The organism is Streptomyces sp. NPDC053673 (assembly GCF_055585225.1).
Window position 1 is genome coordinate 1 of the sequence record NZ_JBVJKN010000016.1, and the last position, 57,671, is coordinate 57,671.

At 69.8% G+C, this 57,671-nt stretch carries 49 protein-coding genes (1 of these 49 running past the window's edge); 18 read left to right on the forward strand and 31 right to left on the reverse strand.

The window, feature by feature from the left end:
* Positions 1-390: 390 nt before the first annotated feature.
* The 3 genes from ACZ6ZQ_RS22450 to thyX all read right to left on the reverse strand — a co-directional run bounded on the left by ACZ6ZQ_RS22450 (position 391) and on the right by thyX (position 4,028).
* Entirely contained in the window at positions 391-2,076 is a 1,686-nt protein-coding gene (locus ACZ6ZQ_RS22450; RefSeq protein WP_469770280.1) for a ribonuclease J, read from the reverse strand.
* A gap of 125 nt (positions 2,077-2,201) precedes the next feature.
* Complete coding sequence (gene dapA, locus ACZ6ZQ_RS22455) at positions 2,202-3,101, reverse strand: 4-hydroxy-tetrahydrodipicolinate synthase (protein ID WP_469770281.1); 900 nt, start codon at positions 3,099-3,101, stop codon at positions 2,202-2,204.
* Between the two features lie 189 nt (positions 3,102-3,290).
* Positions 3,291-4,028, reverse strand: coding sequence for an FAD-dependent thymidylate synthase (gene thyX, locus ACZ6ZQ_RS22460; protein ID WP_469770282.1), 738 nt, complete (start codon positions 4,026-4,028; stop codon positions 3,291-3,293).
* A gap of 186 nt (positions 4,029-4,214) precedes the next feature.
* Here thyX and ACZ6ZQ_RS22465 point away from each other — a divergent pair, with 186 nt between their 5' ends.
* Together ACZ6ZQ_RS22465 and ACZ6ZQ_RS22470 are read left to right on the forward strand one after the other, a co-directional pair.
* On the forward strand, positions 4,215-4,490 hold the full coding sequence (locus ACZ6ZQ_RS22465) for a hypothetical protein (RefSeq protein ID WP_469770283.1): 276 nt from the start codon (positions 4,215-4,217) through the stop codon (positions 4,488-4,490).
* A 124-nt stretch (positions 4,491-4,614) separates the two neighbouring features.
* Positions 4,615-5,172 (forward strand): hypothetical protein, encoded by a 558-nt coding sequence (locus ACZ6ZQ_RS22470; protein ID WP_469770284.1) that lies wholly within the window; start codon positions 4,615-4,617, stop codon positions 5,170-5,172.
* A gap of 46 nt (positions 5,173-5,218) precedes the next feature.
* Here ACZ6ZQ_RS22470 and ACZ6ZQ_RS22475 read toward each other — a convergent pair whose 3' ends face one another.
* From ACZ6ZQ_RS22475 to eccD, 6 genes are all read right to left on the reverse strand, one after another.
* Complete coding sequence (locus ACZ6ZQ_RS22475) at positions 5,219-5,671, reverse strand: hypothetical protein (RefSeq protein ID WP_469770285.1); 453 nt, start codon at positions 5,669-5,671, stop codon at positions 5,219-5,221.
* Positions 5,672-5,679: 8 nt separating this feature from the next.
* Positions 5,680-6,432, reverse strand: a complete 753-nt coding sequence (gene dapB, locus ACZ6ZQ_RS22480) for a 4-hydroxy-tetrahydrodipicolinate reductase (RefSeq protein WP_469770286.1) — start codon at positions 6,430-6,432, stop codon at positions 5,680-5,682.
* Between the two features lie 39 nt (positions 6,433-6,471).
* Positions 6,472-7,851, reverse strand: a complete 1,380-nt coding sequence (locus ACZ6ZQ_RS22485) for a M16 family metallopeptidase (RefSeq protein WP_469770287.1) — start codon at positions 7,849-7,851, stop codon at positions 6,472-6,474.
* Positions 7,848-10,076, reverse strand: coding sequence for a polyribonucleotide nucleotidyltransferase (locus ACZ6ZQ_RS22490; protein WP_469770288.1), 2,229 nt, complete (start codon positions 10,074-10,076; stop codon positions 7,848-7,850). The genes ACZ6ZQ_RS22485 and ACZ6ZQ_RS22490 overlap by 4 nt, the downstream gene beginning before the upstream one ends.
* 338 nt (positions 10,077-10,414) lie before the next feature.
* On the reverse strand, positions 10,415-10,702 hold the full coding sequence (gene rpsO, locus ACZ6ZQ_RS22495) for a 30S ribosomal protein S15 (protein ID WP_322725099.1): 288 nt from the start codon (positions 10,700-10,702) through the stop codon (positions 10,415-10,417).
* 266 nt (positions 10,703-10,968) lie between these two features.
* The gene (gene eccD, locus ACZ6ZQ_RS22500) at positions 10,969-12,438 is read right to left on the reverse strand and encodes a type VII secretion integral membrane protein EccD (RefSeq protein ID WP_469770289.1); all 1,470 of its coding nucleotides are present in this window, start codon (positions 12,436-12,438) and stop codon (positions 10,969-10,971) included.
* Positions 12,439-12,619: 181 nt separating this feature from the next.
* On the opposite strand from eccD, the gene eccCa reads away from it, so the two are divergent.
* The 5 genes from eccCa (at position 12,620) to ACZ6ZQ_RS22525 (ending at position 20,254) form a co-directional block, all read left to right on the forward strand.
* Entirely contained in the window at positions 12,620-16,585 is a 3,966-nt protein-coding gene (gene eccCa / locus ACZ6ZQ_RS22505; RefSeq protein ID WP_469770290.1) for a type VII secretion protein EccCa, read from the forward strand.
* Between the two features lie 181 nt (positions 16,586-16,766).
* Positions 16,767-17,216 (forward strand): hypothetical protein, encoded by a 450-nt coding sequence (locus tag ACZ6ZQ_RS22510; protein ID WP_469770291.1) that lies wholly within the window; start codon positions 16,767-16,769, stop codon positions 17,214-17,216.
* A gap of 61 nt (positions 17,217-17,277) precedes the next feature.
* A complete protein-coding gene (locus ACZ6ZQ_RS22515) occupies positions 17,278-19,365 on the forward strand; it encodes a hypothetical protein (RefSeq protein WP_469770292.1) in 2,088 nt (695 codons plus the stop codon).
* Positions 19,365-19,931, forward strand: coding sequence for a hypothetical protein (locus tag ACZ6ZQ_RS22520; RefSeq protein WP_469770293.1), 567 nt, complete (start codon positions 19,365-19,367; stop codon positions 19,929-19,931). Before ACZ6ZQ_RS22515 ends, ACZ6ZQ_RS22520 begins: the two co-directional genes overlap by 1 nt.
* 89 nt (positions 19,932-20,020) lie before the next feature.
* The gene (locus tag ACZ6ZQ_RS22525) at positions 20,021-20,254 is read left to right on the forward strand and encodes a DUF397 domain-containing protein (protein WP_469770294.1); all 234 of its coding nucleotides are present in this window, start codon (positions 20,021-20,023) and stop codon (positions 20,252-20,254) included.
* Positions 20,255-20,334: 80 nt separating this feature from the next.
* Here the strand turns inward: ACZ6ZQ_RS22525 and ACZ6ZQ_RS22530 are convergent, their stop codons facing one another.
* The 7 genes from ACZ6ZQ_RS22530 to eccB form a co-directional block, all read right to left on the reverse strand.
* The gene (locus tag ACZ6ZQ_RS22530) at positions 20,335-20,646 is read right to left on the reverse strand and encodes a WXG100 family type VII secretion target (protein WP_469770295.1); all 312 of its coding nucleotides are present in this window, start codon (positions 20,644-20,646) and stop codon (positions 20,335-20,337) included.
* 17 nt (positions 20,647-20,663) lie between these two features.
* Complete coding sequence (locus tag ACZ6ZQ_RS22535; protein WP_453658904.1) at positions 20,664-20,996, reverse strand: hypothetical protein; 333 nt, start codon at positions 20,994-20,996, stop codon at positions 20,664-20,666.
* A gap of 72 nt (positions 20,997-21,068) precedes the next feature.
* Positions 21,069-22,235: a S8 family serine peptidase gene (locus ACZ6ZQ_RS22540; RefSeq protein WP_469770296.1), complete on the reverse strand. Its 1,167-nt coding sequence runs from the start codon at positions 22,233-22,235 to the stop codon at positions 21,069-21,071.
* A 66-nt stretch (positions 22,236-22,301) separates the two neighbouring features.
* Positions 22,302-23,654 carry a hypothetical protein gene (locus tag ACZ6ZQ_RS22545; protein ID WP_469770297.1) on the reverse strand — a complete coding sequence of 451 codons (1,353 nt, stop codon included), beginning with the start codon at positions 23,652-23,654 and terminating at the stop codon, positions 22,302-22,304.
* A 17-nt stretch (positions 23,655-23,671) separates the two neighbouring features.
* Positions 23,672-24,070: a hypothetical protein gene (locus ACZ6ZQ_RS22550; protein WP_469770298.1), complete on the reverse strand. Its 399-nt coding sequence runs from the start codon at positions 24,068-24,070 to the stop codon at positions 23,672-23,674.
* A 181-nt stretch (positions 24,071-24,251) separates the two neighbouring features.
* Positions 24,252-25,496, reverse strand: coding sequence for a type VII secretion-associated serine protease mycosin (gene mycP, locus ACZ6ZQ_RS22555; RefSeq protein ID WP_469770299.1), 1,245 nt, complete (start codon positions 25,494-25,496; stop codon positions 24,252-24,254).
* 11 nt (positions 25,497-25,507) lie between these two features.
* Positions 25,508-27,043, reverse strand: a complete 1,536-nt coding sequence (gene eccB, locus ACZ6ZQ_RS22560) for a type VII secretion protein EccB (RefSeq protein WP_469770300.1) — start codon at positions 27,041-27,043, stop codon at positions 25,508-25,510.
* A 190-nt stretch (positions 27,044-27,233) separates the two neighbouring features.
* Between eccB and eccE the strand changes: the two genes are divergently transcribed.
* From eccE to ACZ6ZQ_RS22600, 8 genes are all read left to right on the forward strand, one after another.
* Positions 27,234-28,577, forward strand: a complete 1,344-nt coding sequence (gene eccE, locus ACZ6ZQ_RS22565; protein WP_469770301.1) for a type VII secretion protein EccE — start codon at positions 27,234-27,236, stop codon at positions 28,575-28,577.
* Between the two features lie 5 nt (positions 28,578-28,582).
* Positions 28,583-29,368: a hypothetical protein gene (locus ACZ6ZQ_RS22570; RefSeq protein ID WP_469770420.1), complete on the forward strand. Its 786-nt coding sequence runs from the start codon at positions 28,583-28,585 to the stop codon at positions 29,366-29,368.
* A 267-nt stretch (positions 29,369-29,635) separates the two neighbouring features.
* Positions 29,636-32,815 (forward strand): SCO5717 family growth-regulating ATPase, encoded by a 3,180-nt coding sequence (locus ACZ6ZQ_RS22575; RefSeq protein WP_469770302.1) that lies wholly within the window; start codon positions 29,636-29,638, stop codon positions 32,813-32,815.
* Between the two features lie 208 nt (positions 32,816-33,023).
* Entirely contained in the window at positions 33,024-34,886 is a 1,863-nt protein-coding gene (locus ACZ6ZQ_RS22580; protein WP_469770303.1) for an ABC transporter substrate-binding protein, read from the forward strand.
* Positions 34,887-34,889: 3 nt separating this feature from the next.
* Positions 34,890-35,963, forward strand: a complete 1,074-nt coding sequence (locus ACZ6ZQ_RS22585) for an ABC transporter permease (protein WP_469770304.1) — start codon at positions 34,890-34,892, stop codon at positions 35,961-35,963.
* Positions 35,960-36,847: an ABC transporter permease gene (locus ACZ6ZQ_RS22590; RefSeq protein WP_469770305.1), complete on the forward strand. Its 888-nt coding sequence runs from the start codon at positions 35,960-35,962 to the stop codon at positions 36,845-36,847. The genes ACZ6ZQ_RS22585 and ACZ6ZQ_RS22590 overlap by 4 nt, the downstream gene beginning before the upstream one ends.
* The gene (locus ACZ6ZQ_RS22595; protein ID WP_469770306.1) at positions 36,844-37,815 is read left to right on the forward strand and encodes an ABC transporter ATP-binding protein; all 972 of its coding nucleotides are present in this window, start codon (positions 36,844-36,846) and stop codon (positions 37,813-37,815) included. Before ACZ6ZQ_RS22590 ends, ACZ6ZQ_RS22595 begins: the two co-directional genes overlap by 4 nt.
* Complete coding sequence (locus ACZ6ZQ_RS22600; protein WP_469770307.1) at positions 37,812-38,813, forward strand: oligopeptide/dipeptide ABC transporter ATP-binding protein; 1,002 nt, start codon at positions 37,812-37,814, stop codon at positions 38,811-38,813. The genes ACZ6ZQ_RS22595 and ACZ6ZQ_RS22600 overlap by 4 nt, the downstream gene beginning before the upstream one ends.
* Before the next feature lie 112 nt (positions 38,814-38,925).
* Here the strand turns inward: ACZ6ZQ_RS22600 and ACZ6ZQ_RS22605 are convergent, their stop codons facing one another.
* From ACZ6ZQ_RS22605 to rimP, 8 genes are all read right to left on the reverse strand, one after another.
* Positions 38,926-39,876, reverse strand: coding sequence for a bifunctional riboflavin kinase/FAD synthetase (locus ACZ6ZQ_RS22605; RefSeq protein ID WP_469770308.1), 951 nt, complete (start codon positions 39,874-39,876; stop codon positions 38,926-38,928).
* A gap of 432 nt (positions 39,877-40,308) precedes the next feature.
* Positions 40,309-41,211, reverse strand: coding sequence for a tRNA pseudouridine(55) synthase TruB (gene truB / locus ACZ6ZQ_RS22610; protein ID WP_469770309.1), 903 nt, complete (start codon positions 41,209-41,211; stop codon positions 40,309-40,311).
* Positions 41,208-41,660, reverse strand: coding sequence for a 30S ribosome-binding factor RbfA (rbfA, locus tag ACZ6ZQ_RS22615; protein WP_469770310.1), 453 nt, complete (start codon positions 41,658-41,660; stop codon positions 41,208-41,210). The genes truB and rbfA overlap by 4 nt, the downstream gene beginning before the upstream one ends.
* A gap of 91 nt (positions 41,661-41,751) precedes the next feature.
* Positions 41,752-42,045 (reverse strand): DUF503 domain-containing protein, encoded by a 294-nt coding sequence (locus ACZ6ZQ_RS22620; protein ID WP_469770311.1) that lies wholly within the window; start codon positions 42,043-42,045, stop codon positions 41,752-41,754.
* A gap of 138 nt (positions 42,046-42,183) precedes the next feature.
* On the reverse strand, positions 42,184-45,258 hold the full coding sequence (infB, locus tag ACZ6ZQ_RS22625) for a translation initiation factor IF-2 (RefSeq protein ID WP_469770312.1): 3,075 nt from the start codon (positions 45,256-45,258) through the stop codon (positions 42,184-42,186).
* Positions 45,259-45,407: 149 nt separating this feature from the next.
* The gene (locus tag ACZ6ZQ_RS22630; RefSeq protein WP_469770313.1) at positions 45,408-45,698 is read right to left on the reverse strand and encodes a YlxR family protein; all 291 of its coding nucleotides are present in this window, start codon (positions 45,696-45,698) and stop codon (positions 45,408-45,410) included.
* Between the two features lie 161 nt (positions 45,699-45,859).
* Positions 45,860-46,864, reverse strand: a complete 1,005-nt coding sequence (gene nusA, locus ACZ6ZQ_RS22635; RefSeq protein ID WP_469770314.1) for a transcription termination factor NusA — start codon at positions 46,862-46,864, stop codon at positions 45,860-45,862.
* A gap of 2 nt (positions 46,865-46,866) precedes the next feature.
* Complete coding sequence (gene rimP, locus ACZ6ZQ_RS22640) at positions 46,867-47,376, reverse strand: ribosome maturation factor RimP (RefSeq protein ID WP_469770315.1); 510 nt, start codon at positions 47,374-47,376, stop codon at positions 46,867-46,869.
* 166 nt (positions 47,377-47,542) lie between these two features.
* Here rimP and ACZ6ZQ_RS22645 point away from each other — a divergent pair, with 166 nt between their 5' ends.
* Genes ACZ6ZQ_RS22645 through ACZ6ZQ_RS22655 form a run of 3 tightly spaced genes read left to right on the forward strand, consistent with a single transcriptional unit; the run spans position 47,543 to position 49,394 of the window.
* On the forward strand, positions 47,543-48,082 hold the full coding sequence (locus tag ACZ6ZQ_RS22645; protein WP_469770316.1) for a hypothetical protein: 540 nt from the start codon (positions 47,543-47,545) through the stop codon (positions 48,080-48,082).
* Positions 48,079-48,504 (forward strand): ferritin-like domain-containing protein, encoded by a 426-nt coding sequence (locus ACZ6ZQ_RS22650; protein WP_469770317.1) that lies wholly within the window; start codon positions 48,079-48,081, stop codon positions 48,502-48,504. Before ACZ6ZQ_RS22645 ends, ACZ6ZQ_RS22650 begins: the two co-directional genes overlap by 4 nt.
* A 17-nt stretch (positions 48,505-48,521) precedes the next feature.
* On the forward strand, positions 48,522-49,394 hold the full coding sequence (locus tag ACZ6ZQ_RS22655; protein WP_469770318.1) for an aminoglycoside phosphotransferase family protein: 873 nt from the start codon (positions 48,522-48,524) through the stop codon (positions 49,392-49,394).
* 233 nt (positions 49,395-49,627) lie between these two features.
* Here ACZ6ZQ_RS22655 and ACZ6ZQ_RS22660 read toward each other — a convergent pair whose 3' ends face one another.
* The 7 genes from ACZ6ZQ_RS22660 to ACZ6ZQ_RS22690 form a co-directional block, all read right to left on the reverse strand.
* A complete protein-coding gene (locus ACZ6ZQ_RS22660) occupies positions 49,628-51,322 on the reverse strand; it encodes a proline--tRNA ligase (RefSeq protein WP_469770319.1) in 1,695 nt (564 codons plus the stop codon).
* Positions 51,323-51,457: 135 nt separating this feature from the next.
* A complete protein-coding gene (locus tag ACZ6ZQ_RS22665) occupies positions 51,458-51,997 on the reverse strand; it encodes a GNAT family N-acetyltransferase (RefSeq protein WP_469770320.1) in 540 nt (179 codons plus the stop codon).
* A gap of 29 nt (positions 51,998-52,026) precedes the next feature.
* Positions 52,027-52,872, reverse strand: a complete 846-nt coding sequence (locus ACZ6ZQ_RS22670; protein ID WP_469770421.1) for a GNAT family N-acetyltransferase — start codon at positions 52,870-52,872, stop codon at positions 52,027-52,029.
* Positions 52,873-53,062: 190 nt separating this feature from the next.
* On the reverse strand, positions 53,063-54,217 hold the full coding sequence (gene ispG, locus ACZ6ZQ_RS22675) for a flavodoxin-dependent (E)-4-hydroxy-3-methylbut-2-enyl-diphosphate synthase (RefSeq protein ID WP_469770321.1): 1,155 nt from the start codon (positions 54,215-54,217) through the stop codon (positions 53,063-53,065).
* 231 nt (positions 54,218-54,448) lie between these two features.
* Entirely contained in the window at positions 54,449-55,750 is a 1,302-nt protein-coding gene (locus tag ACZ6ZQ_RS22680) for a M50 family metallopeptidase (protein WP_469770322.1), read from the reverse strand.
* Positions 55,747-57,036, reverse strand: a complete 1,290-nt coding sequence (gene dxr / locus ACZ6ZQ_RS22685) for a 1-deoxy-D-xylulose-5-phosphate reductoisomerase (protein ID WP_469770323.1) — start codon at positions 57,034-57,036, stop codon at positions 55,747-55,749. The genes ACZ6ZQ_RS22680 and dxr overlap by 4 nt, the downstream gene beginning before the upstream one ends.
* Positions 57,037-57,082: 46 nt before the next feature.
* Positions 57,083-57,671, reverse strand: partial view of a hypothetical protein gene (locus ACZ6ZQ_RS22690; protein WP_469770324.1) — the 3' portion only. It continues 140 nt past the right edge of the window; the window shows 589 of its 729 coding nt (coding positions 141-729); its start codon lies beyond the right edge, outside the window; its stop codon occupies positions 57,083-57,085.

Consider the following 57,671-nt stretch of genomic DNA (forward strand, 5'->3'; position numbering starts at 1 on the left):
CTGGCGTTGATTTTTGGCACGCTGTTGAGTTCTCAAGGAACGGACGCTTCCTTCGTACTCACCCTCTCGGGCTTTCCTCCGGGCGCTTCCCTTCGATGTTTCCAACCTTACCAGGTTCTTTTCCGTTCCGTTTCCGGTTCGGATTTCGTTTCCGGTGGCCGTTGGAGGGCCTTTTGCCTTTCGGCTGATCCGACTTTATCAGAGATTCTGAGTCGGAATTTCCGCCCCGTTGAGCGAACGTTCCGAGCGCACACCAGTGCGCCGGGTTTCCCTCAGGCGGAGCCGTAAACGTACTGGAGCGGGGCGGCCGATGCAAATCGAGGTCGCCCCGCTCCAAGATCACTTCACCAGGCGTCAGTTCTGGTGTCAGTTCTGGCGCCAGATCCGGTGTCAGACCTCCACGACGACCGGGAGGATCATCGGGCGCCGGCGGTAGGTGTCGGAGACCCACTTGCCGACCGACCGGCGGATGAGTTGCTGCAGCTGGTGAGGCTCGGAGACGCCATCGGCAGCGGACTTGTTGATGGCTTCGTCGATCTTCGGGATCACCGCGTCGAAGGCGGAGTCCTCGATGCCGGAGCCACGGGCGTGGATGTTCGGGCCGCCCACGATCTTGCCGGTCGTCGAGTCGACCACGACAAACACCGAGATGATGCCCTCGTCGCCGAGGATGCGACGGTCCTTCAGGTGGACCTCGGTGACATCGCCGACGGAAAGGCCGTCGACGTACACATACCCCGCCTGGACCTTGCCGGTGATCTTGGCCTTGCCGTCGATCAGGTCGACGACCACGCCGTCCTCGGCGATGACGATGCGGTCCTTGGGAACGCCCGTCATGGCGCCGAGTTCGGCGTTGGCGCGCAGGTGTCGCCATTCGCCGTGGACCGGCATCAGGTTCTTCGGCTTGCAGATGTTGTAGAAGTACAGCAGCTCGCCGGCCGAGGCGTGGCCCGATACATGGACCTTGGCGTTGCCCTTGTGGACGACGTTCGCACCCCAACGGGTGAGACCGTTGATCACCCGGTAGACGGCGTTCTCGTTACCCGGGATGAGGGACGAGGCCAGGATGACCGTGTCGCCCTGGACGATGCGGATCTGATGGTCCCGGTTGGCCATACGGGAGAGGGCAGCCATCGGCTCGCCCTGGGAGCCCGTACAGACCAGCACGACTTCGTCGTCCGGAAGATCGTCGAGGGTCTTCACATCCACGACCAGACCCGCCGGGACCCTGAGGTAACCCAGGTCACGGGCGATGCCCATGTTGCGGACCATGGAACGGCCGACGAAGGCGACCCTGCGACCGTACTCGTGGGCCGCGTCGAGGATCTGCTGGATGCGGTGGACGTGACTGGCGAAGCTGGCCACGATGATGCGCTTCTGGGCGCCCGCGAAGACCCCGCGCAGCACGTTCGAGATGTCGCGCTCGGCGGGGACGAAGCCGGGGACCTCGGCGTTGGTCGAGTCGACCAGCAGGAGGTCGATGCCTTCCTCGCTCAGGCGCGCGAAGGCGTGCAGGTCCGTGAGACGGCCGTCCATGGGGAGCTGGTCCATCTTGAAGTCGCCCGTGTGGACGGCCATGCCCGCAGGGGTGCGGATGGCGACGGCCAGGGCATCCGGGATGGAGTGGTTGACCGCGATGAACTCGCAGTCGAAGGGGCCGATGCGCTCGCGGTTTCCCTCGGCGACTTCGAGGGTGTACGGGCGGATGCGGTGCTCCTGGAGCTTGGCCTCGATCAGGGCGAGGGTCAGCTTGGAGCCGATCAGCGGGATGTCCGGCTTCAGCCGGAGCAAGTAGGGGACACCGCCGATGTGATCCTCGTGGCCGTGCGTGAGCACGATGCCCTCGATGTCGTCGAGGCGGTCCCTGATCGTGGTGAAGTCCGGCAGGATCAGGTCGATGCCGGGCTGCTCCTCCTCGGGGAAGAGGACGCCGCAGTCGACGATCAGGAGTCGGCCGTCGTATTCGAAGACCGTCATGTTCCGGCCGATCTCGCCGAGACCGCCGAGCGGGGTGACACGCAGGCCGCCCTTGGGCAGCTTCGGCGGGGCGCCGAGTTCAGGATGCGGATGACTCAAAAGACTCTCCTCACCACACGCGCCACGTACCGCTTGGGCACGTGGCGCGCATGACATTCGTGCACTTGCTGTTGTCGTCTGTGCGGTTTCTTCGGTTGGTACGTATTCAGTTGTGAAGTCTGTGGTTACAGCTGTACCCCGCCCGCGGCGAGGTCGATCTTGAGCTGGGCGGTCTCGGCCTCGGTGAGCTCGACGAGCGGGAGGCGCAGCGGGCCGGCGGGCAGGCCCTGGAGGGCGAGTGCCGCCTTGGTGGTGATGACGCCCTGCGTCCGGAACATGCCGGTGAAGACCGGGAGCAGCTTCTGGTGGATCTCGGTGGCCTTCTGCACGTCGCCCGCGGTGTACGCGTCGACGAGGGCGCGCAGCTCGGGGGTGACGACATGGCCGACCACGGAGACGAAGCCGACGGCGCCGACCGAGAGGAGCGGGAGGTTGAGCATGTCGTCGCCCGAGTACCAGGCGAGGCCGCTCTGGGCGATGGCCCAGCTGGCGCGGCCGAGGTCGCCCTTGGCGTCCTTGTTGGCGACGATGCGCGGGTGCTCCGCGAGGCGGACGATCGTCTCGGTGTCGATGGGGACGCCGCTGCGGCCGGGGATGTCGTACAGCATCACGGGGAGGCCGGTGCTGTCGGCGATGGCCGAGAAGTGCCGGTACAGGCCCTCCTGAGGGGGCTTGTTGTAGTACGGCGTGACAGCCAGCAGGCCGTGCGCGCCGGCGCGCTCGGCGGCGCGGGCGAGCTCGATGCTGTGGTGGGTGTCGTTGGTACCGATCCCGGCGACGACATGGGCGCGATCGCCCACGGCATCGAGGACGGCTCGTACGAGCTGGTCTTTCTCCGCGTCACTCGTGGTCGGCGACTCGCCGGTGGTGCCGTTGACGATCAGGCCGTCGTTGCCTGCGTCCACCAAGTGGGTGGCGAGCCGCTGCGCGCCGTCGAGGTCGAGTGCGCCGTCCGCCGTGAACGGCGTGACCATGGCGGTGAGGACCCGCCCGAAGGGGGTCTGCGGAGTGGAGATCGGAGCCATGGGTAACACGCTACTCGCTGCTCAGCGCGTAGGGTCCCCTTGGGGGACGTGACGTATGCCGTGGTCAGTGGAGCCCGGCACTGCCTGCTCGGGGGTTCAAGCAGTGCCGGGTCCGTTTGATCAGCCTAGATGAACTTCTCGAAACGCCGCAATACGGACACCGAGTAAGGCTGACCGTACATCTGTGCTCTACGGAGCGACGCGCCCGTTGGCATTGAAGGCGGCGTAGGTGAGCGGCATGAGCTTCGCCCAGTGCTCCTCCATCTTCTCGCCGACCATCTCGATCTCCCGCTGCGGGAAGGACGGCACCTTCGCCAGGTCGTGCTGGGTGCGAAGGCCGAGGAAGTGCATGAGCGAGCGTGCGTTGCAGGTCGCGTACATGGACGAGTAGAGCCCGACGGGCAGGACCGCGCGGGCGACCTCGCGTGCGACACCGGCCGCGAGCATCTCCTGGTACGCCTCGTACGACTGGCGGTACGAGTCCTCCATCACCCGGCCGGTGAGCTCCTGCTGCGCCTGGGTGCCCTCGACGAAGACGTACTTTCCGGGGCGGCCCTCCTGGACGAGCTTGCGCGACTCGTCCGGGACGTAGAAGACGGGCTGAAGCTCCCGGTAGCGCCCGGACTCCTCGTTGTACGACCAGCCCACGCGGTGCCGCATGAACTCGCGGAAGACGAAGATCGGGGCGTTGATGAAGAAGGTCATCGAGTTGTGCTCGAAGGGGCTGCCGTGACGGTCCCGCATCAGATAGTTGATGAGCCCCTTGGAACGCTCCGGGTCCTTGGAGATCTCTTCCAGGGACTGCTCGCCCGCGGTGGAGACCCGGGCCGCCCACAGCACGTCGGAGTCGCCGGCGGTGTGCTTCACCAGCTCGACGGTGACATCGCTGCGGAAGCTGGGCTTGATGTCGGCGGGGATCTCGGTCACCGGCGGGGTCCTTCCAGTTGCATCGCTCGGTCGGCGCCCACTCTACGGCTCGCCACTGACAACGACGGCCGGGGCGGGCCGTCCCGATGTTCCTCGGTCAATTCACCGGAATCGGGCACCAAATGCCGGTTCTGCTCGTCTGTACCAGTAACCACGTTCCGCCACCAGATGAGGAGACCTGCGCCCATGTTCCTCCCCCAGCTACCGCCGGGAGGTGCCCCCACGCGCGAGGCCGTTCCGTTCGCATTCGTCGCCGAGGCCGACCGCTTCCGCAGCAACGTCACTCCCCCGCCCAGAGAGCGTCCCAGCGGCTCCCAGCTCGTAGGCCGTACGCTGATCGGACTGACCGTTGTGGCCGGGCTGGCCGGGTCGCTGCTCTTCGGCATGCCGGCGCTGAGCTCCCCGGCAGCTCCCAAGGCGCCTTCCCAAGCGCAGCAGCCCGAGTCCGCCGACGGCCGCTGACGCTCCCCGCTGCCCTGACAGGCGTGGGAGGTACCCCCATGGACCCCCGGGGGTGGTCGGGGGTTGACCGCCTCGGTAGCCTCACCGGGCACAACCCCATCGTGGTGACGAGTGAGGATCAGCCGTGCCCCTGCCCTTCCTGACGGCGGACCGCGCCTTTGACGCTACGGACGAAGGCGTCGCGCTGCCGTTCGACGACCATGATCAGTGGCGCCGGCCGTACCGTCCGGGCCCGTGGCGGGTCGGAGCGGCGGCCCTGACCCTGCTGCTCGCGTCGTTCGTGCTGCTGGCCGCGATGGTCATCGCGTTCGCCGGTGCGCTGCCGGGTGCGGGAGTGTGCTTCGGTCTCGCGACGCTGATGATCGGCGCGGCGCTTCGGCTGCTGCGCATCGGCACCTGGGTGAGCAGGCACGGACTGCGGCGGGTGGGCTTCTTCTCGACCAGCACCGTGCCATGGGTACAGGTCACGGCGCTGCGTACGGTGCAGCAGCCGGTGCGCTGGCTGGGGCTGCCCCGCACGGTGCAGGGGCAGGCGCTCATGCTCGTACGCGAAGGTGGTGAGCAGCTTCCGCTGCTCACCGACCACAACGCCGACTTCCTGTCGCGTATCGAGGCGTTCGACCGGGCGGCCGACACGGTCGAGGCGTGGGGCGCGGAGTACCGGCCCACGCACTCCGCCTGATTCCGCACGGGCCCCGAGACCCCGAACCATCTGAGCCACGCGCCCGTCAGGGCATGACGGGCTTCCCCTCGTGAAGCGCGATCGCGCGCTGCATCGCCTTGCGGGCTCTCGGGGTGTCCCGGGCGTCGTGGTACGCGACGGCCAGCCGGAACCAGCAGCGCCAGTCGTCGGGCGAGTCCTCGGTCTCCGCGCGGCGCTTGGCGAAGACGGCGTCCGCCGAGTCGCGGTCGATACGTCCGCCGGGGGTACGGACCAGCTCGTCGACCGGCAGTCCGCCCTCGGCGTCCAGTTCGGCGGCGAGGGCGTTCGCCTTCTTGACGAACTGGGTGTTCTTCCAGAGGAACCAGACACCGATCACCGGCAGGATCAGCACTGCGGCACCGAAAGTGACGGTGAGCGCGGTGCCGTGCTGGATCAGCATCACGCCGCGGCTGCCGACCAGGACGAAGTAGACGACCAGGACGGCGGCCGTGACGAAGTACGAGAGTTTCGCGCGCATACGAGCACTCAGCCGAGATCGAGGAAGTGTTCGAGGCCGAAGGTGAGCCCGGGGGTGGTCACCACGCGGCGCACGCCGAGCAGGATGCCCGGCATGAAGCTGCTGTGGTGCAGGGAGTCGTGGCGGATGGTGAGGGTCTCGCCCTCGCCGCCGAGCAGGACCTCCTGGTGGGCGAGGAGACCGCGGAGCCGTACGGCGTGCACCGGCACCCCGTCGACGTCCGCGCCGCGCGCGCCGTCCAGGGCCGTGACGGTCGCGTCCGGCTGCGGGTCGCAGCCGGCCTCGGCGCGGGCCTCCGCGATCAGCTGGGCGGTGCGGGTGGCGGTGCCCGACGGGGCGTCCGCCTTGTTCGGGTGGTGCAGCTCGACGACCTCGACCGACTCGAAGTAGCGCGCGGCCTGGGCGGCGAACTTCATGGTGAGCACGGCGCCGATGGAGAAGTTGGGCGCGATCAGCACGCCCGTCTCGGGGGATGCGTCGAGCGAGGTGCGCAGATGCGCGAGGCGCTCGTCCGTCCAGCCGGTGGTGCCGACGACGGCGTGGATGCCGTGGCGCACGCAGAAGTCGAGGTTGCCCATCACCGAGGCGGGGGTGGTCAGTTCGACCACGACCTGGACGCCGGTCTCGGCCAGGGTCTCCAGCTTGTCGCCCCGGCCCAGCGCGGCGACCAGTTCCATGTCGTCGGCGGCTTCGACGGCTCGTACCGCCTCGGAGCCGATACGGCCCTTGGCGCCGAGGACGGCCACGCGCAGCTTGCTCATTGCTCTGCTCTCCCTGGGAGACGGATCTACGAGACGGATCTACGAGACGGATTCGTGCAGGCGGTCCGCCTGCTTGTCCTTCAGCGGGCCGATCACCGACAGCGAGGGGCGCTGTCCCAGGACCTCACGGGCGACCGCGCGGACGTCGTCTGGAGTGACCGCGGCTATGTTCGCCAGCATGTCGTCGACCGACATCTGGGAGCCCCAGCACAGCTCGCTCTTGCCGATGCGGTTCATCAGCGCGCCGGTGTCCTCGAGACCGAGGACGGTCGATCCGGCGAGCTGGCCGATGGCGCGGCCGATCTCGTCGTCCGACAGTCCCTCGTTCGCGACCCGGTCGAGCTCGCCGCGGCAGATCTTCAGCACGTCGTGGACCTGGCTGGGCCGGCAGCCCGCGTAGACGCCGAAGAGGCCGCAGTCGGCGAAGCCCGAGGTGTACGAGTACACGCTGTAGGCCAGGCCGCGCTTCTCCCGGACCTCCTGGAAGAGACGGGACGACATGCCGCCGCCGAGGGCCGTGTTCAGTACGCCGAGCGCCCACCGGCGATCGTCGTTCCGGGCCAGGCCCGGCATGCCGAGGACGACATGGGCCTGCTCGGTCCTGCGGCCCAGCACCTCGACCCGGCCCGCCGTCCCGACCGTCCGCCGGCCGTCGCGCGGGGCGACCGGTGCGGCGTCCGTACGGGACAGCGCGCCGGCCTTGTCGAAAGCCTTGCGGACCTGGCGTACGACCGTGGCGTGGTCGATGTTGCCCGCGGCCGCGACGACCAGGTGCGTCGGGTCGTAGTGCTTCTTGTAGAAGCGGGCGATCTGCGAGCGGTTCAGCGCGTTGATGGTGTCGACGGTGCCGAGGACCGGGCGGCCGAGCGGGGTGTCGCCGAACATGGTGTGCGCGAAGAGGTCGTGGACGACATCGCCCGGGTCGTCCTCGGTCATCGCGATCTCTTCGAGGATGACGCCGCGCTCGGCGTCGACGTCCTCCTCGAGGATCAGCGAGCCGGTGAGCATGTCGCAGACGACGTCGATCGCGAGCGGCAGATCGGTGTCGAGGACGCGCGCGTAGTAGCAGGTGTACTCCTTCGCCGTGAAGGCGTTCATCTCGCCGCCGACCGCGTCGATCGCGGCGGAGATGTCGAGGGCGGTGCGCTTGTGCGTGCCCTTGAAGAGGAGGTGCTCCAGATAGTGCGTCGCGCCGTTCAGCGACGGGGTCTCGTCCCGGGAGCCGACGTGCGCCCAGATGCCGAAGGTGGCGGAGCGTACGGACGGCAGCGTCTCGGTGACGATGCGCAGGCCCCCGGGGAGGACCGTGCGGCGGACCGTGCCGATGCCGTGCTCGCCCTGGAGAAGCGTTTGGGTACGGGCGACGGCCCGCGCCTCCGAGGAGGTGCGGGCCGTCGTCCTGGAACTACGGGACGTCACTTGTCGGTGTCGTCCTTCTTCTCGGCGTCGTCGCCGGCAGCGTCCTCGTCCGCGATCACGGGGATGAGGGAGAGCTTGCCGCGCTGGTCGATCTCGGCGATCTCGACCTGCACCTTGGAGCCGACCGCGAGCACGTCCTCGACGTTCTCCACGCGCTTGCCACCGGCGAGCTTGCGGATCTGCGAGATGTGCAGCAGGCCGTCCTTGCCCGGGAGCAGGGAGACGAACGCACCGAAGGTCGTGGTCTTGACGACCGTACCCAGGTAGCGCTCGCCGACCTCCGGCATGGTCGGGTTGGCGATGCCGTTGATCGTGGCGCGGGCGGCCTCGGCGGCCGGGCCGTCGGCGGCACCGATGTAGATGGTGCCGTCGTCCTCGATCGTGATCTCGGCGCCGGTGTCCTCCTGGATCTGGTTGATCATCTTGCCCTTGGGGCCGATGACCTCACCGATCTTGTCCACGGGGATCTTGACGGTGATGATCCGCGGGGCGTTCGGGGACATCTCGTCCGGGGTGTCGATCGCTTCCATCATCACGTCGAGGATGTGGAGGCGGGCGTCGCGGGCCTGCTTGAGGGCCGCGGCCAGGACGGAGGCCGGGATGCCGTCCAGCTTGGTGTCGAGCTGGAGGGCGGTGACGAACTCCTTGGTACCGGCGACCTTGAAGTCCATGTCACCGAAGGCGTCCTCCGCACCGAGGATGTCGGTGAGGGCGACGTAGTGCGTCTGGCCGTCGATCTCCTGGGAGATCAGACCCATGGCGATACCGGCGACGGGGGCCTTCAGCGGCACACCGGCGTTCAGCAGCGACATGGTGGAGGCGCAGACCGAGCCCATGGACGTCGAGCCGTTGGAGCCGAGGGCCTCGGACACCTGACGGATCGCGTACGGGAACTCCTCGCGCGTCGGCAGCACCGGCACGATGGCGCGCTCGGCGAGGGCGCCGTGGCCGATCTCGCGGCGCTTCGGCGAACCGACGCGGCCGGTCTCACCGACGGAGTACGGCGGGAAGTTGTAGTTGTGCATGTAGCGCTTGCGGGTCACCGGGGAAAGGGTGTCCAGCTGCTGCTCCATGCGGAGCATGTTGAGGGTGGTGACGCCCAGGATCTGGGTCTCGCCACGCTCGAACAGGGCCGAGCCGTGCACGCGCGGGATGGCCTCGACCTCGGCGGCGAGCGTACGGATGTCCGTGACGCCACGGCCGTCGATGCGCGTCTTCTCCTTGATGACGCGCTCACGGACCAGGGACTTGGTCAGCGAGCGGTACGCGGCGGAGATCTCCTTCTCGCGGCCCTCGAACTGCGGGAGCAGCTTCTCGGCGGCCAGACCCTTGACGCGGTCCAGCTCGGCCTCGCGCTCCTGCTTGCCCGCGATGGTCAGCGCCTGGGAGAGCTCGTCCTTGACCGAGGCGGCGAGAGCCTCCAGGACGTCGTCCTGGTACTCGAGGTAGACCGGGAACTCGCCGGTCGGCTTGGCGGCCTTCGCGGCGAGGTCGGCCTGGGCCTTGCAGAGGACCTTGATGAAGGGCTTCGCGGCCTCGAGACCGGCGGCGACGACCTCCTCGGTCGGCGCCTCGGCACCGCCCTTGACCAGCTCGATGGTCTTCTCGGTGGCCTCGGCCTCGACCATCATGATCGCGACGTCGCCGTCCTCCAGGACGCGGCCCGCGACCACCATGTCGAAGACGGCGTCCTCGAGCTCGGTGTGGGTCGGGAAGGCCACCCACTGGCCGTTGATCAGCGCGACACGGGTGCCGCCGATCGGGCCGGAGAAGGGCAGGCCGGCCAGCTGCGTGGAGCAGGAGGCGGCGTTGATCGCGACCACGTCGTACAGGTGGTCGGGGTTGAGCGCCATGATCGTCTCGACGATCTGGATCTCGTTGCGCAGGCCCTTCTTGAAGGACGGGCGCAGCGGGCGGTCGATCAGGCGACAGGTGAGGACCGCGTCCTCGGACGGGCGGCCCTCACGGCGGAAGAAGGAACCGGGGATCTTGCCCGCGGCGTACATCCGCTCCTCGACGTCGACCGTCAGAGGGAAGAAGTCCAGCTGGTCCTTGGGGTTCTTGGACGCGGTGGTGGCCGACAGCACCATGGTGTCGTCGTCCAGGTACGCCACGGCGGAACCGGCGGCCTGCTTGGCCAGGCGGCCCGTCTCGAAGCGGATGGTACGGGTGCCGAAGGAGCCGTTGTCGATGACGGCCTCGGCGTAGTGGGTCTCGTTCTCCACTAGCGATATCTCCTCGTCTGCGTCTCCCGGCCCGTGTGGCGGGGGGACGGTGGCGGAGAAGCGCGCCTTGTGTGCGGGCCGGTCTTCGATCGAAGCACCCGGGTGATGGGTTCCGGGGGCCACTACCGAGGACCGGCGGCGGAGGGGCGCTCCTCCTCGTTCGGTATTGCGTTTTCGGTACTGCGTACTTCAGGGGTAATGCGTTACTTCGGGTACTGCGTACCTCAGGTACTGCGATATTGCGTTGTGCGACCAGATTACTGAGGTTTGCCGCAAGACCGCACGTACAGCAAAGGGAGCGGCCCCCTCAGAGTGGGAACCGCTCCCTTCACGGCGTCTTACTTCGCGCCCGCCGCACCGCGGCGGATGCCGAGACGGTCGACCAGCGTACGGAAGCGCTGGATGTCCTTCTTGGCCAGGTACTGCAGCAGACGGCGACGCTGGCCGACCAGGATCAGCAGACCACGGCGGGAGTGGTGGTCGTGCTTGTGGGTCTTGAGGTGCTCGGTCAGGTCCGAGATGCGGCGGGAGAGCATCGCAACCTGGACCTCGGGGGAGCCGGTGTCGCCCTCCTTGGTGCCGAACTCGGCCATGATCTGCTTCTTCGTAGCGGCGTCGAGAGACACTCGGTACTCCTCTTGGTGATTCGATGCGCCCACGAGTGCCCCTGGTCTTGGTCTCAGGGGAGCTTCCGTGACTCGGAGGCGAAGGCACGATGGGCGCTGCACTCCAGAATTTCGACGTTCCGGGGTACGCGTACACAAACGGCCGTCACACAGCGTACCAGTCCCGCCGACCGGCCCGGGACCGGCCCTGGTCCTGGGCCGGTCCGGGTCGGTCCGCCCCGCGCTCGCCTCGTGCTCACCTCGCGCTCGCCCCGGCCGGACAGGCTCTAGCTGGTCAGGGACCGGGCCCGGTCGAAGACGTCCAGTACGGCCAGGCAGAGCGGGACCAGCGAGAGCAGCACGAGCCCCTCGGTGAGGTCGAGCAGCCGGCCCCAGAAGGGCGAGAGGCCCTTCCTCGGGATGATCAGGCCGATCGCGGTGATCAGGGCCGCTCCGGCGGCGACGGCGGCGGTCAGCCAGATCGTACGGATGTCGAGGCCGCCCCGGTCCCCGTACACCAGCAGGTCCCTGACCAGGTCGGACGGCGGCTTCAGGGAGAGGCCGAGGACCAGCAGGGCGATCGAGGCGAGGCCGGCGACCAGGACGCAGGCGACCTGCGAGGTGTACCGGAAGAGCCGGGCGCGCAGCAGCATCGCGAGTCCCGCGGCGAGCGTGAGGATCTGACCCCAGACGTTGCCGGCGAAACCCAGGACGGCGGCGGAGCCGACGACGACCGCGGCGCAGCCGCCGACCAGGCCGAGCAGCATCTCGTGGCCCCGCCGGGCCTGGGCGGCGATGCGCTCGGCGTCGACGGGCTGGGCCTGGGGGGTCGCGTTCGGGTCCGTGTGGAAGTCGTCGTCGGTGGCGCTGTGCGGGGAGGCGTAGCCGATGGGGAGCCGGGCGAAGCGGGCCGAGAGGCCGGGCAGGAAGGCGACCAGGCCGATGGCCGTGGGGGCGCAGACCGCGGCGGTCATGGTGGCCGAGGCCGCGGTGAGGATCATGACGAAGGTCGCCAGGGTGCCGACGGTGGCCACGAAGGTGGCGGCGACGAACGGGGCGTCCCCGCTCGGGGTGAGCGCGACCAGGGCGACCGAGGCGACCAGCACGGTCACACAACCGAGCAGGAACTGGAGCCGGCCGGGCCCGTGACCGGGCTCCTGGCCGATGATCCCGGAGCCGGCGATCAGCAGCAGCGGAAGGGCGCCGAGCCCGAGGGCGACCGCGGTGGCCCGGTCGCTGTACACCCGGGCCCGTACGCCGGCGAACGCGGTCAGCAGGAGACCGGCCGCGCCCGCGACGATGCCGGGCAGGCTGTGCATGTCGTGCCGGACGGGGTCGGCGAACCAGAGCACGAAACCCATGAGGACGAGCAGCAGCACCCCGCCGACGAGTCCGGCGCCGCGCAGCAGGTCGTCGCTCCACAGATGACGGTCGCGGGTGACGGCGGAGGCGACCGCGTCGGAGACGTCGTCGAAGACCGCGGGCGGCAGCGACTGGGCGAACGGCCGCAGACTGAGCACCTCGCCGTCGAGCACCTGCTGGGCGGCGAGCGACCGGGCGCCGTCGAGGACGGTGCCGTCACGGCGGACCAGGTGGTAGCCGGTGGGGGTGCCGGCGGGCTGCGTCTGGCCGGTGAGCCGGAGGACCTCCGGGTAGACGTCGGCGACAGCGATGTCCTCGGGGAGGGCGACGTCGATACGGCTGTCCGGTGCCACGACAGTGACGCGGCAGAAGCCGGTCGCTGCGGTCGTACTCACGTGTGGGACCCCCTGATTCGCGGTTGCGCACGATGCGCGGCAACCCTACCGGGACATGGTTCTCCTGCCTGCAAGTAGGATCATCGCCGCGCGGGAAGGCCCGCGAAGCAGAGGCAGTCAGCGGGGGCGCCGGTGCGGAATCCGACCTCCGACTCATCCGTATCAAGGGATTGATGTTCCGGTGAGCCAGATCGTCGTCAAACGCCCGCCGCGCTCCCTTCCCCCGGAAGTGCCCACCGAGGAGCTGACCCTCGAGTCCCCGCCCGAACTGCCGCGGGGCCAGCAGGAGTCCATGCTGATGCAGCTCCTGCCGATGCTCGGCATGGGTTCTTCGGTGGTCTTCTTCTTCATGCCGAACGCCCATCCGTTCATGCGGATCATGGGCATTCTGATGCTCGTGTCGACGGTCGCCATGGCCATCGCGCAGCTCGTCCGGTTCCGGAAGGGTACGCAGGGGCAAATTGCCGATGTCCGGCGCGACTACCTCAAATACCTCGCGAAGACCCGGCGTACGGTCCGCAGGACGGCGCGCAGGCAGCGCGACGCGCAGCTGTATCTGCACCCCTCGCCCGAGCAGCTGTGGTCGGTGGTCGCCGAGGGTTCGCGGGTCTGGGAACGGCGGGTCGGCGACAAGGACTTCGGTCAGGCACGGATGGGGCTCGGCGCGCAGCAGCTGTCGACGCCGCTGATCGCTCCGGACACGGCTCCAGTGGATGAGCTGGAGCCGCTGTGCGCGGGCGCGATGCAGCAGTTCCTGGCGGTGCACGGCTCGTTGGACGGGCTGCCGATGGCCGTGTCGATGCGGGCGTTCTACCACGTGACGGTGTCCGGGGAGCCGGAGCCGGCGCATGCGGCGGCCCGCGCGCTGGTGTCGCAGCTGGTGACGCTGCACTCCCCCGAGGATCTGATGGTCGCGGTGGTGGCCGCGCCGGGTGCGGTGGCGCGCTGGGACTGGACGAAGTGGCTGCCCCACACGCAGGTGCCGGGTCAGATCGACGGGGCCGGTACGAAGCGGCTGTTCGGCGACGACCTGGGCGAGCTGGAGGAGCTGCTGCGCAGCAGGCTGGACGGGCGGCCGCGGTTCGGCCGGGACAGCCAGCCGGTGCTGGACCAGCCGCACATCGTGGTGGTGCTGGACAGTGATTCCCCTCGGGGTCTGGTGCCGCCGGACTCGCAGTTCGCGGCGGCCGAGGGACTGCAGGGCGTCACCATCGTCGAAGTGGTGCAGGGCGAGCTGGACGAGCCGCGCGGCGGCCTCTCGGTGGTCGTACGGCCCGGCCGGCTGCGGCTGGAATCCGGTGCCGGCGTGGCGTACGAGGGTCTGCCGGACGGCATCTCGCTGCCGGCCGCCGAGGCGCTGGCGCGGCAGCTGGCACCGCTGCGCATGGGCGGGGGCGACGACGACGAGCCGCTGCTCGCCAACCTGGACTTCACGGATCTGCTGAATCTGGGCGACGCGGCATCGGTGGACGTGGCGCGTACCTGGCGGCCGCGGTCGACCGCGGAGCGGCTGCGGGTGCCGATCGGTGTCGGCGAGGACGGCCAGCCGGTGATGCTGGACCTCAAGGAGGCCGCGCAGGAGGGCATGGGCCCGCACGGTCTGTGTGTGGGTGCGACGGGTTCCGGAAAGTCGGAGCTGCTGCGCACGCTGGTGCTCGGTCTCGCGGTGACGCACTCCTCCGAGACGCTGAACTTCGTCCTCGCGGACTTCAAGGGTGGCGCGACCTTCGCCGGCATGTCGCAGATGCCGCATGTGGCCGCCGTCATCACCAACCTGTCCGACGATCTGACGCTGGTCGACCGCATGGGTGACGCGATCCGCGGTGAGCTGCAGCGTCGCCAGGAGCTGCTCCGCTCCGCGGGCAACTACGCCAACATCCACGACTACGAGAAGGCACGCGCGGCCGGTGCCCCGCTGGAGCCGCTGGCCTCACTGGTCCTCGTCATCGACGAGTTCTCCGAACTCCTCACCGCCAAGCCGGACTTCATCGACATGTTCATCCAGATCGGCCGCATCGGCCGGTCGCTCGGTGTGCATCTGCTGCTCGCCTCGCAGCGTCTGGAGGAGGGCAAGCTGCGCGGCCTGGACACGTATCTGTCGTACCGGATCGGTCTGCGGACGTTCTCGGCGGCGGAGTCGCGTACGGCGATCGGCGTGCCGGACGCGTACCACCTGCCGTCGGTGCCCGGTTCGGGCTATCTGAAGTTCGGCACGGACGAGATGACCCGCTTCAAGGCGGCGTACGTGTCGGGTACGTACCGTACGGACGGGCCGCGGCTGTCGGCGGACCAGTTGCCGGTCGAGCGGCGGCCGGCTGTCTTCACGGCGGCGCCGGTGCCGGTGGTGTACGCGGCGCCCGACCCGGCGTATCTCGCCGCGTCCCGCGACAGCGAGGACGACGCACTCGCGGACACCGTGCTCGATGTGATCGTGCGCAGGCTGGAGGGGCAGGGCGTGCCCGCCCACCAGGTGTGGCTGCCGCCGCTGGACCAGGCCCCGTCGCTGGACCAGTTGCTGCCGGGGCTCGCACAGACCGCGGACCGCGGGCTGACGGCGACCGAGTACACGCGCCCCGGCGGGCTGGTCGTGCCGCTGGGTCTGATCGACAAGCCGTTCGAGCAGCGGCGCGAGGTGCTGTACCGGGACTTCTCCGGTGCCGCCGGCCACATGATGGTCGTCGGTGGTCCGCAGTCCGGCAAGTCGACGCTGATGCGGACGATGATCTCGTCGTTCTCCCTGACCCACACGCCGCACGAAGTGCAGTTCTACGCACTGGACTTCGGCGGTGGCGGTCTGGCCTCGCTCGCGGACCTGCCGCATGTCGGTGGAGTCGCGTCCCGGCTGGACCCGGAGCGGGTGCGGCGTACGGTCGCCGAGGTCGCGGGCGTACTGAACCGGCGCGAGGAGTTCTTCCGCGCGCACTCGATCGACTCGATGGCCACCTACCGGCGCAAGCGAGCCGCGGGCGAGCTGCCGAGCGAGGCCTGGGGCGATGTGTTCCTCGTCATCGACGGCTGGGGCGGCTTCAAGAACGACTACGAGGGCCTGGAGCCGGTCGTCGCGGACCTCGCGGCGCGCGGCCTCGGCTACGGCATCCATGTCGTCATCACGGCCGCGCGCTACATGGAGGTGCGCGCGGCCCTGAAGGACCAGATGCTGGGCCGTCTGGAACTGCGCCTCGGTGACGTCATGGACTCCGAGTTCGACCGCAAGGTCGCCGCGAACGTGCCGACGGGAGTGCCGGGACGCGGCCAGGTGCCGGAGAAGCTGCACTTCATGGGGGCGTTGCCGCGGATCGACGGATCGAGCGGCTCGGGTGATCTCGCGGAGGGCACGCAGGCGTTCGTGCAGGCGGTGAAGGCCGGCTGGACGGGTCCCGCGGCGCCGGGTGTCCGCCTGCTGCCGCGCATGCTCCGCGCGGATCAGCTGCCGAAGGGCTTCGAATTCCCGCAGCACGGAATCGCGATCGGCATCGACGAGACCAACCTGGAGCCGGTGTTCGTCGACTTCGAGACGGACCCGTTCTTCCTGATCTTCGGTGAGAGCGAGTCCGGCAAGACGAATCTCCTGCGTCTCATGGCCAAGCAGATCGCCGAGCGGTACTCCCCGGACGAGGCGAAGATCGTCGTCGGCGACTACCGGCGGGCGCTGCTCGGATCACTGCCGGAAAGCCATCTGCTCGAGTACGCGCCCATGGCCAACTCGATGCAGACGCACATGGAGGCCCTGGCCGGCGTGTTCTCGCGCAGGCAGCCCCCGGACAACGTCACCCCCCAGCAGTTGCGCGACCGCAGCTGGTGGACGGGGCCGCGGGTCTTCATCATCGTCGACGACTACGACCTGGTCTCGACGAGCTCCGGCAACCCGCTCGGCCCGCTGGCCGAGTATCTGCCCTTCGCCCGGGACACCGGCGTCCGCTTCATCATCGCGCGCAACTCGGCGGGGGCTTCGCGCTCCATGTACGAGGCGTTCATGCAGCGCATCAAGGAGCTCGGGGCGCAGGGTGTGGTGCTGTCGGGCGACCCGTCCGAGGGCGACCTGATCGGGAACGTACGTCCGCATGCGATGCCGCCGGGGCGTGGGTACTTCGCCTCGCGCAGGCGGGGGGCGTCGCTGGTGCAGACCGGGCGGTTGCCGGATGCGTGAGGAGCGCGGTGAGGGACTCGGTGAGGGACTCGACGAGTGCCGCGCGGTGAGTGCCGCGGTGAGGGACTCGACGAGTGCCGCGCGCTGAGGGCCGCGGTGAGGGACTCAACGAGTGCCGTGTTGAGGGTGCAGGAAGCCGCCGGGTTCCGGCCCGGTGGGTACATCGGAACGGGGAGGAAGCATGAGCTTCGAGCAGGAGTGGACATCGGCGCGGGCGGAGTCTGCGGCCCGGCAGTCAGAGCACGCGGCGAGTATGCGGCTGAACGGGACGGGTGGCGGTCCCGCGGGGCTGCCTGGCGGAAAGCAGGACATGGCGTCGACGCCGGCGGAGAAGTACGCCGCGGCGAACACGATCGAGACCGAGCTCAAGCCGGGGACGGGGACCGCCACGGTGTGGGCGGACGAGGAGTCCAACAACGCCATCAAGGCTTTTGACGGCTGGAATACGGCGGCGGGGCTGAAGAAGGTCCAGACGACGTGGGATCAGCAGGTCAAGGTCCTCATGGGGCGACTGGAATCGGAGATGAACAACTTGCGCGTGGCCTCCGGCTACTTCGCGAGGACCGATATCGGTATCCATTCGCAGTTCACGCCGCTGGCGAAGCCGAGGTCGGGGCTCGACGGGATGTGAGCCTTGCTCATGGCGACGGAGGACCTGGACATACCGCCGAACGACTCTGACGGGGGAACGGATGCTGACGTACTACGAGGTCATGAACACGAACTTCGGCCAGCTCACCACGACGGCTGGTAAATGGGACGCCATGGCGGGTGAGATCAAGAAGATGGAGGACCTCTACAGGGACTCCGTCCAGAAGATCACGATGGGTCCCAGCTGGTCCGGCGTCAGCGCGGACGCGGCCCACACGAACTTCGCCGGAACGCGATACGAGTACTCCGCGGCCCAGATCCAGGCGAAGGCCATCGCCTCGCTGCTGCGCGATGCCCGCGATCAGTTCATTGACCTCAAGAAGCGGCTCGAGTCGTCGCGTGCGGAAGCCGTGAAAGCCGGAATGGCAGTCTCCGAACAGGGCCATGTCAGCTTCGACACAAGCAAGCTCACCAAGGGAGAGCACCAGGCCTACGTCCACGATCGCGACTACCGGGACAGTTGCCACAAGGCGGTCGCGTCATGGCAGAAGCGCATCGACGACTGCGTCCGCGCGGTGGACGACGCCGACCAGGGCGTCAAGCTCGCCCTCGAGGCCGCCGTGACCGACAGCTACGGCGACAAGAACGACGCGACGCTCGGCGTCGGCTTCAACGGCCGGGCCACGGGCGACATCGAGGTGTACGAGGCCCAGAACGCCGAGGACATCGCGACCCGGATCACCAGCGGCAAGGACGTCTCCGCGGCGGAGATGGCGGAGCTCAAGCGCGCGTTCCGGGACAACTCCGGCACTGCCGCGTTCAGCCAGACCCTCCTCAACGGACTCGGGGCCAAGGGAACGATCGAGTTCACCAACAAGCTGAACGACCTGATCCATGTCAAGGACGTGAAGAACAAGGGCGACTACGCGGCGTTGGAGAAGGGGCTGGCGAGTTCGCTGGCTTCCGCCACGCAGAACCCGAAGTCGGACTTCTACCAGAAGTTCCGATCCGACCTGCAGAAAGCCGGTATGGAGCGGTACAGCACGTCGTTCACGGACCTGCGACTGGAGAAGGCACGGGGATACCAGTCGCTGGTCACGCTGATGCAGCAGGGTGACGGGTATTCGAAGCAATTCCTGCACGACATCGGCGACGACATCATCAAGGCCGAGAAGGACGGCACGGACGTCTGGGTCATGAAGGGCGACTACAGCGGTAAGGAGGACGGCTGGTTCGCCAATGACCCCATGGACGGCCTGCTGGGTGTCATGAGTCATGACCCTGCGGCGTCGGCGTCGTTCCTCAAGGACGACGACCGTATGGCACACCTCATGAAGCGCGACTGGGAGGTGGTGCTGGAGGCCAAGGAGGTCGGTAACGCCACGCACTACTCGCCGGCGCTGGACGGGGACGAGCGGGCGGGGCTCGGAGCGGCGCTGGTGGCGGGGGCGACGGGGATGGATCCGTCGGACAGTAATGCGAAGTACGTCAAGCATTCTGCTGACAACGTGGCGGTTTTCAAGAACGCGATCACGCACTTCGCCGAGGCCGGTGACACGTTTCCGGAATCGCTGCGGGAACCAACGTCAAAGATCCTGGCGAACCACGGAGCCACGGTGCACCAGTCGGCGAGCAGTATCGACATGCGCGAGGCCGGGATCGAGCAGAACAAACTCTTCGCGGTCATCGAGCAAGTCTCCAAGGACGACAAGGCATACCAGACCCTCAACGCCGGCATCAGCCACGCCATGGTGACGGAAATTCACGCGGCCGGTCAGAAGGAACCCGAGGCCTCGCTCATCCACGCGGGTCGGACCGTGGGCTTCCTGGAAGAGGCCCGTATCAAGGCGGTGGGCGACGCAGAGACCGCGGAGTTCGAGGAGAAGTGGATGTTTGACCAGCTTATCGGCTACCTCCCCGTCGGTGGGGACCTCGTCCAGGGCGGGTTCGACTACGTGACGGAGAAGTGGACGGAGGACGAGCAGAAGAAGATCGACGCCGAGCACGCCGACGCCGCCTACGAAGCCTCCAAGAACCGGAACCTCCAACTGATGGCGCTTGCCGACGAGTGGTCCAAGACGCACGATCCAAGTGGCGCCGAGAAGACCCAGCACCAAGAGGATGTCGACGAGGCTGCCATGACAGGTGCCGCACGGGCACGCGAGGCAGCAGCAGGGAAGGCAAGCTGATGAGCGCCAATCGGCCTCCGGCACGGATGATGGCGACCGTCGGCCTCACAGTCATGTGCCTGGCCTCGCTGAACGCGTGCAGCGGCTCACCCTTCAACAAAGCAGATGAGGTCCCGGACACGATCTGCGGTACCAGGATCGATTCCAGCCTCACGCGGCCGCTGCTCGAGCCAGGCGAGATCTCCGAAGACAACAGGGTTGACTGGGACAGCGGCTGGTACGCGCCCTGCGTGATCGCCGTGGACGGAAAACGTGCGCTGCAGCTCACCTTCTCGTGGCACACGGGCACGGCAGGGGAACTGTTGAAGTCAGCGGCCAAGAACGCCGGCGGAGGGCGCCTCGACGGTGCGACACATGTTGATCTGGGCTTCTCGGACTCCGTGGTTGCCAACCAGGGTGCGATCGCCACCACCCCGTGCAAGTCGGAGAAGGCGGACAACTTCACCCTCAGAATGTTCGTCTCGCGTGCCTCCTCCACCAAGCCCGATCTGCGGCCCGCGATCGAGGCGTTCATGCGCACCTACATGACGGAGACCGTCAAGACGCTGAACTGCGGCAAGGGGTGACTTGCTCGGTACCGCCTGCCCACAAGCCTCGAAGCACGGATAATTGATCCGCAACGCCGTACCACCACCTTGGGAAGGAAGGGCGCCTCATGGGCACTCAGCAGGAGAAGGACGAGCTGTACGCGCTCGACATCAGCGGGGTGGAGTGGCACGGCGCGCCGGGCACCACTCCCGACGAGGAGCGGGTCGAGATCGCGTATCTGCCGGGCGGGGCCGTGGCCATGCGGTCGTCCGTCGACCCGGACACCGTGCTGCGGTACACCGAGGCCGAGTGGCAGGCTTTCGTTCTGGGCGCCCGTGACGGGGAGTTCGACCTGCAGTGAGCTGACGTGGATCGACGCGGAATACGAAAGGGGCACGCTCTGTGGAGAGCATGCCCCTTCGGCGTGGGTCCGGGCGGTCGTCAGAAGGCCTCGGTGAACAGCCGCGACGCCTTGATGTCCGTGGAGCGGTAGCTGTCCTTGCCCTGCTCCACCAACTTCGCGACGACCTCCAGGCGGTCCCTCATATCCTCCGCCTTGGCCTTGTACTTCTTCTGGAGGTCCACGTACCCCTGATGAGCCTCACCGTCCCAGGTACCGGTGACGACCTTGAGGGCACTGTCCATCTCCTCAAGGTCCTTGATGATGTTCTGCGATACGACGCGGATACGGTTCGCGATCTCCTGAACGCTGTCGTACCGAACCTTGGTACCGCCCTGGTCAATTCCGGACATCTTCTGCTCCTTGGGATTCAGACGTTGTTCAGGCCGGACTTGGCTGCGGCGGCCTTGAACACGTCGTCCACTTCCTGGTCATTGGCGTTGCTGAGGTTCTTGGTCTCGGCAACGGCGTTGTAGAGAACCCGGAGCAGCCGTCGGATCTCGTCATGGTCCTCGTTGATCACGACCTGGGCGGTCTTGAAGCCGCCGGCGCCCGCACCGGTCCAGCCGGCGCTGACCGTCTCGATGATGTTGGCCAGCTCGCGGGCCTGCTTGGTCACCGCCTCACCGGTCTGAGCGATCTTGATCTTCGCCTTGGTTACCGGATCGTCGGCAAGTCCGAACCCACCTGCGGGGCTGGTCATATGGAGCTCCTCATTCTCGATATCCCTGACCCGGCCGGCAGACTCCGGCCAGGTGGATCTCCGTGCGTTTGGCTACGCTCTCCTGTTGCGTACGCTCACCGCCACGAAGGCGCCGATGACGGCGACGGCGACGGCTGCACTCGCGGCGATGCCCCAGAGCGGGAACCCGCTCTCGTCGGCCTTGGCCGCCGCCTCAGGCGCCTTGGGCTGCTGGGCCTGGCCATTGCCGCTTGCCCCCGTGCTCTCAGGAGAGGGGGAAGTCTTGGGTGTGGGTGACGCACTCGCTCGCGCGGCGAGCAGCGGGTTCACATCGGGCGGCCCGGGGTTTCCCTTGCCCTCCAGGAGGACCTGGGCGGGGCGGATGGAGCCGTAGCCGATGTACTTGCTGGGGACGGGGCCGTTGTGGCCCGCGGTCTCCATCATGACGCGCAGGACCTGGTTGGCGGTCCAGTTGGGGTGGGCGGACCAGATGAGGGCGGCGGAGCCGGAGGCGATGGCGGTGGCATGGCTGGTGCCGGTGAATTCGCAGTAGGTGTTCTTGTTGTCGGTGCACCGGCCGGGCATCGATACTCCCGGAGCGGCGAGAGCGAGATGGTCACCGTAGTCGGAGAACTTCGCCACTTTGCCCTTGGTGTCGAGGGCTCCGATTGCGATCACGCCTGGGAGAACAGCGGGGTAGGCCCGGTGAGTCTCAATGCCCGAGTTGCCAGAACCCGCGAATATGAGAACCCCCTTCTTTCGGGCATAGTCAACCGCGGCTTGCAGACTTTCCGCGTCGGCGTCTGAGCCACTCAAGGAAATGTTGATGACACGGGCGCCGTTGTCCACCGCATAACGAATCCCCATGGCGGTGGGCTTCCACCCAAAGAAAGCGTTGTCCCCCACCTTCACAGGCAGGATTTTCGCGTCGGGCGCGACCCCTTTGATGCCACCGTTAGCCCCGTTGCCGGCAATGGCGATGGACATGTTGGTGCCGTGTCGCTCAGTGTCCTGGTTGTCCGTGCGACCGCCACCGCCTCCCGCATCGTAGAAATTACGACCAGGCAGCACCTTTCCGTGCAACTCCGACACCGTTGAGTCCACGCCAGTGTCGAGCACTGCAACGGTCATCCCCTTGCCTGTGGAGACCTTCCACAGCTCGTCAGCCTTCATCGCGTCCAGGTACCACTGACGTGAGCGCATGTCGTCGGCCTGCGCGGCGGGCGCCGCGACAGTCCAGGCCGCGACAACAGTCGTCATGGCACCCAGTAGACCGATCGCACGGCTACGCAAGGCTCGGGCAAGGGGGGACATTTACAGGAACTCCTAGTCGATGACGGGAGGGACGATCTTGCGCTGACCCATGGCCCACGTCTCCTCGTCTTCCGCCAGGTAGTCGGGGCGGCCCGTGGAGTTCCGGCGCTCCTCCTGACCCGAAGTCGTCGAGGAAGCCGGACGGACGAGACCTGTACCGCCGGGTGTGAATGCGGTGCGGCCGCTGGCACCAGACGTGGCAGGAGTCCCAACGATTCCACCGGGTTGAGTTGCCAGTCGGCGGCCGGCGCCCGCTCCCGTACCAGCACCCGGGCCACCATGCATACCGACGCCGCCGTGGCCGGGCATGCCTGCGGGCCCACGGCCGAGGGGGCTTCGCTCCTCGCCGATCACGGTGCCCATGGGAAGCCTCGGTCCGTTCGGCGGCCCACCCGCACGGCCGGGCATTTGCTTGCCGCCGACGATGCCGTCGCCAACACGGGGCGGCGGAGCTGCTCCCAGCTGTCCTGGACCGGGCACCGTGGGACGCGGTACTCCTTGCCCACCGGTGGTGGGCGTACGGGGACCACGGCCTGTCTGAGGCCCGACCACAGTCGGGGTGACCGGCGGCAGCGGGAGACTCGGTGGGGCGCTGGGGCCCGTCGACGGCGGCGTCGCCGGAGCCTGCGGGCCAGGTCGGGTCGGCGCCTCCGGGGCGATGGGGCCGGTGGAGTCGAGATTCGTGCCAGCAGAGGTCTCCTGCGGTACCGGACGGCGGACCGTCGAATCGACAGCCTGCTTGTCGGCACTGCCCGGGGGAGCTGCCGTACCAGATTGCACAGGCGCATAGGCTGCGCCTGCGTACGCCGCGCTTCCCGAAGGAACTGTCGAGCCGGTGCCGCCTGAGCCGTATGCACGCTCCGACTCGCTCACGCGGAGCTCAGGCGGCTTGAACTCCGGCTGCCGCTCCGCCCCCATCCGGTTCTGCGTCACCTCGTAGTACGACGACAGCCGCTCCAACTGGTGAATCGCCTCCTGGAGCTTCGGACCGGTCTCCGCCTCGATGCGGGCCTTCTCCTTCTCCGGGTCCGCGAAGCACTGACCCGCGGGCTTCGGCACGGCCGCCTGCGCCTCGGTCAGCGCCTGGCCCGCGCGCTGCATCTCGTCGCTGACGACCTTGGTGTAGTCACCGAGCACCAGCGTCTCGGTGGCGATCCCCTCGCCCCACTTGCGGAAGGCCTCGCCTCCCTCGCCCTCCCACTTGACCCGGCTGACGTAGTGCCGCAGATCCGCGGCGATGTCCAGAATCTTCGGCACCGCAGCCGCCAACGCCTCGCCGGCGCCGGTGAGTTCCCCTGGCTTGGCAGACGCGATCATCGCGTACAGAGCATCCAGGGACTTCCCCTCGAACTCGCCACCCGCCATGTGTCCGTATCCCCCGTTTAGCTGAATCCGCCGGAATCACCGGTGTCGTTGCCCGCGTCAGCGGACGGCTGCTGCGGCTTCGCTGCGTCCTTGCCGGCACCGCTCTGCGTCGCGCCCGGGCCGCCTTCGTACTGTTCCTTCGCGCGCTTCTGGATCGCCGCGAAGCGATCCCGCTCCTCGATGTCGACGCCCTCGTAGCCCTTGTCGGCGATGTGCACGGCGATTCCCATCGCCTCGATCGTCTCGCCGAACGTCTTGGTCAGCGCCTCCAGTTGGCTGCGGACCTTCTCGTACGCGGCGTGGAGTTCGGTCGCCGCCGCGAAGCCGTTGCCGTAGGAGTCCGCGGTGACCTTCTGCTCGCCGATCTTCTTGTGCTCGGCCGGCGACTTCTCCAGGGAGCTGAGAAGCTCCTCCATGCGGGTCCGGAAGCTCTGGAGAGTCACACTTCCGACTTCCAGGCCCTGCTTGCCGGCGCCCCCGTTCCGCCCGTCCACCTCAGCGCCCCCTTGTCGCATTCGTGAATGCGATCATATCCAATGCACCCTCAGGCTCCACATGAGTACTGGTACTCATCCCTGGCATCAGCCATCACCTGCCCTATTGCAAACGCCCGCGCCGCCGGCGCCCCGTGTCCCGCACCACGATCGCCGTCCCCGCCACCACCGCGACCAGGACCCCGGCGATGCCGAGCGCGTACGTCGCGTACCGCTCGTCCCGTTCCTGCGCGGTCTCCGAGAGCGTCAGATACGCCGGCTCGGGGGCCGGGGGCTTCGGCGGGCCCGGGTCCGGGCGGGGGGACTCCAGGGGGCGGTCGTCCTCGGCCAGGGCGCGGACCGGGTCGACGACGCCCCAGCCGACGAAGTTGTCGCGGCCGTTGATGCTGCGCTCGGCGGTCTGCTCGATCTGGGCGACGATCTGGTGCGCCTTCCAGGCCGGGTGCTTGGCGCGCAGGAGGGCGGCGACGCCGGCGACGTACGGGGCGGAGAAGCTGGTGCCGTTGTCGACGCACTGGCCGCCGCCGGGGACGGTGGAGACGATGTCGACGCCGGGCGCCGCGACGCCCACGAACTCACCGGCCTGCGAGAACGCGGCACGTTCGTTGTTGCGGTCGGAGGAGGCGACGGCGAGTACGCCGTCGAAGGCGGCCGGATAGGTGTTCTTGAGCTTGCCGTCCATGCCGTCGTTCCCGGCGGACGCGACGACGACGATGTCCTGTGCGACCGCCCGCGCGACCGCCTTGCCGAGGTCCGACTGCGGGGTCAGCGGCTGAGTCGTGTCCTGCGAGATGTTGATGACGTCGGCCTTCTTGGCGATGGCGTGGTCGATCGCGTCGGCCATCGAGTCGGCCTTGCCGCTGTTCTTCTCGTCGTTCTGGCGGATCGGGATGATCGTCGCCTCGGGGGCGAGCCCGACGAAGCCGGTGCCCTTGCGGGGGCGGGCGGCGATGATGCCGGCGACCTTGGTGCCGTGGCCGACCTCGTCGACCGTGCCGTCGGTCTTGCCGCGCTTGTCGTCCCGGGAGTCCTTGTCGGGCTTCAGGAAGTCCTTGCCGACGGAGGCGTCCACGGCGGACTTGAGCTGTGGGTTGACGTCGTCGACGCCGGTGTCGATGACGGCGACCCGGATTCCCTTGCCCTTGGTGTCCTGCCACAGCTCGTCGAGGAGCACCCGCTGGAGCGACCAGGGGATGCTCGCGATCTGCTTCTTCATCGGGAAGGTGCATTCGCCGCTGCCGTCGATGCCGAGGCGGCCGGGGAGTTCCTCCGCGTGCGCTGCCGACGGCGCCGCCGGCAGCCCGGTGAGAACCACAGCGATGAGCAGGGCAGTCCTGCGGTACGTCACTGACGTTCCCCTCACGAACCCTGCGGCTGCCGCGCGCTGTTGGTGTCCAGCCGCGGCCCCTTGGACAGGAACTCCGACCAGGTGATCGGGACGAGGGCGGGTGTGACCTTCTCATAGCCGAGGCGGACCTGCGCGAGGCTCGGCTCGGGACGGCCGTCCTGCTGCTTCTGCCCGCCGCCGGTGCCGATGTCGGAACGGGCCGCGTCGCTGTCGCCGTTCGCCTGGACCGCGTACCGCAGTCCGGTGTCCGTGACCAGGAAGAGCGATCCGTCGGGCTTGGTCTGCTTGCCCTGGACCTGGGTGTAGAGCAGGCCGCTGCCCGGGGTGACGTAGGTGCTGGTGCCGCCCGCGGTGATTTCCGCCGGGTACTGGGTGCCGGCCCAGGTGGACAGGGTCGTACGTCCCTTGCCGTCGACCGAGCGCAGGACGCTGCAGACCGTGTCCCTGGCGCCCTCCCCGCCCGTGGAGTTGACCTGGTCGGACCTCTGTGACGGCCAGCGGTACTGCGCGCCGAACGCCGCGGACTCGGGCGTGAACGACGCCGCGTCCACGGTGGCCGCCTCGCCGCCCATGTCGAGATCGTCGGTCTGCGGGGAGTTGATGAGCAGCCAGGCGGTGAAGTCGGAGACCGGCTGGACCTTCCCCTGCAGGACGACGTAGTGCTGCGGTCCCGAACCCGTCTGCGCCTTGAGGACCATGCCGACCTTGTCCTCGGAGTCGTCGAGTCCGCCGCCGATGCCGGCACTCGCGCCGACCGTCCCGGGGATCAGGGGGAAGTCGACGGGGCTGCCGTCGTGGAGCGTGGCCAGCCAGTCGTCCGTGACGGCCTGCGGCTGCTCGCTGCCCACGAGGGCACGGGTGAGGAACGCCGCGTCGGAGCCCTCGCCACGTACGAGGTACTTGGTGCCTGCCGCGTCCACCAGATAGCGGGCGCCGTTCTGCCCCTTGACGTAGAGCACCTGCCCGCCGGTCAGCCGCTCCTTGCCCTCGGTCCTGGACGCGTCCCGCTCGGCGAGGACGAACGTCGCCTTCTGGACGCTGGCGCCCTTGCCGCCGCCCGGTTGTTCACACACGACCCAGCGCTTGGGCCTCGCCGCATCCGTGGCGCTCGGGAGTCGGTCGGGGGCATAGGGGATGCCGAGGATCGGTCCGCGCGGGGGATTGCCCGCGTCGAGTACGTCATCGCTGACCTGGATGACCTCGAAGTGCTGCGGATTCATCAGCAGCCGGGCGGAGGCCAGGTTGAGGACGGGGTGCAGCAGCTTCTTGCTGCCGGTCTTGAGCACCACGTAGCGGGTCGTGGACTCCTTGCCGACGATCACCTTGGCGCCCGGCTCGTCCCAGCCGTTGGGCGCCTTGGGCTTGAACATGCCCCAGGCGCCGAATCCGGCCAGGATGAGGGCACCGACCACCAGACTCGGCACGACCGCGCGCAGCGGGCGCGGCGCCCCCTCCTCCGTACCGGTGAGTGAGGGTTGGAGGAACGCGGCAACCGTGCGCTTCTTCGCAAAGGTGTACGCGTTCAGCTCATCCCGCCGTGATGCCATGAGTCCCCATTGGTCGAAACAGCCGCAGTCATCGACGCCCCGGCGGTGAGTGCGTTCCCCCGGACCGGTTGTCGGACCGGCCCCTACTATGCCTGTTGATCGAGGGCGCTCGGCGGGCGGGTAGGGTGATGCGGCCGCCAATACCCTGGCAGGCCAGGGTGATCGGGATGAATTAGGGGGATTCTCCATCATGGCTTCCGCGACGCGAAGGCGGACGGCCGCGGCCGCGCGGACCTCCGCGCCTCCCTCCACTCCGGCGCCGGGGTCAACGCAGACGCCGGCACCCACGGCGTCGCAGGGAACGACCGCGCCCCGGCTGAATGGGCGCCCGGGGCACTTCGGTTCGTTCCGATTGCAACAGCTTGTACTGATCGAGTGCGCTGCCGCGGTTCTCCTCATCGCCTGGGTGGTCGAGCCGCTGCTGGTGGTGCCGGCAGGTGTGGTGGCCGCGTTGCTGGTGCTGCTGGCCCTGGTCCGCAGGCACCGCCGTTCGCTGCCCGAGTGGCTGTCCACCGTTCTCGCGCTGCGCGCACGCTCCCGCAGAGCGGCCTCGCTGGTCGTTCCGCCGGGCACGGAGCCGGGGCTCGCGCCGGCCGTCGAGTGCGATCCGGCGCTGCGGACGTACTCGTACAGCGACCGCGACCGGCGCCCGGTGGGAATGGTCGGCGACGGCACGTTCCTGACGGCCTTGCTGCAGGTGGAGCCGGAAGAGACGGCGCTGCGGCCCGACCGTGCCGCGCACCCGCTGCCCGTGGGTCTCCTACGGGACGTGATGGACGTCGACGGCATACGGCTGGAGTCCGCGCAGGTCGTGCAGCACACGCAGCCCGCGCCGGCGCCGCATCTGCCGCAGCAGTCGGTGGCCGTGCGGAACTATGCGCCGCTGCAGGCACAGACGGGTTCGCCGGGGGTGCGCATCACCTGGATCGCGCTCAAACTCGACCCGGAGCTCTGCCCGGAGGCTGTTGCCGCGCGTGGCGGCGGGCTGCAGGGCGCGCAGAAGTGTGTGGTCCGGGCGGCGGACCAGCTGGCAAGCCGGCTGGCCGGAGCGGGATTCAGCGCGACCGTACTGACCGAGCAGGAGCTCACCGCCGCGATCGCGACGTCCGCGTGCGCCAACCCGATGGCGACAGCGCAGGCGAGCCGCGCGGAGGTGCCGGGGCGGCGCACCCAGGAGACCTCGCGGACCTGGCGCGTGGACGACCGCAGGCACACGACGTACTGGGTGGGCCGCTGGCCCCAGTTGGGCGGCCGCGGTGCGGCGGGCGGTGCGTCGATGCCGCAGCTCGTCGCGCTGCTCACCTCGCTGCCCGCGCTCGCCACGACGTTCAGCCTCACGCTGGGGCGCGGTGACCGGCAGGAGGTGACGGTCACCGGTCACGTGCGGATCACCGGGCGCAGCGACGAGGAGCTGGTGACCGCCCGTCATGAACTGGAGCGTGTGGCACGCGGGGTGAAGACCGGGCTGGTCCGGCTGGACCGCGAGCAGCTGCCGGGGATGCTCGCCACGCTGCCGCTCGGAGGTACCCGCTGATGTCCATGCCCACCCTTTCGTCTTCTTCGTCGGCGTCCGCGGCCGCGTCGGCCGCGCCGTCGGCACCCGCGTCGCGCGGGCGCGGCGGCAAGCCGCGGATCGGGTTCGGGCTCATCGGACCGCGCCGCGACCGCCACTCGGTACCGCTTGAGCAACTGGAGTCGCTGGCCCTGCCGGTCGGTGACGACGGCATGGTGATCGGCGTGGACGCCGGGGGGCGGCCCGCGGTACTCGGCATCAACCGGCCCACGCCGTACGAGATCACGCTGATCGGTGGCCTGTGGACGGCGCAGGTGATGGCCTTGCGCGCGGCCGCGACGGGTGCGCGGATCGCCGTCGAGACCGGCCGGGCACCGGCCTGGACGAGTCTCGCCCAGGCTGCGGGCGGCGGCCAGCCGTGCATCACGCTGCACGACGTGGGCCGGGTGCCGCCGCAGGGTGCCTCGGCCGGCAGCCCGGTGGTCGTGGTGCGGGACTGCGGGATGCGGCCGCCCCGCGGGCGTGTGGTCCCGGGTCCCTGGCAGTCGGTCGTGACGCTGCTCCCGTATCTCAGTCCGGTGGCGCCGCGGCTGATGGAGAAGTCGGGGCTGGTCGGCATCCAGCGGGTGTCCCCGGACGAGGCCGCGCAGATCAGCCGCATCATGAGTCTGCCGCGCGCCGAGACGGAGGCGCTGTCCACGCTCGCCGACGGTGTGACGCTTTGGTGTACGGCACGGGACCGGCAGTTCGTGATGACCCAGGCCACGGATGCCGAGACCGGACTGCTGGGCACTGCACGCCGGATGGACTGACGATGTTCGTGCGGGTTTGACCCCTTCGACACTCACGCTCCGGCGTACCCATGTCACTTGGGGGCAGGGGTGATGTACGGGACAGTCGACGGCGGGCGGTCCGCCCTGCCGTACTGACACCGTTGACGATTAGGGTGGGTCAGGGCGCGGCAAGAACCTGCCGGCAGGTGCGCGGCGTCCCAACGGGGGAGAGCCGGGCGGACCGGACGACGGTAGCGGTCGCCCCCACCCACCACGGCACGAGGGTGCTCGACCACAGGAGGCAAAGTGAACGGCGATCGGGACGAGATCCGCGGGGGTTGGAACATGCCCGTCGATGATCAGTCCGACGCGGAGCCCGCAGAGATGACGGGTGAGTTCACCATCGACTACACCCCGCCGGCCTGGTACACGCAGAACGCGTCGGGGGAGCCGGCAGGCGGCTCGGGTGCGCAGGGAGCGACGCCTCCTCCGCCGCCGCCCGGGGCGCCGATAGCGGTGCCGGGACTGCCCCAGGGCAGTGGCTTCGAGCCGAACTGGGCGCCCGCGCCGACGCCGGCGCCCGCCGCACCCGCACCCGCACCCGCACCCGCACCCGCGGCAACCCCCGTGCCTGCGCCTGCTGCCCCCGTGCCCGTTGCCCCGGCCCCTGCGCCCGTTCCTCCGGCTCCTGCTGTTCCTGTCGCTCCCGCCCCAGTTGTCGCTTCTGCCGACTCGGGGGCCGGCGCGCCGCAGCCGTTCGGCGGTGGGGATGTGGAGAGCGGGGCGACGATGCGCTTCTCCCCCGCCGCGCTGAAGCGTGAGATCGCGGAGCGGGAGGCGGCTGCCGCCGCGGCGGCCGACGGAACCGAGGGCGCCGCGGCCGAGCCCGATGACTCCACGAGTACGGGTTCGAGCACGGTTACGGGTACGGGTACGACCACGGACGCGGCAGCGACCGCGGACGAGGCCGTGGGCGGGCCCGCAGCCACGGTGGACGAGGCGCGCGACGCCGGCTCCGGCCCCGGCTCCGTCGGCTCCGGAACGCCGGAAGACGCGGCCCAGGTTCAGGACACGGCCGCCGACGCGGACTCAGGCTCGGTCAGTGGCTCGGTTAGTGGCTCGGAGTCGGGCTCGGAGCCGGGCTCGGAATCCGGCCCCGCTCACAACGCCACGGCCGACGAGCCGGCCGACGCCGTGCCCGCCGACGTACCCGCCGACGCGGTTCCGCAGGACTCCGTTCCCGTGGACGCACCGCAGGACACTCCCCCGGGTCCGGCGGCCGCACAGCCCTGGGCTCCCGCCCCGGCCGCGCCGATCGGGGCACTGCCGCCGCTGCCGCCCGCGTTCCAGCCCGCCGCACCGACGGCCGCGCCCCAGTGGCCCGCCCCGCAGCAGCCGGCACAGCCGCAGCCCGCATGGCCCGCAACCGCGGAAGCCTCCGCCCCCGCCCCCGAGCCGGCCACGGACGCCGGCCCGCAGCAGGGCGGGTACGGCTTCCCACAGCCGGGCGCCGAGACCCCCAACCTGCCGGTGCAGCAGGGCGGTTACGGGTTCCCCCTGCCGCCGCCGCAGCCGCAGCAGCCCCAGGCCGACGCGCCCGCACCGCAGGCACCCCACGTGCCCCAGGCCCCGGCACCGGCACCGCACGCACCGCAGGCACCGCAGGGGACAGCCCCCGTGCCACCCGCGGCCCCAGGGCCGAACCCGCAGGTTCCGCAAGGCGGTTACGGCTTCCCGCAGGCCGCCCAGCCGCAGCCCGCCGTCCCCGGGCCGAACCCCCAGGTTCCGCAGGCACCGCAGGTCCCGCAGGTTCCGCAAGTTCCGCAAGGCGGTTACGGCTTCCCGCAGGCCGCCCAGCCGCAGCCCGGCGTGCCCGCCCAGTTGCCGCCTCAGGCCCCGCACGCACCCCAGGCGCCGAACCTCCCCGCGCCCGCCACGCCCCACGCGCCCGCGCAGCAGGCGCCGGGCCAGGCTCAGCCGCAGCCTCCCGCCGCGGCTCCGGTCGACCCGCGGTCCGGTGGCGCCTGGCCGACGCCCGTCACGCACGACCAGCGGGAGCGTTCCGTGCCGGGCGCACCGCTCGGCTACACGGCGGCCGTGGAGCTCTCCTCCGACCGCCTCATGCGCAACAACAAGCAGAAGGCCAAGTCGAGCCGTAACCCCTCCGGCGCCGCCGCTCGCTTCAAGCTCGGCGGCAAGAAGGAAGAGGCCGAGCGCCAGCGCAAGCTCGAACTGATCCGTACGCCGGTGCTGTCCTGCTACCGGATCGCGGTCATCAGCCTCAAGGGCGGCGTCGGCAAGACCACGACGACCACCGCGCTCGGTTCAACCCTCGCCACCGAGCGGCAGGACAAGATCCTGGCGATCGACGCCAACCCGGACGCCGGCACGCTGGGCCGCCGGGTGCGCCGCGAGACCGGGGCGACCATCCGTGACCTGGTCCAGGCGATCCCGTACCTGAACTCGTACATGGACATCCGCCGGTTCACCTCACAGGCACCCTCCGGTCTGGAGATCATCGCCAACGACGTGGACCCGGCCGTCTCGACGACGTTCAACGACGAGGACTACCGGCGCGCGATCGAGGTGCTGGGCAAGCAGTATCCGATCATCCTCACGGACTCCGGCACCGGTCTGCTCTACAGCGCGATGCGCGGGGTGCTGGACCTCGCCGACCAGCTCATCATCATCTCCACGCCGTCGGTGGACGGCGCGAGCAGCGCGAGCACCACGCTCGACTGGCTGTCCGCGCACGGCTACGCGGACCTGGTGCAGCGCTCGATCACCGTGATCTCGGGTGTCCGCGAGACCGGCAAGATGATCAAGGTCGAGGACATCGTGCAGCACTTCGAGACCCGCTGCCGCGGGGTCGTCGTGGTGCCGTTCGACGAGCATCTGTCAGCGGGCGCCGAGGTCGACCTGGACATGATGCGTCCGAAGACCCGTGAGGCGTACTTCAATCTGTCCGCGATGGTCGCCGAGGACTTCGTCCGGGCGCAGCAGGTACAGGGGCTGTGGACGTCGGAGGGCCAGGGCCACCAGCCGCCGCACATGGCGCCGCCGATGCCCAACCAGCCGTACGCGGGTCAGCAGCCGGGCCAGCCGTACGCAGCGGACCCGCAGCAGCCGCCGTACGGTGGACAGCCTCCGTACGGGGGACAGCAGCCGTATCCGCCGCAGCCGGGTGTGCAGCAGCCGTGGCAGCAGTCGCAGCCGTCCCAGGCGCAGTCCGTGCCGAGCCCGGCCGGACAGCCTCCCGCGCAGCAGCCGCCGCAGCCCCACCACGGCCAGCCGGCGCTCCCGCCGCAGCCCTTCCCGGGCCAGCAGGGCCAGCCTGGCCATGCACCGGTTCCCGGCCAGGCACCCGGTCAGCCGGGCCAGCCGGGCCAGCCGGGCCAGCCGGAACTCCAGGGCCCCGTCCCGCCTGCCGGTTACGGCTACCCGCATCAGCAGCCTCCGCAGGCGCCGCCGGCCCCTCAGCAGTAGGGCGTCAGCGGTTTAGACCTCTGAGGGCTCGCACCGTTCTCCACGGTGCGAGCCCTCTCGCATTCGCCCAGCACACAAGGGGTTTGACGCCATGTCGCCACATCGTTGACACGTCTAGACCACGCTGATAGACCTTCGCTTCACCAGTTGGCGCCCACAAGATCCACGTGCGTCCTCCAAGCGAGTTACGACGCGAGGTCAACGTCCTATGATCACAACGGCTCCGCCCCACACCTCACGCCGGCGTCCGTTCCTCCGGCTGATTCTCGCCACCGGCATCGCGGCCTCGGCGCTCGTGGCCGTGCCGTCGCACGCCGCGGCGACCGACGACAAGGACGGTCAGGACAGCAAGGACGGCAAGGGCCGGGTCCTCACGGTCGCCGTCTCGCAGAGCGTGGACTCCCTCAGCCCGTTCCTGGCGCAGCGGCTGATCTCCACCACCGTCCACCGGCTGATCTACGACTACCTGACGAACTACGACGTCAAGGACGCACATCCGGTCCCGGGCCTCGCCACCGAGTGGTCGTCGTCCCCGGACAAACTGACGTGGACGTACACCATCCGCAAGGACTCCACCTGGTCCGACGGCGAGAAGGCCACGGCCGAGGACGCCGCCTGGACGTTCAACAAGATGATGACGGACGAGAACGCCGCCACCGCCAGCGGCAGCTTCACGGCCAACTTCAGGAAGGTCACCGCCCCCGATCCCGGGACGCTCGTCATCGAGCTGAAGAAGCCGCAGGCGACGATGACCGCCCTGGACGTCCCGATCGTGCCCAAGCACGTCTGGGAGAAGGTCGGCGACTTCTCGAAGTTCAACAACGACAAGCGGTTCCCCGTCGTCGGCAACGGCCCGTTCGTCCTCACCGACTTCAAGGTCGATCAGTACATCAGGCTCAAGCCGAACAAGAACTTCTGGCGTGGCGCACCGAAGTTCGACGAGCTGGTGTTCAAGTACTACAAGGACGGTGACGCGGCGGTCGCGGCGCTTCAAAAGGGCGAGGTGTCCTTCGTCTCGAACCTCACCCCGGCCCAGGCGGCGTCACTCAGGAACGCCGAGAACATCAAGGTCAACGACGCTCCGGGCCGGCGCTTCTTCGCGCTCGCCACCAACCCCGGCGCCCGGGCCAGGGACGGCGGGAAGTTCGGCAGCGGACACCCCGCGCTGCTCGACCCGATGGTGCGCAAGGCGCTGTTCCATGCGGTCGACCGCAGGACCATCGTCGACAAGGTGTTCCAGGGCCATGCGGTGGAGGGCGAAGGGTACATCCCGCCGCGCTTCGGCCCGTACTTCTGGAAGCCGGCCGCGGACCAGAGGATCGGGTACGACCCGGCCAGGGCGGCCGCACTCCTCGACCGGGCCGGATACCGCAAGACCGGCAGCGGCAAGCGCGTGGGCAAGGACGGCAGGGCGCTGGACCTGCGGATCCTCTGCCACGCCACCGATCCGAACGACAAGGCGATCGGCAAGTACCTCCAGGAGTGGTGGGGAGCGCTCGGCGTCGGGCTGAAGGTCGACTGTCTCGACAACGTCTCCGACCCGTGGCTCAAGGGCGACTACGACCTGGCGTTCGACGGCTGGTCCGTCAACCCCGATCCGGACTTCGTCCTCTCCATCCACACGTGCGCCGCCCTGCCCGCCACGCCCAAGGACACGGGCGCCACCGACAACTTCATCTGCGACAAGCAGTTCGACGACCTGTACGCGCAACAGGCCGTGGAGTACGACGCGGCCAGGCGCAGCGCCCTGGTCAAGCAGATGCAGGCCCGGCTTTACGACACCGGGTACATGAATGTCATGGCGTACCCGAACGCGGTCGAGGCGTACCGCACGGACCAGATCAAGTCCATCACGACCATGCCGGAGGCCGCCGGCAACCTCTACGGCCAGGACGGCTACTGGAGCTGGTGGTCCGCCGAACCGGCCGCCGGGAGCGGCGCCGCGACATCGGCAGGCGGCGGTTCCTCCACGGCCGTGGCCATCGGCATCGGGGTGTCCGTGGTCCTGGTCGTCACGATCGGTGTCATCGGCAGCCGGCGCCGCCGTGCCACCGCGGAAGACCGTGAGTAGCCGATGAGCAGCACCACGAGCACCACGACCGGCTCCGCCCCGGCCGAGGCGCCGCGGCCACCCGGATCCCCCGAGGACCGCGCCGCGCGCGGCCGCGGTGCGAGCGCGTATCCGCTGTATGTGGCGGGCAAGCTGGGCGGTGCGGCCGTGTCGCTGTTCGCCGTCCTCGTCACCAGCTTCTTCCTCTTCAGGATCGTCCCCGGCGACCCGGTCAAGGCCATGACGCACGGTATGCCGACCAGCGAGGGGCAATTGGCCACGCTGCGCCGTCAGTTCGGTCTCGATCTGCCGCTGTGGCAGCAGTTCACGGAGTACTGCGCGGGCGCGCTCACGGGCGATCTGGGCACGTCGTACCAGTTCCACGCCCCGGTCGGCGAGCTCATCGGACAGAAGCTGCCGGCGACGCTGCTGCTCACGGGTGTCGCCGTGGTGATCTACTCGGCGCTCGGGCTGTGGCTCGGTACGCGCTCCGCATGGCGGCACGGCGGGCTCGGCGACCGGCTCAGCACGGGGGTGGCACTGACCCTGTGGTCGGTGCCGTCCTTCTGGCTCGGGCTGCTCCTGATCATCACCTTCTCGGTGGGAGTCGGGCCGCTCCCGGGCCTGTTCCCGACCGGCGGCATGGAGTCCGGCGACGCCACGGGCTTCGCGTACGTCCTGGACGTCGCGCACCACATGGTGCTGCCGGTGCTGACGCTGGTCGCCGTCGGGTACGCGCAGACGCTGCTGGTGATGCGTTCCTCGCTGCTGGACGAGATGGGCAGCGACTATCTGACGACGGCCCGGGCGAAGGGGCTGCGGGACGATGCCGTACGGCGCCGGCACGCCGTTCCCAACGCGCTGCTGCCGACCGTCACGATGGTCTTCATCAACCTCGGTCATGTGGCCGCCGGGTCGATCCTCGTCGAGACGGTCTTCTCCTGGCCGGGGCTCGGCGGACTGTTCTACCAGGCGCTGAGCGTGCCCGATCTGCCCCTGGTGCAGGGGCTGTTCGTGGTCTTCGCCGGCGCGATGATCCTGATGAACCTCCTGGCCGATCTGCTGTATCCGCTGCTCGACCCGAGGGTGGGCCGATGACGAGGTCTCTGCTCTGGACACGCCGCCGGGACTCGGTGGCACGGTTCTGGCGCGCGTACCGTACGCACCGGGCGGGGGTCGTCGGCCTCGGCGGACTCGCGCTGCTCGCCCTGGTCGCGCTCGCCGCGCCGGTGCTCGTCGGGAGCGACGTGCAGAGCGTCACCAACGCTCCGGGGGCTGCGCTGGAGTCCCCGAGTTCCGCATTCCCGCTCGGGACGGACCAGTTCGGGCGGTCGCTGCTCGGGCTGCTGATCTGGGGCGCGCGGATCTCGCTCACCGTGGGGCTGCTCGCCGCGGCGCTGTCGGTGGGCATCGGCACGCTCGTGGGCATCATCGCCGGGCACTACGGCGGCCGGCTCTCGACGGTCGTCATGCGGATCACCGACTGGTTCCTGGTGATGCCGACGCTGGTACTGGCGATCGTCCTGGCGACCGTGCTGTCGCGGAGTGTGTGGACGGTGATCCTGGCGATCGGCGTCACGACCTGGCCGACGACGGCGCGGCTGGTGCGCGCGCAGACGATCGCGGTCGAGTCGCGCCCGTACATCGAACGGGCGAGGGCGCTCGGCGGCGGGCACGGACACGTCATGGCCCGCCATGTGCTGCCCAATGTGATGCCGCTGGTCCTGGCCCAGACCACGCTCGGCATCTCCACCGCGATCCTGACGGAGGCGACGCTCGCGTTCCTCGGGCTCGGCGATCCGTCGGTGGTGTCGTGGGGCGGCATGCTCCAGGACGCGCGGGAGGCGGGCGCGGTGTCGTCGGGGCACTGGTGGTACCTGGCCCCGCCGGGGATCGCGGTGGCGCTGGTGGCGCTGGCGTTCACGCTGTGCGGGCGGGCGGTCGAGTCGGTGCTCAACCCGAAGCTGGGAGTGGGTCGTTGAGCCTCCTCGAGATCAAGGACCTGAGGGTCACGTACGGGACGGGGGCGGCAGCCGTGCCCGCCGTACGAGGTGTCGACCTGACCGTGGAGACGGGCCGGAAGCTGGGCCTCGCAGGTGAGTCGGGGTGCGGGAAGTCCACGCTGGCGCTGGCGCTGCTGCGGCTGCTGCCCGCCTCGGCCCGGCTGACCGGGGAGATCCTGCTGGACGGCGAGGACGTCCTCACCATGAAGTGGGGGCGGCTGCGGGCCGTACGGTGGGCGGGCGCGTCGATCGTCTTCCAGGGCGCCATGCACTCGCTCAACGCCGTGCACCGGATCGGGGAGCAGATCGCCGAGCCCCTGCTCGTACACCGGCAGTCGACACCGGGCGCGGCGCGGGGGCGCGTGGGCGAGCTGCTGGAGCAGGTCGGGCTGCCGGCCGCGCGTGCGGAGGCGTATCCGCACGAGCTGTCCGGCGGGCAGCGGCAGCGCGTGATGATCGCGATGGCACTCGCCTGCGGCCCACGGCTGATCGTCGCGGACGAGCCGACGACCGCGCTGGATGTGATGATCCAGGCGCAGATCCTGTGGCTGATCGAGCAGCTCGTGGCCGAGCAGGACATCAGCCTGCTGATGATCAGCCACGATCTGGCGGTGCTCGCCGACACGTGCGACCGGCTCGCGGTGATGTACGCGGGGCGGGTGGTGGAGGAGGGCCCGGCGCGAGACGTGTACGACGCGGCTGCGCATCCGTACGGGCGGGCGCTGTCGGCGGCGTTCCCGCGCATCGGGGACCCGGCGTCGCGGCGGGCGCCGCGGGGGCTGCCCGGGGACCCGCCGGACCCTTCGGCGCTGCCGGGCGGCTGTACGTTCCATCCGCGCTGCCCCGTGGCGCTGGACGCGTGTGCGCGGGACGAGCAGGAGCTGCGCGGGGTGGGGGCGGGACGGCGGGCCGCGTGTGTGCACGCGGGTGCACCGGAGGAAGCATGAGTGCTGTCGAGGAGTCCAGGATGACCGTCGCTCCCCTGCTGTCGGCCGCGGGTCTGCGCGTGGCCTTCCCCGGGCGGCGGGGCGCACCGGCGGCGCGCGCCGTCGACGGGGTCGACCTGGACATCGGCGCCGGGGAGATCGTCGCGCTCGTCGGCGAGTCCGGCTGCGGCAAGACGTCGCTGGCGCGGACGCTGCTCGGCCTCGTGAAGCCCACGACGGGCCGTATCGCCTTCGGCGGTGCGCCGCTCTCGTACGGCTCCCGGGCGTTGAAGGCGTACCGCAAGCGGGTGCAGCTGGTGCTGCAGGATCCGAGCGGGTCGCTCAATCCGCGGCACACGGTGTACGACGCGGTGGCCGAGGGCCTGCGGATCCACGGGTACGAGGGGGACGAACGCGCCGCGGTCGCGGAGGCCCTCTCGCGCGCGGGTCTGCGGCCGCCCGAGCGCTTCTTCCTCCGCTACCCGCACGAGCTGTCGGGCGGCCAGCGCCAGCGCGTGGTCATCGCGGGCGCGCTGGTCCTCCAGCCCGAACTCATCGTCGCCGACGAGCCGGTGGCCTCACTGGACGCCTCGGTGCGGGGCGAGATCCTTGCGCTGCTGCTGCGGCTGCGGGACGAGCTGGGCCTCTCCGCGCTGGTGGTGACCCACGATCTGGGTTTGGCGTGGAACATCGCGGACCGGGTCGCCGTCATGTACCTGGGCCGGATCGTGGAGACGGGCCCGGTGGAAGACGTCCTGACGAACCCTCGGCACCCGTACACGCGGGCGCTGCTGTCGGTGCTTCCCGAGTCCACCGAACCGCCGGTGGTCCTCACCGGCGAACCCCCGGACCCCTCCCGCATCCCGGCCGGCTGCCGCTTCCACGCGCGCTGCCAGATCCTCGCCTCGGGCGAAGCGGACGCCGCGGGCATCGCCACCCGATGCCGCACGGACGACCTCCCGGTCCTCGCGGGCTCGGGCCCGAAGGCCGTGGCCTGCCACTGGGCGACGGCGCGCTGAGTCAGCCCTCGGTCATGTCTTCAGAGTCCCGTCTGCCCGGCGGGCGGACGGGACTGTGAAGACTCTCCCGGGCCGCGGCACCGGGCAAGACCACCCCACCCCGCCGGAGGCGCTACGCGTCGTACTCCGTCGTCAGTTCGCGCGCACGCTTCACGTCGTTCGCGATCGCGTCCAGCAGGGCCTCGATGGACTCGAACTTCGCCATGCCGCGCACGTACGCGAGGAAGTCGACGGCCACGTGCAGCCCGTACAGGTCGAGGCCGACGCGGTCGATCGCGTACGCCTCGACCGTGCGGTCCGTGCCGTCGAACTGGGGGTTCGTGCCGACGGAGATCGCGGCCGGCATACGTTCGCCGTCCGCGGTGAGCCAGCCGGCGTAGACACCGTCCGCGGGGATCGCGGTGTGCGGGAGGGTTTCGACGTTCGCCGTCGGGTAGCCCAGTTCGCGGCCGCGCTGGGCGCCGCGGACGACGACGCCCTCGACGCGGTGCGGGCGGCCGAGGATCTCCGCGGCGCCCTCGACGTCGCCTTCGGAGATCAGGCGGCGCGTCAGCGTGGAGGAGAAGGGCTCGCCGCCGCCCGCCTCGCCGCGCACGTACAGGTCGACGACCTCGACCTCGTAGTCGTAGGTACGGCCCAGCTCGGCCAGGAAGTCCACGTTCCCCGCCGCCTTGTGGCCGAAGCGGAAGTTCGGGCCCTCTATCACCGCGCGCGCGTGGAGCTTGTCCACGAGGACCTTCACGATGAAGTCTGCGGGCGACAGCTTCGAGAACTCCGAGGTGAACGGGAGGATCAGCACCGCGTCCACCCCGAGCTCCGCCATCAGTTCCGCACGCCGGTGGTGCGCCGCGAGCAGCGGAGGGTGGCTGCCGGGGCGGACGACCTCACTGGGGTGCGGGTCGAACGTCACCACGACCGACGGCACGCCCAGCTCGCGGGCGCGCTCCACGGCCCGCCCGATGATCAGCTGGTGGCCCCGGTGCACACCGTCGTAGGAACCGATGGTGACGACGCTGCGCCCCCAGTCCTGGGGGATGTCCTCCAAGCCACGCCAGCGCTGCACTGTGACCGCTCCTCGCCCGAACCCGAATCGAACCTGCGTACGTGAGGACGACCGCTCACGCAGGTCTAAGACTGCCATGCCCGCGGTGCTCCGTTCGCATCGGCACCGGGCTGCCCGGCGCCTCCGCCGGTCGAAGCGTTTTCGCGCCCTCGGGAACGCACACGAGCAGCAGCCCGAGGACGGTGAGCGTGGGACCGACAGTAGGCCCGCGGTGATCGCCGGAAGAAGGTGGCGGGACGAAAGCGCCCCCCAGTGCCCCCTCGGATCACTCCGAGCGCCTGCTCGATGGTGTGAATCCGTGCGACGGGGCGGACAGACACCCTCCGAGGGGGATCGTGGAGCGGGCAGCGGCCGTGCCCGCTCCACGATGGGAGCCGTCGGTGAAAGCGGGGAGCCGTCGGTGAAAGCGGCGAGGCGTCGGTGAAAGGGGCCTCAGCCGAAGACCGCGAGGCTCTTCGCCTTGCCCTTCTGCTGTTCGACCAGCGCCAGGAACCGATCCTCCGGACCGAAGACGGCCACCGGCCCCTTCGTGTCGTACGCCGGCATGTCCAGCCGTACGCCGTTGAGGAGCAGCCGGGCCCGCTTCTCGTCGACATCCCAGCGCGGGAACGCCGCGGCGGCGGCCTCGCCGATCGGCATGACCGTCAGCTCCTCCTGGAGCTGGTCGAGCGTCTTCGCCACATCGAGCTTGTACGGCCCGACGCGGGTGCGGCGCAGCGCGGTCAGATGCCCGCCCACGCCCAGTCCCGCGCCCAGGTCACGGGCGAGGGCGCGGATGTACGTACCCGAGGAGCAGACCACCGAGACGACGAGGTCGACGACGGGCGTGCCGTCCTCGGCGACGGCCTCGCGGACGTCGTACACCGTGAACTGCGAAACGGTCACCTGGCGGGCGGGGATGTCGAACTCCTCGCCGCCGCGCACCCGCGCGTACGACCGCTTGCCGTCGATCTTGATGGCGCTGACCTTGGACGGCACCTGCATGATGTCGCCGGTAAGCGCGGCGACGCCCGCGTCGATGCCGTCCCGGGTGACCTTGGAGGCGTCGGTGGACGAGGTGATCTCGCCCTCGGCGTCGTCCGTGATCGTGTTCTGGCCGAGGCGGATCGTACCGAGGTACTCCTTCTCGGTCAGCGCGAGATGGCCGAGGAGCTTGGTGGCCTTCTCGACGCCGAGGACGAGAACACCGGTCGCCATCGGGTCCAGGGTGCCCGCGTGCCCGACCCTGCGGGTCCTGGCGATGCCGCGCATCTTGGCGACGACATCGTGCGAAGTGAAGCCCGACGGCTTGTCGACGATGACAAGGCCGTCGGGCGTCTTGCTGTGCTGGCTCATTCGGAGGCTGCGTCCCCGTCCTCGTCCTCGTCCTCCGGCTTGCGGTACGGGTCGGCGTCACCGGCGTACATCTTACCGGTCGAGGCCTCACGGACCTCGGCGTCCTTGGCGCGCGCCCTGTCGAGCAGATCGTCGATCGTGCGCGCGGTGTCGGGGAGGGCGTCCGGGACGAAGGTCAGGGTCGGCGTGAAGCGGACCCCGGTCTGGCGGCCGACCTCGGAGCGGAGGATGCCCTTGGCGGACTCCAGCGCCGCGGCGGACGCGGCACGCTCCTCGTCGTCCCCGTAGACCGTGTAGAAGACCGTGGCCTCCCGGAGGTCGCCGGTGACCCTGGCGTCCGTGATCGTGACGAAGCCCAGCCGCGGATCCTTGATTCGCCGGTCCAGGGTCTCCGCGACCACGACCTGGATGCGATCGGCCAGCTTGCGGGCCCGCGCGTTGTCGGCCACCGGTCCTTCTCCTCATTCCTTGATTTCCTACCGGATTCTCCGGGGCCCGCGGCGGAACCGCTGTGTCACGGCCCACGGGGAATCCAGTCATTCAGTCTTCATCGCCGTGCAGCCGCCGTCGAACCGACAGCAGCTCCACTTCGGGCCGGGCGGCGACAAGGCGCTCGCACCGGTCCAGTACTTCTGTGAGGTGTCCCGGATCCCCGGACACCGCCGCGAGGCCGATCTCTGCCCTGCGGTGGAGGTTCTGACCGCCTACTTCGGCCGCTGCCACCGCGTATTTGCGCTGGAGCTCGGCCACGATCGGGCGGACCACGGAGCGTTTTTCCTTCAGCGAGTGCACATCGCCGAGAAGCAGATCGAAGGACAGCGTCCCCACATACATGTATGTCCGGATGTCCCGCCGGTACGGGGTTGGGTAATGCCCTGCCCGCTCTTGGCAGGGACATCAGGAACCGTACACGCACGGCCGGGGCCGATCGACGGGATTTCGTCCCGCCGACCGGCCCCGACCATTGACGCGTCAGCCGCGCGGCTTCTCGCGCATCTCGTACGTCGCGATGACGTCGTCGACCTTGATGTCGTTGAAGTTTCCGAGGTTGATACCACCCTCGAAGCCTTCGCGGATCTCGGTGACGTCGTCCTTGAAGCGACGCAGACCCTCGATGTTGAGGTTCTCCGCGATGACCTTGCCGTCGCGGATGAGGCGCGCCTTGGTGTTGCGCTTGACCTCGCCGGAGCGGATGAGAACACCCGCGATGTTGCCCAGCTTGGACGAGCGGAAGACCTCGCGGATCTCCGCCGTACCGAGCTCGACCTCTTCGTACTCCGGCTTGAGCATGCCCTTGAGGGCCGCCTCGATCTCCTCGATCGCCTGGTAGATGACCGAGTAGTACCGGACGTCGACGCCCTCGCGCTCCGCCATCTGCGCGGCACGGCCGGCCGCACGGACGTTGTAGCCGATGACGATCGCGTCGGAGCCCATCGCCAGGTCGACGTCGGACTCGGTGACCGCACCCACACCGCGGTGCAGGACTCGGATGTCGACCTCTTCACCGACGTCGAGCTGGAGCAGCGAGGACTCGAGAGCCTCCACCGCACCGGACGCGTCGCCCTTGATGATGAGGTTGAGTTCCTGCACCAGACCGGCCTTGAGCACCTTGTCGAGGTCCTCGAGGGACACCCGGCGGGTGCGCTTGGCGAAGTTGGCGTTGCGCTCGCGCGCAGCGCGCTTCTCGGCGATCTGGCGGGCCGTACGGTCCTCGTCGACGACGAGGAAGTTGTCGCCGGCGCCGGGGACGTTGGTGAGACCCAGGACCAGGACGGGGGTCGACGGACCCGCTACCTCGACGTTGTTGCCCTTGTCGTCGAGCATCGCGCGGACTCGGCCGTACGCGTCGCCGACCACCATCGTGTCGCCGATGCGGAGGGTACCGCGCTGGACGAGGACGGTGGAGACGGCACCGCGGCCGCGGTCGAGGTGGGACTCGATCGCAATACCCTGCGCGTCCTGCTCCGGGTTGGCCCGCAGGTCGAGCGAGGCGTCGGCGGTGAGGACGACGGCCTCCAGCAGGGAGTCGATGTGCAGACCCTGCTTGGCGGAGATGTCGACGAACATCGTGTCGCCGCCGTACTCCTCGGCCACCAGGCCGTACTCGGTCAGCTGACCGCGCACCTTGACCGGGTCCGCGCCCTCGACGTCGATCTTGTTGACCGCGACCACGATCGGCACGTCGGCCGCCTTGGCGTGGTTCAGCGCCTCGATCGTCTGCGGCATGACACCGTCGTTGGCCGCCACCACGAGGATCGCGATGTCGGTCGACTTGGCACCACGGGCACGCATGGCGGTGAACGCCTCGTGACCCGGGGTGTCGATGAAGGTGATGCGACGCTCTTCGTCGTTGACGTCGGTGGAGACCTGGTACGCACCGATGTGCTGCGTGATGCCGCCGGCCTCGCCCGCGACCACATTGGTCTTGCGGATCGCGTCCAGCAGTCGGGTCTTACCGTGGTCGACGTGACCCATGACGGTCACGACCGGCGGACGGGACACGAGGAGTTCCTCGCCGCCCTCGTCCTCGCCGAACTCGATGTCGAAGGACTCGAGAAGCTCGCGGTCCTCCTCCTCGGGGCTGACGATCTGAACGGTGTAGTTCATCTCGTCGGCGAGGAGCTGCAGCGTCTCGTCGGAGACGGACTGCGTGGCCGTGACCATCTCGCCGAGGTTCATCATCACGGCGACGAGCGACGCCGGGTTGGCGTTGATCTTCTCCGCGAAGTCGGTGAGGGACGCACCGCGCGACAGACGAACGGTCTCGCCGTTGCCGCGAGGCAGCATCACACCGCCGACCGACGGGGCCTGCATGGCCTCGTACTCCTGGCGCCTCTGCCGCTTCGACTTACGGCCACGACGCGCCGGACCGCCGGGACGGCCGAACGCACCCTGCGTGCCACCACGGCCGCCGGGACCACCCGGACGTCCGCCGAAGCCGGGACGGCCACCGCCGCCACCGAAGCCGCCACCGCCACCGGGGCCACCGCCACCGGGACGGCCGGCGAAGCCGCCGCCACCGGGACGACCGCCGCCGCCGGGACCGGCCGGACGGCCGGCGAAGCCGCCGCCGCCGGGACGACCGGCACCACCGGGACGACCGGCGCCACCGGGACCGCGACCGCCGCCACCGGGGCCGCCACCAGGACGCGGGCCGGCAGCGGGACGCTGCGGCATCATGCCCGGGTTCGGACGGTTACCGCCGGGACCGCCGCCGGGGCCACCGGCGGAGCGGGGCGCCTGCGGACGGGGCATGCCGCCCGGAGTCGGGCGGGGCCCACCGGAACCGGCCTGCGGACGGGGACCGCCCTGACCGGCGCCCTGCGGACGCGGACCACCGGGTGCGCCCTGGCCACCGTGGCCGCCGGGACGCGGGGCGCCGCCCGGACGGGGCGCCTGCGGGCGCGCCATACCGGTGGAGCCACCAGAGGTGAACGGGTTGTTGCCCGGACGCGGACCCGCGGGACGGGCACCGCCCGGACGCGGGGCACGCTCGCCACCGGGGCGCGGGGCGCCCGGACGGGCACCGCCACGCTCGCCCTGGCCCGGACGGGCAGCAGGACGCGGCCCCGGAGTGGCACCGGGCCGGGGGCCGGCGGCCGGAGCCGACGGAGGCGCGGTGAACTCGGGCGCGGCCGGAGCGGCCGGAGCCGGCTTCGGCGCGGCCGCGGGCTTCGGGCCCGGGGTGGGACGCGGACCCGGAGTGGGCGCCGCGGGCTTCTCGGCAGCAACCGGCTTGGGCGCCGGGGTGGGCGCGCCAGGCTTCGGGGCAGCCGGACGGGCCGTCTGTGCCGGGGAGACCGGAGACGGCGCGGCAGGCTTGGCTGCGGGGGAAGGCGTCGCCTTGCGCGGCGCCGAAGGCTTTCCGGCGGCGCGGCCGGAGCCGCTGCCCTGCTGGAAAGCGTCAGTCAATTTGCGTACAACCGGCGCCTCGATCGTCGAGGACGCCGAACGGACGAATTCACCGAGTTCTTGGAGCTTGGCCATGACGACCTTGCTCTCCACACCGAACTCCTTGGCGAGTTCGTATACCCGGACCTTAGCCACTTCGCTCCTTTTAGGTCCGGGTTACCGCCGGACCGTCGCTACTTCATGGGCGTACTCATCGCGTACTCATCGAGTGCTCATCGCAATCTCGACCTACTTCCAACTCGCGAGGTACCTGACCGCACGGGGTTCCGTGCCGTACTTCTTTCTTACGGTGCCGGCTGCGCCGTTTCCGCCTCGACGGTCCGGCGTACATCCGCGGTGTCGAGCGGCCCCTGGACCCGGAAGGCCCGTGGGAACGCCCTACGTCGCACCGCCATGTCGAGACAGACCGAGGCGGGGTGCAGATACGCACCCCGGCCGGGCAGCGTACCGCGATGATCGGGGACGCATTCGCCCTCGATCGCCACGATGCGCAGCAGATCGCTCTTGGCCGCTCGCTCCCGGCATCCCACGCAGGTTCGCTCAGGGCATGCGCGGTCTTGCGTCCGGCCAGACACGACTAAGTCTACCTCCCCGTACCGACCTCACCCCTTTGGGGCAAAAATCGAACAGTTGATGGCTCAAAACTCGTGGCGATCTCCCCGTGGTCGAACGGGTACCCGCCGTGATCTGTTCCCGGTCCGGTCGACCAGGGGTCACCCTCGGCCGGAGCCGGGCCTCAGGCCTGATCGGCCTGGTCGGGGGCCTGCTCCGTGTCCGGGCGGATGTCGATGCGCCAACCGGTGAGCCGGGCGGCCAGGCGGGCGTTCTGCCCCTCCTTGCCGATGGCCAGTGACAGCTGGTAGTCGGGCACTGTCACCCGAGCGGACCTGGCACTGAGATCCACGATCTCGACCTTCGAGACGCGGGCCGGGGACAACGCGTTGGCGACCATCTCCGCCGGGTCGTCCGACCAGTCGACGATGTCGATCTTCTCGCCGAGCAGCTCGGCCATGACGTTGCGCACACGGCCGCCCATCGGACCGATGCACGCACCCTTGGCGTTCAGCCCGCTGCGGGTGGAACGTACGGCGATCTTGGTGCGGTGACCGGCCTCGCGGGCGATGGCGGCGATCTCCACCGAGCCGTCGGCGATCTCCGGGACTTCCAGGGCGAAGAGCTTCTTCACCAGATTGGGGTGGGTCCTGGACAGGGTGACGGACGGACCGCGCACACCCTTCGCCACCCGGACGACGTACGTGCGCAGCCTCAAGCCGTGCGTGTACTCCTCGCCCGGCACCTGCTCCTGCACCGGCAGGATGGCCTCCAGCTTGTCGTCCAGCTTCACCAGGACGTTCTTGGGGTCCTTGCCCTGCTGGACCTGGCCGGCGACGACATCGCCCTCGCGGCGGGCGTACTCGCCGAAGGTCACATCGTTCTCGGCGTCCCGCAGCCGCTGCTGGATGACCTGACGGGCCGTGGACGCGGCGATCCGGCCGAAGTCGTGCGGAGTGTCGTCGAACTCACGGGGCTCCTGCCCCTCTTCGAGCTCGGAAGGGTCCTCCTTCGCCCACACGGTCACGTGCCCGTTCTCACGGTTGAGCACGACGCGCGCGTGGCGGCGGCTTCCCTCGGTGCGGTGGTAGGCGATGAGGAGGGCCGACTCGATCGCTTCGACCAGCAGGTCGAAGGCAATCTCCTTCTCCTGTGCCAAGCCCCTCAGGAGCTTCACGTCGATGTCCACGGCTACGCCTCCTCTTCTTTCTGAATGTCGTTCTTGTCCTTGCGGCTGAACTCGATCTCGACGCGCGCCTTGGCGATCTCGTCGAAGGTGACACGGCGGGCGGTGGGCTTACGGCCCTTCACACCCGGCACCTCCAGGTCGAGGCCATCGTCATCCACGGTCAGGATCCGCGCGACCAGCTCGCCGCCCTCGACCAGCTGGAACCTGGCCAGCCGGCCCACAGCGCGTACGTACTGGCGGTGCTCCTTGAGCGGGCGCTCGGCCCCGGGGGAGGTCACTTCGAGCTGGTACTCGCCGTCTCCCATGACGTCGCTCTCGTCGAGCTTGTCGGAGATGACACGACTCAGCTCGGCGCAGGCGTCGAGGTCCACGCCCTCTTCGGAATCCACGACGACCCGGAGCACACGGCGCCGGCCGACCCGGGACAGCTCGATCTCTTCCAGATCCAGATCCGCGGCGCTGACGAGCGGTTCGAGCAGTCCGCGCAGCCTCTCGCTCTGGGTGGTGCTCATCCGGGTGACTCCTCGGCCGCGTGTGCTGTTGTGGGTTTCGTCGTGTGTCAGCACAAAGGGTATCCGGTCCCGGGGGGTGTTGCCGTCCACCCGCGGCTGACCCGCAGGTACGCTCTCGCCTGCGGTGATCACGGCAAGGACAGGGCCCGGGCCCGAGGGGAGAAGCGTGGAGCGCACGGGGACGACACGCAGACGTGCGCTCATGGCGACGGGAGCGGCGGCGGCCGCGGCCCTGACCGGGTGCTCGTCGGACGAGCCCCCCGTCCGGCGGACCTCGCCGGCGCCCGTCTCGGCAGAGACCGCGCTGCGGCGGCGCAGTGCGGCAGCGAGCAGTGCGCTGCTCGGGCGATACGACGAGGTCCTCGTCGCCCATCCGGGGCTGGCGTCCCGGCTGGCACCACTGCGAGCAGCGGTCGCACGCCATGTGGAGGCGCTGTCGCCCACGGGGGTGAGGCCTTCGGCATCCGCGGCCGCGTCCGCCGGCGCCGCGCCCGGTGCGTCCCCGACCGCACGCCCCGACGCGACGCCTGTGGCCACGGACGCCGACACGGCCGTACGGGCGCTGGCTTCGGCCGAGCGGAGTACCGCCGACGCACACACCGCCGCGCTGGCCGACGCCCCGCCGGAGTACGCCCGGCTGCTCGCGTCGGTCGCCGCGGCCGGGGCCGGGCACGCGTACCTGCTGACGGAAGGGACCCGCGCATGAGCACGCTGCAGGCGGCACAGGCCGCGCTCGCCGCCGAGCACGCCGCCGTGTACGGGTACGGAGTCGTCGGCGGCCGGGCCGGTGAGAGCAGACGGGCCGAGGCCATGGCGGCGCACGCCGCGCACCGGGCCCGCCGCGATGCGCTGGAGCGGACCGTGCGCGACCTCGGCGGGACGCCGGTGGCCGCGCAGGCCGCGTACGCCCTGCCGTTCCCGGTGCCGGACGCCGCCGCGGCGGTGCGGCTCGCCGCGGTGCTGGAGGACCGGGTCGCGGGCGCCTACTCCGATCTCGTCCGGGCTGCCGAGGGCGCGCTGCGCCGGGAGGCCGCGGGTGCGCTCCGCGAAGCGGCGGTGCGGGCCGTGCGGTGGCGGGGTACCGGCGTAGCCTTTCCAGGGCTCGCCGAGCGAGCCACAAGGCAGTGAAAGGGAACAACGCACGCATGGGTTCTGAACCGCCCCAGCGTCTGGTGCGGGCGCTCGGCGACAGCGACTGGCTCGGGCAGCTGCCGAAGCTCACCGAGGAGGCGGTCGCCCGGCACGGTCTCGAGATCGAGCGGGTGATGGCACCGGGCGGCCGGAGCAGCCTCGTCGTCCTCGTACGGCAGCAGGACGGCACTCCCGCCACGCTGAAGCTCGTCCCGCCGTTCGCCGCGCCCGAGCTGGAACGCGCCGCGCTCACGCACTGGAACGGCTTCGGCGCGGTGCGGCTGCTCGGCGGGGCCGAGGGGGTGCTGCTGCTGGAGCGGCTGCATCCCGAGGTGTCCGTGCGTTCTCTGCCGGAGGCGAAGGCACTGCTGGAGGCGGCGGGTACGCTGCGGCGCCTGTGGGTCGACCCACCGGCGGGCCACGCCTTCGAGACGGTCGCCGACCGTACGGCCCGCCAGGCGTCCGCGCTGTCGGCCCGGTCCGAGGCGGCACCGCCGGCCCTGGTGGCCGCGGCCCTGGGCGCCCGCGAGGAGCTGACCGCCCACTCCCCCGAGGTCCTCCTGCTCCACGGCAACTTCCGCCAGGGCAAGATCCTCGCGGGCGACCGCACTCCATGGCTCGCGGTCGGTCCTGAGCCGCTGGTCGGTGAACGCGCCTACGACCTCGCCCGGCTGGCCCGCGACCGCGTGGAGGACATGATCGCCACCTCCTCCGGCCCGTCCGCGGCCCGCCGCCGCGTGAACCGTCTCGCGGACTCCCTGGACGTGGACCGCGACCGCCTCCGCGGCTGGACGCTCTTCCGCGCGGTGGAATCGGGCACCCGGGCGCTGGCCGCGGGCCGGCGTGCGGAGGGCGAACTGGCGCTGGAGTTCGCGGGCTGGCTCTAGCCCGTTCCTGAACCCGGGCAGTTGCCCGTCTGCGGGCCGGTGGGTGGTTTGTGCCCACCCGTTCCGCCCCAGCGGAACGACTGCCCACAAACCACCAAGCCTGTCCGGCGTTTGAGGACGGACACACCGGACGCCGTCACGGCACCGGGCACACCGTGACCGCACCCCCGCCGGAGGCTCGCCGCACCACACCCCGGGGGCGACCGGCCCGAACCGGTCACCCCCGGCCGGGGTCAGGCCGTGACGCGGGCGATGGCCTCCTCGACCGTCAGTTCCTCGCGCTCGCCCGTCCGGCGGTCCTTCAGCTCCAGCACGCCTTCGGCCGAGCGACGCCCGGCCACCAGGATCTTCGGCACGCCGATCAGCTCCGCGTCCGTGAACTTCACGCCCGGGGAGACACCCGCACGGTCGTCCACGAGCACCCGCACCCCGGCCGCGCCCAGCTTCTCGGCGACGTCGAGCGCCAGCTCGGTCTGGAGCGCCTTGCCCGCCGCGACCACGTGCACGTCCGCCGGGGCGACCTCGCCCGGCCAGCACAGGCCCTGCTCGTCGGCGTGCTGCTCGGCGAGCGCCGCGACCGCGCGGGAGACGCCGATGCCGTACGAGCCCATGGTGACCCGCACCGGCTTTCCGTTCTGGCCCAGCACGTCGAGCTGGAAGGCGTCGGCGTACTTCCGGCCCAGCTGGAAGATGTGACCGATCTCGATCGCGCGGTCGAGCTTCAGCCCGGTGCCGCAGGACGGGCACGGGTCGCCGTCCTCGACCACGACGACGTCGAGGTAGTCGTCGACCTCGAAGTCACGGCCCGCGACCACATTGCGGGCATGCGTGTCGGGCTTGTTCGCGCCGGTGATCCACGCGGTGCCCGGTGCCACCCGCGGGTCGGCGATGTAGCGGACCTTCTCCAGGCCCTGCGGCCCGACGTACCCGCGAACCAGGTCCGGGCGGCCCACGAAGTCCTCCGCGGTGACCAGCTCGACGGTCGCCGGCGCGAGGTGGTCGGTGAGCTTGCCGAGGTCGACCTCGCGGTCGCCCGGGACGCCGACCGCGACGATCTCGCCGTCGACCTTCACGAGGAGGTTCTTGAGCGTCGCGGAGGCCGGCACGCCCAGGTGCTCGGCGAGCGTCTCGATGGTCGGGGTGTCGGGGGTGTCCAGTTCCTCGACCGCTCCGTGCTCCGCGGTGACCGGCTCCAGCGCGAACGTGACCGCCTCGGTGTTCGCGGCGTAGTCGCAGGAGGGGCAGTACACGAAGGTGTCCTCGCCCGCCGCCGCAGGCGCCAGGAACTCCTCGGACGCCGAGCCGCCCATCGCGCCGGAGACCGCGGACACGATCCGGTGCTCCAGGCCGAGCCGCTGGAAGATCTTGATGTACGCCTCGCGGTGCAGCCGGTACGACTCCGCCAGCCCCTCGTCCGAGGTGTCGAAGGAGTACGAGTCCTTCATCTGGAACTCACGGCCGCGCAGGATGCCCGACCGCGGACGCGCCTCGTCGCGGTACTTCGTCTGGATCTGGTACAGAATGACCGGAAGGTCCTTGTACGAGGTGCACTGGTCCTTCACCAGCTGGGTGAAGATCTCCTCGTGCGTCGGGCCCAGCAGATAGTCCGCGCCCTTGCGGTCCTGGAGGCGGAACAGCTCGGCGCCGTACTCCTCCCAGCGCCCGGTCGCCTCGTACGGCTCCTTGGGCAGCAGGGCGGGAAGCAGCACCTCCTGGGCGCCGATGGCGTCCATCTCCTCGCGCACGACCCGGGCGACGTTCTCCAGGACCCGCATGCCGAGCGGCAGCCAGCTCCAGATGCCCGCGGCGTTGCGTCGGACGTAGCCCGCGCGGACGAGGAGCTTGTGGCTGAGCGTCTCGGCGTCCGCCGGGTCGTCGCGCAGTGTCTTGACCATCAGACGGGACATGCGCTGGACCTGGGCTGCCATGGGTTAACTCCTGCGTACAAGAAAGGGTGATGTGCAGGAGGTTAGCCGGGCGGTGCCAGCGGGCGGAAATCAGTTCCCCGCACGCGGCGCCCGTATCACCCGGGGTAAACCGCCGGACCCCGGGCAGAGCCCCGTTCAGCGCCGCAGCAGCGGCAACGGCGCGCCCATCACCGCGTACGGCTTCGGCGCGCTCGGGAAGAGGACCCGGCGAGCCAGGTCCCGGTAGCCGAGGGTCCGGTAGAGCCCGCGCGCCGGGCTCTCCATGTCGATCGCGGAGAGGATGGACCGGGGCTGGTCCACACCGTCCGTGATGGTGGTGATCAGGGTGCGGCCGATGCCGCGCCCCTGGTAGCCGGGGTGGACATGCAGCTCGGTGATCACGAAGGAGTCGTCCAGCCAGTCGTCGGAGCCGTTGGTGCGCAGGTACGGCTCGACGACGGTGGACCACCAGTGGGTGCGGTCGTTGGGCATGCCGTAGACGAAGCCGACCAGGCGTCCCTCGGGCGTCGTCGCCCCGTAGGCGTGGGCACCGGGATAGAGCAGATGCCTGAGGACGATGTGGCGGCGTACGGCGACCTCGTCCTCGCTCAGTCCGAAGGCGAGGGCCTGCACCGCGAGGGCGTCGTCCACCCGTGCGGCGAGGTTGACCGGTCCGACCTCGACATCCTCTTCCATGCCGGGAACCCTACTTCGCCGTCAGCACGTCAGAACAGCACGCTCATGAACGCACCGACCTCGCGGAATCCGACGCGTCGGTACGCCGCCCTGGCCGCGGTGTTGTAGTCGTTGACGTACAGGCTGACGACGGGGGCGACATCGGCGAGGGCGTAGCGGATTACGGCGGCCATGCCGGTCTCGGAGAGGCCGCGGCCGCGGAATTCGGGGGCGACCCAGACGCCCTGGATCTGGCAGGCCTGCGGGGTGGCCGCGCCGATCTCGGCCTTGAAGACGACCTTGCCGTCGTCGATGCGGGCGAAGGACCGGCCGGAGCCGACGAGCTCCGCGACGCGGGCCTGGTAGAGCAGTCCGCCGTCGCCGGCCATCGGCGAGACGCCGACCTCCTCGGTGAACATGGCCACGCACGCGGGCATGATCACATCCATCTCGTCCTTGCGGATGCGGCGGACGTACGGGTCGGGTTCGATGTCCGGCGGCATCGACTCGGTGATCATGAGCGGCTGGTGGGCACGGACCTCGCGGGCGGGTCCCCAGCTGGGCTCCAGCAGCCGCCACAGCTGGGCGGTGGTCTCGGCCGGTCCCACGATCGAGGAGCAGCGGCGGCCGGTCCTGCGGGCGCGCTCGGCGAAGGCGCGGACGGCCTCGGGGGTGGCGCAGATGGGGACCAGGTTGGCGCCGGAGTAGCAGAGGGAGCGGAGCCGTCCCTCCGCGTACCAGCCCCACATCTCGCCGCCGAGACGCCAGGGATCGAGACCGGCGACCTGGACGCGAGCGGCGACGAAGGCGTTGGCGACGGGGTCGCTCTCCAGGACGCCGAGGGCGGCGCCGAGATCGGCGGGGTCGAGGACCCGGGTGGTGGTCTGCGTCAGCACGAGGGGGCCCTCCATCACTCCTTGCGGGCAACGACAGGTGCCGCTCGGTCGGCTAGCGTCGGCGCGTACATATGGCTGCATACGGCCTGCTGATCTCCGCACTTTACCTGGAGATGCCGAGCCGTACCGCTCACGCGAAAGGACCGGGCCCCGGCTGCGGGGGCCCGGTCCTTCGCGGTATGCGGGGGAGTCAGCTGACTGAGACTTCCGGCTCGCCGGAGGCGATGCCGTCCTTCTCCATCTGCTCGGCGATCTTCAGGGCCTCTTCGATCAGGGTCTCGACGATCTTCGACTCGGGGACGGTCTTGATGACTTCGCCCTTGACGAAGATCTGCCCCTTGCCGTTGCCGGACGCGACACCCAGGTCCGCCTCGCGGGCCTCGCCCGGCCCGTTGACGACGCAGCCCATGACGGCGACGCGCAGCGGGACCTCCATGCCCTCAAGTCCCGCCGACACCTGGTCGGCCAGCTTGTAGACGTCGACCTGGGCGCGGCCGCAGGACGGGCAGGAGACGATCTCCAGGCGTCGCTGGCGCAGGTTCAGCGACTCCAGGATCTGGATGCCGACCTTGACCTCCTCGGCCGGCGGCGCGGACAGCGAGACGCGGATGGTGTCGCCGATGCCCTCGCTGAGCAGTGCGCCGAAGGCGACGGCGGACTTGATGGTGCCCTGGAAGGCCGGACCGGCCTCGGTCACACCGAGGTGCAGCGGGTAGTCGCACTGGGCGGCCAGCTGCCGGTAGGCGTTGACCATGACGACCGGGTCGTTGTGCTTGACCGAGATCTTGATGTCGTGGAAGTCGTGCTCCTCGAAGAGGGACGCCTCCCACAGCGCCGACTCGACCAGCGCCTCGGGGGTTGCCTTGCCGTACTTCTTCAGGAGCCGGGCGTCGAGGGAGCCCGCGTTGACGCCGATACGGATCGGGGTGCCCGCGTCCTTGGCGGCCCGGGCGATCTCCTTGACCTTGTCGTCGAACTGCTTGATGTTGCCGGGGTTGACGCGGACGGCCGCACAGCCGGCGTCGATGGCGGCGAACACGTACTTCGGCTGGAAGTGGATGTCCGCGATCACCGGGATCTGCGACTTCCTGGCGATGGTGGAGAGCGCGTCGGCGTCGTCCTGCGTGGGGCAGGCGACGCGCACGATCTGGCAGCCCGACGCGGTCAGCTCGGCGATCTGCTGCAGCGTGGCACCGACGTCGGAGGTCCGCGTCGTCGTCATCGACTGCACCGACACGGGCGCGTCGCCGCCGACGGCGACCGAGCCGACCTGGATCTTGCGGCTGACCCTCCGGTCGGCGAGCTTGGTCGGAACGGACGGCATACCGAGAGAAATCGCGGTCATCTGCTGTGCAACCCCAAGGTGTGGATCGAGGCCCCGAGAGGCGGGCTCCAGCCTTTGAGATTACGCCACGGGCCTGTGCCCCAGCACACCGCGGCGGCAAACCACCCAAAGGGACGCGGCCGGACACCACACAGTGTCCGGCCGCGTCATTTCGACTGGGGGTCCGGGGGTCGTCCCCCGGGTGAACACAGCGACCAGGGGTCCGGGGGTCGTCCCCCAGGAAGCACGGCGCTACGAGATCTTCACCGGATTGACGATGTCCGCGACCAGCACGAGCAGCGTGAAGCAGATGAAGATCCCCGCAACCACGTACGCGACCGGCATCAGCTTCGCGACGTCGAACGGTCCGGGGTCGGGCCGCCGGAACACCCTGGCGACATGGCGTCGCACGGACTCCCACAGGGCCCCCGCGATGTGCCCGCCGTCGAGCGGCAGCAGCGGCAGCATGTTGAACAGGAACAGGGAGAGGTTGAAGCCCGCGAGCAGCATCAGGAACGTCGCAACGATGTTCTGCGTGGGTGCGTCGAGGTTGAGCACCTCACCGCTGATGCGCGCGGCGCCGACCACACCGACCGGGGAGTCGTCCTTGCGTTCGCCGTCGCCGAAGGCCGCGGCCCAGAGGTCGGGGACCTTGCCGGGGAGGCTGATGATCGACTCGACGCCGTTCTCGAACATGTCGCCCATGCGGTCCAGGGACTGGCCGAAGGTCTGCGGCACGATCTCGGTCCTGGCGGCGAAGCCCAGATAACCGGCGGGGACGAACTTGCCGGCGATGACCTCTCCGTCCGAGTCCTTGGCGGCCACCATGTTCTTCTGCAGGGTGGGGTGCAGGACCTGCTCCTGGCCGTCGCGTACGACGGTCAGGGTCGCCGGGCCGATGGTGGCCCGGATGCGCTCGGACAGCGTGCCCCAGTCGTCGACCCGCTCACCGTTGAAGGCGACGATCTTGTCGCCCGGCCGCAGGCCTGCGGCGTGGGCCGGCGAGACCGGGTCGCCCTTCGCGCACGTGTCGCGCTTCTCGCTCTGCTCGATCACACACTTCTGGACGCCCGCGACCTCGGTCGTCTGGGTCGCGAAGCCGAAGGTCATCGAGATGCCGAGGAAGATCGCGACGGCGAGCACCAGGTTCATGAACGGGCCCGCGAACATCACGATGACGCGCTTCCAGGGCTTGCGCGTGTAGAAGAGCCGGGTCTCGTCGCCGGGCTGCAGCTCTTCGAAGGCCGCGGAACGGGCGTCCTCGATCATTCCGCGCCAGGGCGAGGTGGAACGGGCCTCGATACGGCCGTCCGGTCCCGGCGGGAACATCCCGATCATGCGGATGTAGCCGCCGGCCGGGATGGCCTTGATTCCGTACTCCGTCTCGCCTTTGTGCCGCGACCAGATGGTGGGGCCGAAGCCGACCATGTACTGGGGCACGCGGATACCGAACAGCTTGGCCGTGGAGAGATGGCCGAGCTCGTGCCAGGCGATGGAGACGAGCAGTCCGACGGCGAAGAGCGCTATGCCGAGGACCGTCAACAGAATCGTCATGCGCGAGCCTCCGCTGTCGCCTTCGTTGTCTTTTCCGTCTGTGCTGTCTTTTCAGCCTGTCCGGCCAGTTCCCGTGCGCGGGCGCGCGCCCAGGTCTCCGCTTCCAGGACGTCCGACACCGTCAGCGAGGTTCCCCGGCCGGGGGTTCCGTGCTCGCCGACGACTGCCGTGACCGTATCCATGATTCCGTTGAACGGCAGCCGCCCCGCGAGAAACGCGTCGACGCATTCCTCGTTCGCGGCATTGAACACCGCAGGCGCCGTACCGCCCAGCTCCCCCACGTGCCGGGCGAGTCCCACGGACGGGAAGGCCTCGGTGTCGAGCGGGAAGAACTCCCAGGTGGAGGCCTTCGACCAGTCGAAGGCGGGCGCGGCGTCGGGCACCCGCTGCGGCCAGCCGAGGCCGATCGCGATCGGTCCCCGCATATCGGGCGGGGTGGCCTGGGCGAGGGTCGAGCCGTCCGTGAACTCCACCATCGAGTGGACGTAGGACTGAGGGTGGACGACGACCTCGATGCGGTCGAACGGAATGTCGTAGAGGAGATGCGCCTCGATGACTTCCAGGCCCTTGTTGACCAGGGTCGCGCTGTTGACCGTGATCACCGGGCCCATCGCCCAGGTGGGGTGCGCGAGGGCGTCCTCGGGCGTGACATCCGCCAGTTCGGCCTTGGTGCGGCCGCGGAAGGGCCCGCCGGAGGCGGTGACGACGAGTTTGCGGACATCGGCGCGGGTGCCTGCGGCCAGGGCCTGGAAGAGCGCGGCGTGCTCGGAGTCGACGGGGATGATCTGGCCGGGCTTCGCCAGCGCCTTGACCAGCGGGCCGCCGACGATCAGCGACTCCTTGTTGGCGAGGGCGAGCGTACGCCCCGCTTCCAGGGCGGCGAGGGTGGGGGCGAGGCCGATGGAGCCGGTGATGCCGTTGAGCACGGTGTGGCAGTCCGAGGCGGCGAGCTCGGTCGCCGCGTCGGGACCCGCGAGGATCTCGGGGAGCGGCTCGCCCGGCCCGTACTGCGCCTGGAGAGCCTCCTTGAGCGCGGGCACGACCTCCTCGCGCGCGACGGCGACCGTACGCACCCGCAGTCGGTGCGCCTGCTCGGCGAGCAGACCGACCCGGCCGCCGGCCGCGGAGAGGCCGGTGACACGGAAGCGGTCGGGGTTGCGCAGCACCAGGTCGATGGCCTGTGTGCCGATGGACCCGGTGGAGCCGAGGACGACGATGTCCCGGCGGCCTTCGGACGGATCGAAGGCGATGTGCGGGTCGGCGAGGGGGGATGGGCTGTCGCTCATGCCCCCCATTGTGGCCGCATCCGCTGTGCGCCCGGACAGGGCGTCTCTACGCGCCCTTGCCGCCCCCTGCGGAGAACTTCTCCCACTGCGCCGTGATCACTTCCTCCGGGACTCCACCGATGTCCTTCGTATCGGTGATCTCACCGCGGAAGGACAGCGTGGTGGAGCCGGACCGGACGATCGTGAGGTACTCGTACAGCTTCAGCTTTCCCTTCACGTCGAGGATGGTGAAGCGGTACGCCTTCGCCTCGTCGCCGACGGCGGGCGCCTTGGCCGGCTCGACCTTCAGATACTTCGCGTTCGCGATGGCGCGCACCTCGGTGAATCCCGTGGCGCACTTCTTGCCTGCGGTGTCGAGGGCCTTCATGACGCCGGCCGCGCCGTCGCCCCCGTACGAGCGCAGCTGAACGGTGACGGTGGTGCCGGTCATCTCGTCGGGGACGTCGACCTTGCGGTGCACCTCGGCGGCGGGGTGGAAGGACGTGGCGGCGGAGGCGAGGCTGACCAGGGGCTGGCAGAGGACGGGGTCGGCCGTGTAGTCCTCGCCCAGCGGTGTGCCGAGGGTGAACTCGGAGGCGGTGTACTTGCCGACCTTCTCTCCGTCGGTGAAGGCGAGGGCGGTCAGCTGCTTCTCG

Excerpts from the sequence above, each read along its gene's own strand:
- ACZ6ZQ_RS22475 (WP_469770285.1), bottom strand. The coding sequence starts at position 5,671 with ATGCGCGCGAAACTCTCGTACTTCGTCACGGCCGCCGTCCTGGTCGTC.
- ACZ6ZQ_RS22590 (WP_469770305.1), top strand. The coding sequence starts at position 35,960 with ATGACGAGGTCTCTGCTCTGGACACGCCGCCGGGACTCGGTGGCACGG.
- eccE (WP_469770301.1), top strand. The coding sequence starts at position 27,234 with ATGGCTTCCGCGACGCGAAGGCGGACGGCCGCGGCCGCGCGGACCTCC.
- ACZ6ZQ_RS22580 (WP_469770303.1), top strand. The coding sequence starts at position 33,024 with ATGATCACAACGGCTCCGCCCCACACCTCACGCCGGCGTCCGTTCCTC.
- ispG (WP_469770321.1), bottom strand. The coding sequence starts at position 54,217 with ATGACCGCGATTTCTCTCGGTATGCCGTCCGTTCCGACCAAGCTCGCC.
- truB (WP_469770309.1), bottom strand. The coding sequence starts at position 41,211 with ATGAGCCAGCACAGCAAGACGCCCGACGGCCTTGTCATCGTCGACAAG.
- ACZ6ZQ_RS22600 (WP_469770307.1), top strand. The coding sequence starts at position 37,812 with ATGAGTGCTGTCGAGGAGTCCAGGATGACCGTCGCTCCCCTGCTGTCG.
- ACZ6ZQ_RS22545 (WP_469770297.1), bottom strand. The coding sequence starts at position 23,654 with ATGGCGGGTGGCGAGTTCGAGGGGAAGTCCCTGGATGCTCTGTACGCG.
- ACZ6ZQ_RS22520 (WP_469770293.1), top strand. The coding sequence starts at position 19,365 with ATGAGCGCCAATCGGCCTCCGGCACGGATGATGGCGACCGTCGGCCTC.
- ACZ6ZQ_RS22525 (WP_469770294.1), top strand. The coding sequence starts at position 20,021 with ATGGGCACTCAGCAGGAGAAGGACGAGCTGTACGCGCTCGACATCAGC.
- ACZ6ZQ_RS22465 (WP_469770283.1), top strand. The coding sequence starts at position 4,215 with ATGTTCCTCCCCCAGCTACCGCCGGGAGGTGCCCCCACGCGCGAGGCC.
- ACZ6ZQ_RS22550 (WP_469770298.1), bottom strand. The coding sequence starts at position 24,070 with ATGGAGGAGCTTCTCAGCTCCCTGGAGAAGTCGCCGGCCGAGCACAAG.
- ACZ6ZQ_RS22620 (WP_469770311.1), bottom strand. The coding sequence starts at position 42,045 with ATGTATGTGGGGACGCTGTCCTTCGATCTGCTTCTCGGCGATGTGCAC.
- ACZ6ZQ_RS22515 (WP_469770292.1), top strand. The coding sequence starts at position 17,278 with ATGCTGACGTACTACGAGGTCATGAACACGAACTTCGGCCAGCTCACC.
- ACZ6ZQ_RS22585 (WP_469770304.1), top strand. The coding sequence starts at position 34,890 with ATGAGCAGCACCACGAGCACCACGACCGGCTCCGCCCCGGCCGAGGCG.
- ACZ6ZQ_RS22530 (WP_469770295.1), bottom strand. The coding sequence starts at position 20,646 with ATGTCCGGAATTGACCAGGGCGGTACCAAGGTTCGGTACGACAGCGTT.
- rimP (WP_469770315.1), bottom strand. The coding sequence starts at position 47,376 with ATGAGCACCACCCAGAGCGAGAGGCTGCGCGGACTGCTCGAACCGCTC.
- dapB (WP_469770286.1), bottom strand. The coding sequence starts at position 6,432 with ATGAGCAAGCTGCGCGTGGCCGTCCTCGGCGCCAAGGGCCGTATCGGC.
- ACZ6ZQ_RS22510 (WP_469770291.1), top strand. The coding sequence starts at position 16,767 with ATGAGCTTCGAGCAGGAGTGGACATCGGCGCGGGCGGAGTCTGCGGCC.
- ACZ6ZQ_RS22680 (WP_469770322.1), bottom strand. The coding sequence starts at position 55,750 with ATGACGATTCTGTTGACGGTCCTCGGCATAGCGCTCTTCGCCGTCGGA.
- ACZ6ZQ_RS22540 (WP_469770296.1), bottom strand. The coding sequence starts at position 22,235 with ATGACGACTGTTGTCGCGGCCTGGACTGTCGCGGCGCCCGCCGCGCAG.
- ACZ6ZQ_RS22650 (WP_469770317.1), top strand. The coding sequence starts at position 48,079 with ATGAGCACGCTGCAGGCGGCACAGGCCGCGCTCGCCGCCGAGCACGCC.
- dapA (WP_469770281.1), bottom strand. The coding sequence starts at position 3,101 with ATGGCTCCGATCTCCACTCCGCAGACCCCCTTCGGGCGGGTCCTCACC.
- ACZ6ZQ_RS22665 (WP_469770320.1), bottom strand. The coding sequence starts at position 51,997 with ATGGAAGAGGATGTCGAGGTCGGACCGGTCAACCTCGCCGCACGGGTG.
- dxr (WP_469770323.1), bottom strand. The coding sequence starts at position 57,036 with ATGAGCGACAGCCCATCCCCCCTCGCCGACCCGCACATCGCCTTCGAT.
- ACZ6ZQ_RS22570 (WP_469770420.1), top strand. The coding sequence starts at position 28,583 with ATGCCCACCCTTTCGTCTTCTTCGTCGGCGTCCGCGGCCGCGTCGGCC.
- ACZ6ZQ_RS22535 (WP_453658904.1), bottom strand. The coding sequence starts at position 20,996 with ATGACCAGCCCCGCAGGTGGGTTCGGACTTGCCGACGATCCGGTAACC.
- ACZ6ZQ_RS22660 (WP_469770319.1), bottom strand. The coding sequence starts at position 51,322 with ATGGCAGCCCAGGTCCAGCGCATGTCCCGTCTGATGGTCAAGACACTG.
- ACZ6ZQ_RS22655 (WP_469770318.1), top strand. The coding sequence starts at position 48,522 with ATGGGTTCTGAACCGCCCCAGCGTCTGGTGCGGGCGCTCGGCGACAGC.
- eccB (WP_469770300.1), bottom strand. The coding sequence starts at position 27,043 with ATGGCATCACGGCGGGATGAGCTGAACGCGTACACCTTTGCGAAGAAG.